Origin of the sequence: Providencia zhijiangensis (genome assembly GCF_030315915.2) — a bacterium.
GTDB classification, from domain to species: domain Bacteria; phylum Pseudomonadota; class Gammaproteobacteria; order Enterobacterales; family Enterobacteriaceae; genus Providencia; species Providencia zhijiangensis.
On sequence record NZ_CP135990.1, the window covers coordinates 1729795 to 1787465 of the forward strand.

Annotated in this window: 48 protein-coding genes (1 of these 48 running past the window's edge); 30 read left to right on the plus strand and 18 right to left on the minus strand. The window is 40.2% G+C overall.

What is annotated here, in order from left to right; all coding sequences use genetic code 11:
• The 5 genes from QS795_RS07920 to QS795_RS07940 form a co-directional block, all read left to right on the plus strand.
• Positions 1-319, plus strand: partial view of a YcgN family cysteine cluster protein gene (locus QS795_RS07920; protein ID WP_224061158.1) — the 3' portion only. Its footprint begins 125 nt before the window's first position; 319 of the gene's 444 nt are visible here — the last part of the coding sequence; its start codon lies off the left edge, out of view; the stop codon is at positions 317-319.
• Between the two features lie 1667 nt (positions 320-1986).
• A complete protein-coding gene (locus tag QS795_RS07925; protein WP_154603876.1) occupies positions 1987-2562 on the plus strand; it encodes a fimbrial protein in 576 nt (191 codons plus the stop codon).
• Positions 2563-2650: 88 nt separating this feature from the next.
• The gene (locus QS795_RS07930; protein ID WP_132495887.1) at positions 2651-3352 is read left to right on the plus strand and encodes a fimbrial biogenesis chaperone; all 702 of its coding nucleotides are present in this window, start codon (positions 2651-2653) and stop codon (positions 3350-3352) included.
• A gap of 8 nt (positions 3353-3360) precedes the next feature.
• Positions 3361-5835 carry a fimbria/pilus outer membrane usher protein gene (locus QS795_RS07935; RefSeq protein ID WP_318627131.1) on the plus strand — a complete coding sequence of 825 codons (2475 nt, stop codon included), beginning with the start codon at positions 3361-3363 and terminating at the stop codon, positions 5833-5835.
• Complete coding sequence (locus tag QS795_RS07940; protein WP_286272089.1) at positions 5826-6842, plus strand: fimbrial protein; 1017 nt, start codon at positions 5826-5828, stop codon at positions 6840-6842. Before QS795_RS07935 ends, QS795_RS07940 begins: the two co-directional genes overlap by 10 nt.
• A gap of 236 nt (positions 6843-7078) precedes the next feature.
• Here QS795_RS07940 and QS795_RS07945 read toward each other — a convergent pair whose 3' ends face one another.
• Positions 7079-7390: a helix-turn-helix domain-containing protein gene (locus QS795_RS07945; RefSeq protein WP_286272088.1), complete on the minus strand. Its 312-nt coding sequence runs from the start codon at positions 7388-7390 to the stop codon at positions 7079-7081.
• Positions 7391-7997: 607 nt separating this feature from the next.
• Here QS795_RS07945 and grxB point away from each other — a divergent pair.
• On the plus strand, positions 7998-8642 hold the full coding sequence (gene grxB / locus QS795_RS07950; RefSeq protein WP_286272086.1) for a glutaredoxin 2: 645 nt from the start codon (positions 7998-8000) through the stop codon (positions 8640-8642).
• Positions 8643-8723: 81 nt separating this feature from the next.
• Here the strand turns inward: grxB and QS795_RS07955 are convergent, their stop codons facing one another.
• Both QS795_RS07955 and QS795_RS07960 read right to left on the minus strand, forming a co-directional pair.
• Positions 8724-9161 (minus strand): META domain-containing protein, encoded by a 438-nt coding sequence (locus QS795_RS07955; RefSeq protein WP_286272083.1) that lies wholly within the window; start codon positions 9159-9161, stop codon positions 8724-8726.
• Positions 9162-9175: 14 nt separating this feature from the next.
• Entirely contained in the window at positions 9176-10174 is a 999-nt protein-coding gene (locus tag QS795_RS07960) for a 2-hydroxyacid dehydrogenase (protein ID WP_154603870.1), read from the minus strand.
• A 276-nt stretch (positions 10175-10450) separates the two neighbouring features.
• Here QS795_RS07960 and QS795_RS07965 point away from each other — a divergent pair, with 276 nt between their 5' ends.
• The 4 genes from QS795_RS07965 to QS795_RS07980 all read left to right on the plus strand — a co-directional run bounded on the left by QS795_RS07965 (position 10451) and on the right by QS795_RS07980 (position 14388).
• The gene (locus QS795_RS07965; RefSeq protein WP_286272079.1) at positions 10451-10960 is read left to right on the plus strand and encodes a P-loop NTPase family protein; all 510 of its coding nucleotides are present in this window, start codon (positions 10451-10453) and stop codon (positions 10958-10960) included.
• A 235-nt stretch (positions 10961-11195) separates the two neighbouring features.
• Complete coding sequence (locus QS795_RS07970; protein ID WP_318627134.1) at positions 11196-13838, plus strand: YdbH family protein; 2643 nt, start codon at positions 11196-11198, stop codon at positions 13836-13838.
• A gap of 38 nt (positions 13839-13876) precedes the next feature.
• Positions 13877-14062, plus strand: a complete 186-nt coding sequence (locus QS795_RS07975) for a YnbE family lipoprotein (protein ID WP_036948339.1) — start codon at positions 13877-13879, stop codon at positions 14060-14062.
• A complete protein-coding gene (locus QS795_RS07980) occupies positions 14059-14388 on the plus strand; it encodes a YdbL family probable chaperone protein (protein ID WP_286272074.1) in 330 nt (109 codons plus the stop codon). The genes QS795_RS07975 and QS795_RS07980 overlap by 4 nt, the downstream gene beginning before the upstream one ends.
• Before the next feature lie 49 nt (positions 14389-14437).
• Here the strand turns inward: QS795_RS07980 and QS795_RS07985 are convergent, their stop codons facing one another.
• Positions 14438-15037, minus strand: a complete 600-nt coding sequence (locus tag QS795_RS07985) for an FMN-dependent NADH-azoreductase (RefSeq protein WP_286272072.1) — start codon at positions 15035-15037, stop codon at positions 14438-14440.
• A 219-nt stretch (positions 15038-15256) separates the two neighbouring features.
• On the opposite strand from QS795_RS07985, the gene hrpA reads away from it, so the two are divergent.
• Positions 15257-19156 carry an ATP-dependent RNA helicase HrpA gene (hrpA, locus tag QS795_RS07990; RefSeq protein WP_286272070.1) on the plus strand — a complete coding sequence of 1300 codons (3900 nt, stop codon included), beginning with the start codon at positions 15257-15259 and terminating at the stop codon, positions 19154-19156.
• Positions 19157-19403: 247 nt separating this feature from the next.
• Here hrpA and QS795_RS07995 read toward each other — a convergent pair whose 3' ends face one another.
• The 3 genes from QS795_RS07995 to ydgH form a co-directional block, all read right to left on the minus strand.
• On the minus strand, positions 19404-19649 hold the full coding sequence (locus tag QS795_RS07995) for a hypothetical protein (protein ID WP_154603865.1): 246 nt from the start codon (positions 19647-19649) through the stop codon (positions 19404-19406).
• A 155-nt stretch (positions 19650-19804) separates the two neighbouring features.
• Positions 19805-21196, minus strand: a complete 1392-nt coding sequence (locus QS795_RS08000) for an amino acid permease (protein ID WP_036948151.1) — start codon at positions 21194-21196, stop codon at positions 19805-19807.
• 319 nt (positions 21197-21515) lie between these two features.
• Positions 21516-22466, minus strand: coding sequence for a DUF1471 family protein YdgH (gene ydgH / locus QS795_RS08005; RefSeq protein ID WP_154603864.1), 951 nt, complete (start codon positions 22464-22466; stop codon positions 21516-21518).
• 388 nt (positions 22467-22854) lie between these two features.
• Between ydgH and pntA the strand changes: the two genes are divergently transcribed.
• Positions 22855-24384: a Re/Si-specific NAD(P)(+) transhydrogenase subunit alpha gene (pntA, locus tag QS795_RS08010; RefSeq protein ID WP_154603863.1), complete on the plus strand. Its 1530-nt coding sequence runs from the start codon at positions 22855-22857 to the stop codon at positions 24382-24384.
• Positions 24385-24397: 13 nt separating this feature from the next.
• Complete coding sequence (gene pntB / locus QS795_RS08015) at positions 24398-25786, plus strand: Re/Si-specific NAD(P)(+) transhydrogenase subunit beta (protein WP_036948336.1); 1389 nt, start codon at positions 24398-24400, stop codon at positions 25784-25786.
• Between the two features lie 187 nt (positions 25787-25973).
• On the opposite strand, the gene uspE is transcribed toward pntB, so the two are convergent.
• Both uspE and QS795_RS08025 read right to left on the minus strand, forming a co-directional pair.
• On the minus strand, positions 25974-26918 hold the full coding sequence (uspE, locus tag QS795_RS08020) for a universal stress protein UspE (protein WP_286272064.1): 945 nt from the start codon (positions 26916-26918) through the stop codon (positions 25974-25976).
• A gap of 126 nt (positions 26919-27044) precedes the next feature.
• Positions 27045-27800: an FNR family transcription factor gene (locus tag QS795_RS08025; protein WP_006659880.1), complete on the minus strand. Its 756-nt coding sequence runs from the start codon at positions 27798-27800 to the stop codon at positions 27045-27047.
• A 342-nt stretch (positions 27801-28142) separates the two neighbouring features.
• Between QS795_RS08025 and QS795_RS08030 the strand changes: the two genes are divergently transcribed.
• From QS795_RS08030 to QS795_RS08050, 5 genes are all read left to right on the plus strand, one after another.
• The gene (locus QS795_RS08030) at positions 28143-29153 is read left to right on the plus strand and encodes an NAD(P)H-quinone oxidoreductase (protein WP_286272062.1); all 1011 of its coding nucleotides are present in this window, start codon (positions 28143-28145) and stop codon (positions 29151-29153) included.
• A 402-nt stretch (positions 29154-29555) separates the two neighbouring features.
• Positions 29556-31496: a pyridoxal phosphate-dependent decarboxylase family protein gene (locus QS795_RS08035; RefSeq protein WP_286272060.1), complete on the plus strand. Its 1941-nt coding sequence runs from the start codon at positions 29556-29558 to the stop codon at positions 31494-31496.
• 82 nt (positions 31497-31578) lie between these two features.
• Positions 31579-32727 carry a tyrosine transporter TyrP gene (gene tyrP, locus QS795_RS08040; protein WP_286272104.1) on the plus strand — a complete coding sequence of 383 codons (1149 nt, stop codon included), beginning with the start codon at positions 31579-31581 and terminating at the stop codon, positions 32725-32727.
• A gap of 249 nt (positions 32728-32976) precedes the next feature.
• Positions 32977-33537, plus strand: a complete 561-nt coding sequence (locus QS795_RS08045; RefSeq protein ID WP_154626828.1) for a PadR family transcriptional regulator — start codon at positions 32977-32979, stop codon at positions 33535-33537.
• Between the two features lies 1 nt (position 33538).
• Positions 33539-33757: a DEAD/DEAH box helicase gene (locus tag QS795_RS08050; protein ID WP_154603859.1), complete on the plus strand. Its 219-nt coding sequence runs from the start codon at positions 33539-33541 to the stop codon at positions 33755-33757.
• Between the two features lie 175 nt (positions 33758-33932).
• On the opposite strand, the gene QS795_RS08055 is transcribed toward QS795_RS08050, so the two are convergent.
• Positions 33933-35678, minus strand: a complete 1746-nt coding sequence (locus QS795_RS08055; protein WP_286272057.1) for an ABC-F family ATP-binding cassette domain-containing protein — start codon at positions 35676-35678, stop codon at positions 33933-33935.
• 415 nt (positions 35679-36093) lie between these two features.
• Between QS795_RS08055 and QS795_RS08060 the strand changes: the two genes are divergently transcribed.
• From QS795_RS08060 to ahpF, 6 genes are all read left to right on the plus strand, one after another.
• Positions 36094-36570, plus strand: a complete 477-nt coding sequence (locus QS795_RS08060; RefSeq protein WP_132495902.1) for a GNAT family N-acetyltransferase — start codon at positions 36094-36096, stop codon at positions 36568-36570.
• Between the two features lie 401 nt (positions 36571-36971).
• Complete coding sequence (locus QS795_RS08065) at positions 36972-38042, plus strand: HlyD family secretion protein (RefSeq protein ID WP_318627135.1); 1071 nt, start codon at positions 36972-36974, stop codon at positions 38040-38042.
• Positions 38039-40795: a ribosome-associated ATPase/putative transporter RbbA gene (rbbA, locus tag QS795_RS08070; protein WP_154603856.1), complete on the plus strand. Its 2757-nt coding sequence runs from the start codon at positions 38039-38041 to the stop codon at positions 40793-40795. Before QS795_RS08065 ends, rbbA begins: the two co-directional genes overlap by 4 nt.
• 2 nt (positions 40796-40797) lie before the next feature.
• Positions 40798-41925: an ABC transporter permease gene (locus QS795_RS08075; RefSeq protein WP_286272053.1), complete on the plus strand. Its 1128-nt coding sequence runs from the start codon at positions 40798-40800 to the stop codon at positions 41923-41925.
• Positions 41926-42145: 220 nt separating this feature from the next.
• Entirely contained in the window at positions 42146-42709 is a 564-nt protein-coding gene (gene ahpC, locus QS795_RS08080; RefSeq protein ID WP_006659869.1) for an alkyl hydroperoxide reductase subunit C, read from the plus strand.
• A 126-nt stretch (positions 42710-42835) separates the two neighbouring features.
• Complete coding sequence (gene ahpF / locus QS795_RS08085; protein ID WP_286272052.1) at positions 42836-44410, plus strand: alkyl hydroperoxide reductase subunit F; 1575 nt, start codon at positions 42836-42838, stop codon at positions 44408-44410.
• A gap of 84 nt (positions 44411-44494) precedes the next feature.
• Here the strand turns inward: ahpF and QS795_RS08090 are convergent, their stop codons facing one another.
• The 6 genes from QS795_RS08090 to pdxR all read right to left on the minus strand — a co-directional run bounded on the left by QS795_RS08090 (position 44495) and on the right by pdxR (position 50457).
• On the minus strand, positions 44495-45151 hold the full coding sequence (locus tag QS795_RS08090; protein WP_286272050.1) for a HEPN domain-containing protein: 657 nt from the start codon (positions 45149-45151) through the stop codon (positions 44495-44497).
• Complete coding sequence (locus tag QS795_RS08095) at positions 45141-46391, minus strand: DUF262 domain-containing protein (RefSeq protein WP_318627136.1); 1251 nt, start codon at positions 46389-46391, stop codon at positions 45141-45143. The genes QS795_RS08090 and QS795_RS08095 overlap by 11 nt, the downstream gene beginning before the upstream one ends.
• A 334-nt stretch (positions 46392-46725) precedes the next feature.
• Positions 46726-46815 carry an integrase core domain-containing protein gene (locus QS795_RS17505; protein ID WP_418055377.1) on the minus strand — a complete coding sequence of 30 codons (90 nt, stop codon included), beginning with the start codon at positions 46813-46815 and terminating at the stop codon, positions 46726-46728.
• Positions 46816-47721: 906 nt separating this feature from the next.
• Complete coding sequence (locus tag QS795_RS08100; protein WP_154603849.1) at positions 47722-48048, minus strand: hypothetical protein; 327 nt, start codon at positions 48046-48048, stop codon at positions 47722-47724.
• Between the two features lie 244 nt (positions 48049-48292).
• Complete coding sequence (locus tag QS795_RS08105; RefSeq protein WP_154638500.1) at positions 48293-48874, minus strand: YebB family permuted papain-like enzyme; 582 nt, start codon at positions 48872-48874, stop codon at positions 48293-48295.
• A 95-nt stretch (positions 48875-48969) separates the two neighbouring features.
• The gene (gene pdxR / locus QS795_RS08110) at positions 48970-50457 is read right to left on the minus strand and encodes a MocR-like pyridoxine biosynthesis transcription factor PdxR (RefSeq protein WP_286272044.1); all 1488 of its coding nucleotides are present in this window, start codon (positions 50455-50457) and stop codon (positions 48970-48972) included.
• A gap of 102 nt (positions 50458-50559) precedes the next feature.
• Between pdxR and QS795_RS08115 the strand changes: the two genes are divergently transcribed.
• On the plus strand, positions 50560-51018 hold the full coding sequence (locus QS795_RS08115) for a GNAT family N-acetyltransferase (protein ID WP_154603846.1): 459 nt from the start codon (positions 50560-50562) through the stop codon (positions 51016-51018).
• Positions 51019-51077: 59 nt separating this feature from the next.
• Here the strand turns inward: QS795_RS08115 and QS795_RS08120 are convergent, their stop codons facing one another.
• The gene (locus QS795_RS08120; RefSeq protein ID WP_286272039.1) at positions 51078-51617 is read right to left on the minus strand and encodes an NADAR family protein; all 540 of its coding nucleotides are present in this window, start codon (positions 51615-51617) and stop codon (positions 51078-51080) included.
• A 217-nt stretch (positions 51618-51834) separates the two neighbouring features.
• On the opposite strand from QS795_RS08120, the gene QS795_RS08125 reads away from it, so the two are divergent.
• Positions 51835-52743 (plus strand): AEC family transporter, encoded by a 909-nt coding sequence (locus tag QS795_RS08125; RefSeq protein ID WP_154603844.1) that lies wholly within the window; start codon positions 51835-51837, stop codon positions 52741-52743.
• 78 nt (positions 52744-52821) lie between these two features.
• Here the strand turns inward: QS795_RS08125 and QS795_RS08130 are convergent, their stop codons facing one another.
• Positions 52822-53154, minus strand: a complete 333-nt coding sequence (locus QS795_RS08130; protein ID WP_132495912.1) for an MliC family protein — start codon at positions 53152-53154, stop codon at positions 52822-52824.
• A gap of 503 nt (positions 53155-53657) precedes the next feature.
• On the opposite strand from QS795_RS08130, the gene QS795_RS08135 reads away from it, so the two are divergent.
• The 4 genes from QS795_RS08135 to QS795_RS08150 all read left to right on the plus strand — a co-directional run bounded on the left by QS795_RS08135 (position 53658) and on the right by QS795_RS08150 (position 57627).
• Positions 53658-55085 carry an AMP nucleosidase gene (locus QS795_RS08135; RefSeq protein ID WP_470386695.1) on the plus strand — a complete coding sequence of 476 codons (1428 nt, stop codon included), beginning with the start codon at positions 53658-53660 and terminating at the stop codon, positions 55083-55085.
• An 18-nt stretch (positions 55086-55103) separates the two neighbouring features.
• The gene (locus tag QS795_RS08140; protein ID WP_286272033.1) at positions 55104-55631 is read left to right on the plus strand and encodes a GNAT family N-acetyltransferase; all 528 of its coding nucleotides are present in this window, start codon (positions 55104-55106) and stop codon (positions 55629-55631) included.
• A 101-nt stretch (positions 55632-55732) separates the two neighbouring features.
• Positions 55733-56692, plus strand: a complete 960-nt coding sequence (accA, locus tag QS795_RS08145; RefSeq protein WP_286272031.1) for an acetyl-CoA carboxylase carboxyl transferase subunit alpha — start codon at positions 55733-55735, stop codon at positions 56690-56692.
• A 44-nt stretch (positions 56693-56736) separates the two neighbouring features.
• On the plus strand, positions 56737-57627 hold the full coding sequence (locus QS795_RS08150; RefSeq protein ID WP_286272029.1) for a LysR family transcriptional regulator: 891 nt from the start codon (positions 56737-56739) through the stop codon (positions 57625-57627).
• Positions 57628-57671: the final 44 nt, after the last annotated feature.

The following is a 57671-nucleotide window of genomic DNA, read 5'->3' on the forward strand; positions in this document are numbered from 1 at the left end:
AATCTATTTCACTAATGTGGCTTGCAACCAGTTAAATATTAAAACCTGTCAGTGCAGACATTATGCAGATCGTTTCAAATATGAAGCGGATTGCATAAAACTGACTCGGGATAATCTGGAAACATTTGCTTGGTTACCAAGTACCTGCGCATACCGCTTGTTAATGGAAGGAAAACCGCTTCCTGCTTGGCATCCATTGAAAACCGGTTCAAAAGCTGCAATGCATAATGAAGGCATCTCAGTTCGCCATATCGCAGTACGAGAAATTGATGTGGTAGAGTGGGAAGATCATATTATGAACCGCCCGAACGCCAGATAATGCATCATTAATGGACTTTTCTAAAAAACCGTTTCATTTATATGGAGCGGTTTTTTTTATCCTACGTCTTTAACTAGATTCAAACCCCTCAATTCGATGAAAAACGACAAATCGAATAAAGAACCATCAGTTTTGCCCACCTGTCAAAATCATTTGTTATAAATAAGAAATTTGCATTTTGAGGAGCTTATTAAAATAAATTACTCAAAACGAGAATAAATTTGGCTTATATTTAGCAATATTTAAATGTTAAATATTCTTTAATAAAAAGTAGAGTGATATTTAAATAATATTTGGTTAGCCTAATTAACACATGCGATGATTTTAAGTTATATTCAGTAGGATATTGAAATAATATACTTTTCCTGTCTTATTGTGCTCAAATATCTTATTGTCATTGAAGAACTAATTTAATGAGTCAATGTTATCGAAATAGAACTATGATTAACGTTATTGTCACGTTAGTTCACTGAAAAGATGAGTAGAATAGATAGTGTTAAAATCGATTAGCACTTAGCTTTAAATGCTTTTTTGTTCAAAATGAAGACATAAGGTAAATCAAAAACTCACAAAATGCGTTTTTAGGAATATTCCTAATATGCATTTTTTAGGCAATTTTTATAAATTTGGTCGAATTGTTATTTTTGAAAAATAACCTTATATATCACTGAATTACGCAAATGTGTCAAATTTTGATGCAGATCAAGTTTTTGGCTAAAAAGTACCACTTATTTAGTATTGTTAGATCAGAAATGATTATTTCCGCTTACATAGCCTCATACCTTGATACTCTTAATAAGATTAAATTGTCAAAGCCTTATTATATGACAGGAGCATTATCTTGCGGTATTTATGATTTTTTATCATAAATATTTTTCCTGCCTCTTTACCGCATTTTTTCTATTCCCTCTAAGATAGCGTTAGTCACTAAGAAATTGTTGTTATATAACTTTTTACTTCAACCTAAGACACAATAAAGTTATAGATAATTCTTTTACTCTTATTGGGAGTTAATTGGGTGTTGGAATAATAATTCGATATTTAATTTTATTTATTGGCAAATGTTTCAATATGAACATCGAGTAATTTCATAAGAATAATTTATCAATTACGTATTTTTAACACGTATAGAGTGAATTCATTTTGTAATCAAAAGAATAGAAAAAGTGTCTAAATGTAAATAAAAACACAAAATTTAACTTATATCGCAAATTTAAAATATTCACAAAAATCTCATATATCTTATAAAAACAAATTTAAATGTTATATATTTAAATTTGTTCTTTGTAATTATCTTATTCGGCCTCTAAATATGACTTATTAAGTGTAATTAATATATTGACCATTTCGATTAATAGATCGTTTCAATAGGTTGCGTCTATTAAAGTGTTAATAAGCTAAGGTAAAAACGATTTAATGACACATAAGTTTTTATGTATTCTTTGCTTCGAATTAGTGGTCATACAACTTGTTGGTCAAAAAACAGATATCACTGAGCTATTGCTTATGTGCGCATTACGGTGATCCGTTGAAGCTCTATATATGCTGACTTCTGGCTGTATTTTAATACGGTCGGGCTCTGTTTTTGCTGCTACCCAAGAATGAATAAAAGACCTCTTAATAATTTGTATAAGCAATAAATAAAAAACTCATCTTAGGAATTGAAAATGAAAAAAGTTTTACTGACTGCTATCGCAGCAACAGTTCTTGGTTTCACAACAGCAAATGCAGCAACTTCAGTTGGCGGTGGCCAAGTTAACTTTAACGGTAAAGTTATGGATGTTTCTTGTAACGTTTCCGTTGATGGTCAAGGCAGCGATGCAACTGTGTATTTAGCACCTGTTTCTTTACAAGAAGTTAAAAACGGCGGCGCTAACACTATTTTAAAACCAAAAACTTTTGCTATTGAAATCAGTGATTGTGCACAAAGCGGCAAACCTGTTACTGATACTGCAGCTTTAGGTGTGCGTTGGACTGGTGGTAACTTAGCCGCTAATACTAACGGTAGCTTAGCTAACACCGTTGTTAACGGCGCTAAAAACATCCAATTAGCACTGTCTACTGACGGCGAAAAAACCACTAAAATTTTCCCAGGTCAAGCAAGCCAACCAAAAGCAATTGGTGAGAAAAACGGTAGCAATACCCGTTTCACTTACTATGTTGGTTACTCTACAGCAACTCCTGACACTGTAAGCGCGGGTGAAATCCAAAGCTACGCGACTTACGAAATTACTTATAACTAATTTTTCAGTCAGTTTTTATCGGCATTTTCGATAAAAGCATGAGTTAGTAAGCGGTGGGTTAACTGCCGCTTTTTGCTTTGAGGCCCACATGAAAGCCATTCTATTTAGTCTTTGCTTACTGTCGAGTGTGACAGCATTTGCAAATAACATCATCGTTAACGGTACTCGTTTTGTTTATCCTAGCGATGAAAAAGAAATCACTATCCAATTAAATAATACGGCTGACCGTCCTGCTATGGCCCAAACATGGCTTGATACAGGTGATGCATCTGAAACACCTGATACCATTAAAACGCCATTTCAACTCACGCCGCCGATTTCCCGAATTGAAGCAAAAGGTGGGCAAACCATCCGCATTAAGCTGATGGATAAATCCGCCTTACCGCAAGACAGAGAATCCTTATGGTGGCTGAATCTGTTAGATATTCCACCAATGGTCAAAAATAAAGCAGAAGAAAATCAAAATGTGCTGCAATTGGCTATTCGTTCTCGTTTTAAATTTTTCTATCGCCCATCAGGCCTAGGTAGTCGCGAGCTTGCTCCTGAACAACTCGTTGTTAAAGCAGATGGCAGCAAACTTAATATCGGCAACCCGTCGCCATACTTTATTACTATTACAAAAATTTCTACTGATGGTTCTAACGGATTGAATAATGAAACAATTTTTTTAGAGCCTAAAAGCCAGTCGACGGTGACGCTCAAGCGTGCACTGACGTCAGGAACTAAGATTATTATTAATAATATCAATGATTACGGCTCAGATGTAGCGGTAAAAACTACCGTTAAATAGGATTTAGAATGAAGCAGAGAGAGTTAAAAAATAAATATACAAACTTACTCTCAGTGACAGGTTTAGTCACAGTCTGTGCTTTACCGTCGTTTTATGCTTGGAGTGAAGAAGATACCACGTATGAATTTAACAGCGGTTTCATTATAGGTAGTCAAGAAAACGTTGATTTTGACAGATTTAATACGACAGGGATCGGCCCAGGAAAATATTCCGTTGATGTGTATACCAATGGGAGTTGGAAAGGGCGATACGACCTTGATTTCGTCGCAAAAGAAAATGGACAGTTAGGAACCTGCTATACCCCAGCTCTGTTATCTGACTTGGGTATTAATGTCGAAAAATTTGCACCGACGGCGAAACCCGATAGTAAAGAGTGTCTTTTTTTAACTCAGTGGAATAGTGACCCTGATGTTAGCGACACATTTCATTCATCAACGTTACGAGTTGATATTTCTGTTCCTCAAATTTATGAGCAGAAATCATCTCGTGGCTATGTCTCTGAACAATTCTGGGAGACAGGGATCCCTGCATTGAATCTGGGCTATATGAGTAACTATTATGATAGTCACTCAAACGGCAACAATAATGCGAGTGCTTATCTCGGATTAAATGCAGGATTAAGCTATGACGGTTGGTTATTAAAGCATATTGGAAATTTAAATTGGCAACGTAAAGAGGGTGCTAATTGGCACAGTAACCAAACCTATTTACAACGTCCTATTGTTGGCTTGAAGTCTAAGGCAACCGCTGGTCAGTTTTATACTGACGGGGATATGTTTGACAGTATCAGTTTATTAGGGGCTAAAATTGCCACTGACGATACGATGTATCCTGATAGCATGAGTTCTTTTGTGCCTGAAATTCGTGGTGTTGCACAAAGCAATGCCCTTGTTACCGTCAAACAGAATGATGTCGTTATTTATCAAACCTCGGTTTCACCAGGGCCATTTAACCTCAATGATGTGTACCCATCTGGTTATGGTAATGACCTTGTCGTGACTATTAAAGAGGCCGATGGAAGTGAGTCTTCTTTTAGTGTGCCTTACACGTCGATGGCGCAGTTACTACGTCCCGGTTATACCCGTTATCAACTGTCAGGCGGTAAATCAGATGCTAAAGGTATCAGTAACCAACCGTTTATTATGCAAGGTACTTTGCAGCATGGTTTAAATAACACTTTCACACTGTATGGTGGTGTCACGGCATTTGATGACTATCAGGCTTATTTGCTAGGTGCGGGTGTGAATACGGTTATTGGTGCGGTTGCTGTCGATGTTACCCAATCAAGAACAGTATTCAATCAAAAAACGGATATGGGGCAAAGTTACCGTTTTACTTTCAACAAGTTATTTTCTGATACTGACACAAACCTTGTGCTAGCGGCATATCGTTATTCAACAGAAGATTATTACAGTCTTTCTAATGCGATTTACACGATTGATGCGGATAAGAAAGGAATAGATGGCTCATTAGGGCGTGAGAAAAACGGTTTTAGCTACACAATTAACCAAAATTTACCGTACGACTTAGGAAGTTTCTATTTTACTGGACGTATTTCAAGTTATTGGAACCGTAGCGGTATCGAAAAACAGTATCAATTAAATTACAACAACCAATTTGAACGCTTTTCGTATGGCATCTCATTTATGCGAGTCTATTCAGATAATACGCAAAGAACGCAAGATGACCGTGTGAGCTTAAATGTGAACTTCCCTCTCTATTTCGGGGATCGCAATTACGCTGCCATTACCTCAAACACCATCTTTAATAATGATAAATTTGGTTCTTCACAAGTGGGCGTTAATGGATCATTTGATACAGAAAATAATTGGACTTATGGTTTAAATACGTCGTTTGAAGAACACGGTAATAGTAACTTTGCATTGAACACGGGATACCAAACTTCAGTCGTGAATACGAATGCTAACTACAGCCAAGGTAATGGTTATCGCCAATATGGTGCTTCAGCTAATGGATCAATGGTGGTGCATGCTGGTGGAGTCACATTCTCGCCAAATACCTCTTCAACGATTGCATTAATAGAAGCGAAAGGCGCGGAAGGGGCTTCTGTCATGGGATCACAGAATACTAAAATTGATAGCCATGGGTATGCGTTAGCGCCTTATGTTCGTCCTTATCGTATTAATAATGTCGACATTGACCCGAAAGGTAGCCCAGAAGACATCGTATTTAATAGCACCACTGCGCAAGTTGTACCGTATGAAGGTAGCGTCGTAAAAGTTGTTTTTGATACGAAAGTTGAGAAAAATGCGGTGTATAGCGTGGTTAGACCAAACAATAAAGCGCTGCCATTTGGTGCCAATGTTTTGGATCCTCAAGGGAATTACATTGGTGTTGTAGGGCAAGGTGGTACCGTTTTTATCAGTAATAATGAATCTAAACTTGCGACAGTGAAATGGGAAGGCGGCGAGTGCTCGTTCCCATTAACGGCGGAAAACAGTCAGGAGAGTCTATGTCAATGATCAAAAAATGGCGCTGGCTAATTGGTGCTGGTGTTCTCCTTGCTACTCAGTATGCATTAGCTTTTGGGTATGCAGATGTTTGTTATCGCAAGAATGTAAGACCCATAGATCTCAATATGACTTTAGGCAATGTTGTTGTTGATCCAAACCTTCCTGTTGGAGGGATTATTATGAGAAAACAATGGCCTATGCGTACTAATGGCTATCAATCGTATTTAACATGCTATGGAACGAATGCGCTTCAAGCTGAAGTGGTGATGGGCGGCCTGCGTCATTTAGGTGATGGCGTTTATCAATCCAGTATCCCAGGGATAGGAATGAAATTTGAACGTGGTGGAAACCAAGTCAATATTCTCTATCCCGGTACTCATACGATTTACGGCGGGCGAAATGGTGTAAGCGTATACCTTGAAAACTCAACGTTCACATTAACGTTGATAAAAACCGCACGAAAAACAGGTTCTGGCACAATTGCTAATGGGCAGTACACCGAATATGGTTACAAACATAATACGGATCCGCTAATTCGGACGTATCTACAAGGAAATGCAATCACCATTGTATCGCCATCTTGCTTAATCAATGGTGGACGAGAACAGAATGTGACACTCGCGCCGATAAAACGCAATCAATTGACCGCTTATCAAGCACCTGTGGGAGAAATTGATTTTGATATTACCATGGAGTGTAACGGTGGTATTACCTCTTCAGGCTTAACTACATTTAATATTGATTTTCGTGGAAATGCTTCGGCTAGTGATGTTAATGGTGTATTAAGAAATGAAGAAGCTGGAACTAATGGTGCAAAGGGTGTTGGTATTCAAGTGATAGAAAGAAGTAGTAAAGCACCATTAAGTTTTACTCATAGTTATAAAGTAGGTACCGTAGTGAATAATCAAGATGATTTGTTAATTTTTCCTTTAACAGCTCGATACTTTCCTTATGAAAGAGCGATTTCGGCAGGTGATGTTCGGTCGCATTTGGTTTTCAATGTAACCTACGATTAAAAATTACATTAATTTTCTATAATGAATCGCATATTTTCAATGAAAGATATGCGATTTTTTATTTTTAAATTAATACTGGTCAGTGGTGTGAGGTCGGATATTTTATTATATATATAATATGCAATTTTAATTTTTCGAGAGAAATAAAAAATACCCAGGAAGCTAATTTTAATCGATAAAGATTAATTACTACATTAGCCTTAGCTGGGTATTTTTAGATAATTAAAAAAAGATTATTATGCGTGATGTTTAGATGGAATAATTACACTTTCTGCTGCGTATTGTAATTCTCTATTCGGAATATCGAATGAATGGTCATCGTTATTATTAATTTCACTTTTATAACCGTTAAAGAACCATTCGATGGGACACATTAAAATCTCAGCAATATCAATTAGATGGTCGATTGGAATCTTGTTAATACCATTTTCATACCGCGATATTTGCTGCTGACTTAAATGTAACTTATTTGCTAGATTTGCACCTGACAAGCCTAGCTCTTTTCTCCGGTTTTTTATTTTAAGACCAATGACACTATGAATGTCCATATGACATACTCAACTTATTATTAAGGTTATTATCAGTCGTTCTCACTATATATTATATTAAATTATAAGCTGGTTTGAAAGCTAATAATTTAATATAACGTCAAATTAAAGTGTTTAACTTTCAATGATAGTCATATTAAAAAGTTTGACACTTGTTGCTGTAATGGCATTTTGAATATTCTGAATTAAAATAACAATAAGAATATCCCGCTAGAATTATGCGGTTAAACCTGTCTGTTTAATAAAATCGACATTTTCTTATTTGTAAGTCAATTGTTTAATATGTTGATTAGTTTGGTTAAATTGTTCCATTTTGGAACTTTTTGGTTGGTTAGGAGATGTTCTGTATTTCCCATCTCCTTAATAATTATTTATTTTGAATATAAATGGAAATATAAATTAATGAATTTAAAATACAATGCTGTGATTTATTTGTGAATTAAAATTTAATTTGTATTTTGTTTTATTTGATTTTTATAATTAAATATAACTAAATTAATTATATGAAATAATAAAAAAGAAATTTCTTTAACGCTACACTAAGTATAAATATCAAGTATACTTGAGTTAAATTAATTCGCTTTATCACTGAGTGTGCGAGGGTAACATGAAACTGTATATCTATGATCATTGTCCATTTTGTGTTCGTGCCAGAATGATTTTTGGCTTAAAAAAAGTTGCGGTAGAAGAAGTTATTTTGTTGGATAACGATATCGAAACCCCAACACGTATGATAGGGCGCAAAATGGTACCTATTCTAGAGAAAGAAGATGGTAGCTATTTACCTGAGAGTTTAGATATTGTGCGTTATGTTGACCAATTAAGTGAACCCCGTTTAGCTGCAGGAGAAATTAGCCCTGAAATTGATAGCTGGTATAAAGCAGTTTCTTCGACGGTATCTAAATTAGTGACACCACGTTTTACTGAATCTGAATTTCCTGAGATAGCGACAGAGGCGGCTAAAACCGCATATATCCAGCGTGTTAGCAAGTTTCATGGGGATGATTTATCCATACTGCGTAAAGAAACGCACACGCTGTTGATTGAGTTAGAGCCGCATATGGATCTATTAGATGTATGGCTAGAAAAGCGTAGCAAAGCACTTGTGGATATTAACGACTTTATTATCTTCCCTGTGTTGCGTAGCTTAAGTATCGTGAAAGAAATAGGTTTTAGTACCACAATTCATGACTATATGGATCGCACATCAAAAGCGACGGGAATTAATTTGTTATTCAGCCAAGCTAAGTAGCCTTTAACGGATAGCAATAGAATAAGATAAAAAACCGCCAGATTAAAAATGGCGGTTTTTTATTTTGTAATAAGGGCAGAATTACTGCATATAATCACTCAAGGTATAAACAAGTTTATAATGCCCTTGTGTCAACGTTAAATGATCTTTGGTTAATGTTACTGTTGCTCCATTTTTCAGCATACGGTTAATTAAGCTATCCCATCGTGAAAGATCCTCATCTACGCACTCTAATTCTGTTTTACTTAATGTTTTAACTTTTAATGTTGCATTATTAATTGTGCCCATTCCGTTAAAGTCATTACACATAGAAGCGGAGACAAACAATTTTTCACCGAATGAAATGGACGGTGCGGTCTGTTTTTTAGCAATGCGCTGACCATCCACTTCAGTTAAGACAAAATTATGATGCATCAACTGCTGCTCAAGGGATTGCTGACTGCTACCCGCCTTGACTTGATGGGTTTGGCAAGCGGCAAGTAACAAACCAAAGAGAGTGAGCGGGATCAATCTTTTCATGATGCGAGATCCAACTAAGGCTTCACAACGTTCGGGCAGTTCTCGCCACGACTGATTTGCTGAATATTACTCAGTGTTGTTAAGCTGATACTTGTTAAGGCTTCTTCAGTTAAAAACGCCTGATGACCAGTAAATAAGACGTTATGGCAAGAAGACAATCGGCGGAAGATATCATCTTGAATCACATCATTAGATTTATCTTCAAAGAATAAATCTCTTTCATTCTCATACACATCCATGCCTAATGCGCCAATTTTTTGGGATTTAAGTGCATTAATAGCAGCCGCAGAATCGACTAAAGCTCCACGGCTGGTATTGATGATCATCACGCCCGATTTCATGCGATTAAATGCATTTTCATCCAGTAAATGGTGGTTCTCCGGTGTTAAAGGACAGTGCAGAGAAATAACATCGGATTCCCGATACAAGGTGTCTAAATCGACATACTCGGCACCCAGATCAAGGACGGCTTGGTTAGGGTATGGGTCATGAGCCAGTAAGCGCATCCCAAAACCTTTTAAAATTCGTAGTGTGGCTTGGCCAATTTTGCCCGTACCAATAATACCAGCAGTACGGTTATGCATATTAAAGCCAGTTAAACCTTCAAGAGAAAAGTTAGCATCCCGAGTGCGTTGATACGCACGATGAATACGGCGATTCAAGCATAGCATCATGCCAACAGCATGTTCTGCAACAGCTTCAGGGGAATAAGCAGGAACGCGAACGACTTGAATGCCCAACTCATTGGCGGCATCCAAATCAACATTGTTAAAGCCAGCGCAGCGTAACGCGAGAATATGGACATCGAGAGCCGCGAGCTCTTCCAGCACAGCACGGTTCGCTTCATCATTAACAAAAATGCAGACTGCATCAGCACCGACGGCGTTTTTAGCCGTCTGAACAGTTAATGGAAAATCAAAGTATTCAATATTAAAATTAAACTCTGATTGTTGGTTGACCTGTTCCATATGTTTGCGATCATACTGTTTGGTGCTATAGGAAACAATTTTCATCAGAGGAACTCCATAATTTATAGGAACCAATAAATGACAAAGTGTAGGTAAAATAAACAAACCTACAAAAATATGCGTTCAGAATAAGACAATTAGTGATGTAAATCACCTCTAAATTAAGAAAATATCTTACTGTTTACGTTTGATTTTCGTTTGCTCACTATCTTTAACAAAGACGGCCATTTTTAGTGTTAAAATAATGCAACTGTTAAGTTTTATTTTTCTTCTTTTACAGAATAGATTGGTTTTAAAGAATAAAGAAAGTTAAGGAGCAGCGTGAAAATTTGCATTATTGGTATATCGGGAGCAGGAAAAACAACGCTCGCTCAAAAGTTATCGGAAGAATTTAGTCTCCCCGCATATGGTTATGATGAAATTTATTGGGATAAAACCCAAACGGAGTACGTTAAAAATACGCCGGAAACTATGAAGTCGCTGATTTCGGAGATCAAATCTAAAGAAAGCTGGATAATGGAAGGCTCTTATGACAAGCGTTTAGCGCCTTTTTTTGCCGATAGCTCATTAATTATTAGGCTCAACATTCCTTATCGAGTTTGCGCGTATCGGATCATTAAACGCTTTTTTATATCGCAATTAAAGGGTGTGCGACCAAAAGAAACCTTCATGAATACGATAGAGCTACTGCGTTTCGCTAAGCAATTTGATCAGCGATTGGATGATTTTTTTGCAACTAATCCGATGTTTGCCGAAAAAGTGAAGGTTGTGCATGATGCACAATCATGTTTTCATGAAATTACCAACCATGCAACATCGCATAATCATTAAGAACTGACTGAAAATAATGAAGTAACAGAATGAACGGATAGGGTTAAGTTGTTCATTTCTGCTTTAAAAGATTAGAATATATTTATCTAAATAGAGAAAGTTATTATGGATATGACCTACATTGCAATGCAAGTTGTCGGACTGCTCGTTCCGATGCATCCTTTCGCTTTATTTTCGTCCATCTCATCAATGGTATTTATTGTTGCCTCATGAAGATGGTACTTAGAGAATATTCATGAAACGGGCAATAAAAATACTGTTTTTCTTATTAGGGGTGAGTGTTGTGCTCCTAATCATATTATGGACAACATTAACCCGTTGGGCGCCCGTTGTTGCTAAACATTTTTTACCCACACCAGTGACACTGTCACTTTCTGAACCACAACTTGTTAATCATCAAATTAGATTCCCGAGTGTGGGATTAAGTGCAAATAATTGTTCTCTTGCAACAGTAACGGATGCCCGAATCTCTTTTTTCCCGATTAGGGCCAAAGTTGATGGGCTTGATGTTAATGCGGAATGTTTGGATGGAATCAAAACGAGTGAGGAGTCACCAAGTTCTCCTATAAACATCACCGAGATACTGGATGCTATCCCTCAATTTTCACTCGTCATTGATAAGATCACACTGCATTCTTGGGAGCAGTATCAAGGTAGTTTATGGTTACGCAGTACCGCTGATTCTCCACTTATGTTGGATTATCAAGGGAAAAATGTACGGGTTTCTTCTTTTGTTAATTCGCAAAATCAACTGATTGTGCAGCAATTTTCGGCAACATTACCTCAGAGCACATTAGCGTTAGAAGAGTTGCAAGCTCTGGATCAAAATAAGCCACAAGAAGAGCCTCAACATATTGAATTAACAGCGCAATTGGCTTTACCTCTGACGACGGCTCAACTGCCCGAAACGGGAGATATCGAAGCCCAATTTAAGCTTATTGAGTTAAATAAACGCTTAAATACAAAACTGCATTGGCAGCGCGATCAAGGCTTACTGACCGTTACAGATCTTGAGCAGCAACAAGAATTATTCCATCTTCCATGGCAGGTTTCATCATCACAAGTGACCGTAACGGATGGGCAATGGCGCTGGAATGATGGACAAATTCCACTTCATGGTGGAATTGCATTTCAAATTGATAACTGGAATCAAACCCTGAGTGAGTTTGTGGTTTCAGGACGTTTGAACATGTTGACTGATGCGAAAAAAGGAAAAGCTAACTTAGTCCTTACGCTTGAGCCTAGTCGTATCAATCTCCTCGATGCGGATATTGATTTTAGACTCAACGGTCAAGTGAAATACGATGACATGGTACTGGATATCAATTTGCCAGCGAAAATTGCAGGCCAGTTGGTTTCACCCACCGTCGCATTTATGCCTGGTTCGTTATTGAGAGCCTATGGGCGGGTTTCACCGACGATTCTGTTACGAGAAATACGCTTACCTTTGGCGGGTACGCGTTTAAATGCCGACGGAATTTCGGGGCGCTTACAAGCAATTTTAAAGGTAAAAGAACAATATTGGGGTGACTTTGATATTCATCTCGATGGCAGTGCGAATAAGTTTAATATTGATAAAGGTAAATGGTTCTGGAATTACTGGGGTAATGCTCAGCTGCCTGCGTTAGCGGCTCGTTGGGATGTTAAAGGCAACGGCAGTTGGCAAGATACACAATTAACGCTCAATAGCTTAAATACGGGATTTGACCAAATTAAATATGGTTTACTCTCCATGTCTGCTCCACGTCTTAAATTGACATCCCCGTTGGTTTGGCAGCGTGATCACGCAAAAGCGGATTTTTATGGCGCATTACAATTAACCAGTAATCGAATGTTATTTGGTGCAGATAGCTATTTGCCTAAAATTACGGCAAATGCGGAACTTAAGGGTACATCCCCAGCCAGTTTTCAGTTGAAAGGGGATTTAAGTACCCGACAAGTAGGGCCTATTGTTATATTTGGACGCTGGGACGGTGAACGTCTGCGTGGTGAAGCACGTTGGCCGGAGCAGTCAGTTAAAGCATTTCAGACATTAATTCCGAAAGACCTAGGTATTGAATTACGTGAAGGTAAACTATTTTCTCAAGCTGCTTTTTCCATGACTCCAGAAAATGGTTTTATTGCTGGTGGACATTGGCGAGTGCAAAATACGAGCTTATGGATGAAGGATGGTGAGCTTAATGGTTTGGATTTTGTCTTACCGTGGAAATTACATAATAGTACGTGGACATTAGGTGAGAAATCACCCGTTGAATTACGCATTAAGCACGTCTCGAATTTGTTTGAATTCACCGATATCAAAGCTGATTTATCAGGAACGTATCCGCCAACGGAGACTCATCCGATCCAGCTTAGCAATGTTGGTTTTAAAATGTTAGGCGGGGAAATCAATCTCGATTTACTGCGCTGGCCACAAAATAAACCGGCAACAATTAGTGTTCATCAAGTGGAGCTTAGCGAGCTATTCACAAAACTAAAAGTTTCACAATTTGCTGTTTCTGGTCGAGTAAATGGTGAGTTGCCATTTTACCTTAATAATCCTGATTGGATTATTAAAGGGGGATGGATGGAAAATAACGGGCCTTTGACATTACGCTTAGATACCAATTTTGTGGAGTCTATTGCCAAAGATAATATTTCAGCAGGATCGGCGATTGGATGGCTACAATATCTTGAAATTCAACGCAGTCGTACCGATGTGAATGTCACAAACTTGGGATTACTCACCATGTCGACTATTCTTGAAGGGTATAACACTAAAGAAGCCAAGAAGCGTGAAGTTCACTTAAATTATCACCATGAAGAGAATATTTTTCAGTTATGGCGCAGTTTACGTTTTGGTACTGGCTTAGAAGAATGGCTCGAAAAGAATATATAAAAGGGAAAAGGACTAACGTGAAAACATTAAAATTGATCATGATGATGGCAATGGCGTCGCTATTAACGGCATGTTTACGCGTAGAAGTCGCTACGCCAGATAAGCCAATTAACATCAATATGAATGTTAAGATTGAACATGAAATCCAAATTAAAGCTGACCGACAAGTCGAAGAATTATTAAAGGAAAACAGCGATCTATTCGGTGAGGTACCTGCAAAATGATAAACTGGTTTAAAGTCGTCACGTTATGTTCCACATTAAGCATATTTTCTGCATTTGCTCTGACGGTGGAAGAAGGTAAAACTCACGGTATGGTGGGAGAAACCTTATCGGGATATTTGGCGGTAATTGACCAAAGTAGTGCAGATGCAAAGCAATTGGTTGAACATATCAATGCCGAAAGAAAAAATCGATATACAGAAATTGCAGATAAAAATGGGCTTAAAACCAATGATGTCGCAAGAATGGCTGGGCAGAAATTAGTTGAACGGGCGCCGACGGGAGAATATGTACGCGGTATTAATGGGCAATGGATGCAGAAAAAATAAAATGCGCACGAAAACTAATATAGTGCGCACTATTTAACGAAGCCTACTGCTAAGCAATCAGTAAATCAATATGGTTTTTCGCATGTGATTGCGCTTTCTCTGCGGATTCAGCGCTTAATGCGGTACCTTCCGCGAAAACAAATTCAATATCTGTAATACCGATAAAATTCAAAAACAGGGTAATGTAAGGCACCATCGTATCAGTTGGGGTGTCTTTATAAATACCACCACGGCTTGTGAGGACATAAGCCCGTTTATTGTTTAATAAGCCGACAGAACCTTGCTCGGTATATTTAAAGGTATGCCCAGAACGGGCGATAAAATCAAAGTAATGTTTCAACTGAGATGGCACGGAAAAGTTGTACATTGGCGCTGTGATCACCAGAACATCACTTTGTTTAATTTCATCAATGAGCTGATTTGATAGGTCTAAATGTGCTTGTTGCTGCGCGGTTTTAGTGTCAGTAGGTGCAAAAGCTGCTAAAATTTCGCCATCAATCGCAGGGATTGGCTGGTTAACTAAATCTCGAACTGTAAATTCATCAGCGGGATTTTTTTCTTGCCACTGTTGTACAAAATAATCAGCCATTTTATTGCTGTGTGAATAATCTGCCAAAATGCTTGATTTCAATAGTAATACTTTACTCATTATTTTCCTCAGAACTCGTCTATCTTTCATTGAGTATAATGATACTCAGTGCATAACATATTGATAGGGATAAATTTAGAAGGCATGGTTCAAAAAAATTGATGGTATTTGTATGAGATAACTAAAACCATAAAACAAACCTAAATATTGTCTTTAGCCACCACATGATTATAGATAGATGAGTGGCGTTATAATGAATTGAAAAATAAGGATTTAAGAATGGATCCCATTCTATCAGCATTACATGCTGAAATTGAACAAACATCACTGCGTGATCAATGGCAACTTAAGAAGCGCCTTCACGGTATTGCAAAAATACAAGATCAAAAATCTCGTATGGCAGTTATCGAAGTTATCAAAGGGGATATTGAAAAGGCAAAACAGAAGGTTGAGAAAAAACGCCTGAATATGCCGAAAATTGTTTACCCTGAAAATTTACCGGTTAGCCAAAGAAAACAAGCTATTTTTGATGCGATTAATCAGCATCAAGTGGTGATCATCGCGGGTGAAACTGGGTCAGGTAAAACCACTCAGATCCCTAAAATTTGCTTAGAGCTTGGCCGCGGAGTGAAGGGCTTTATTGGTCATACTCAGCCAAGAAGATTGGCGGCTCGCTCGGTGGCTTCGCGTCTTGCTCAAGAGTTAGAGTGTGAGCTAGGCACAAATGTCGGTTATAAAGTTCGCTTTAGTGACCAAGTGAGTGATACCACCCAAGTTAAATTAATGACGGATGGTATTTTGCTGGCGGAATTGCAGAATGATAAATTGCTGCTGCAATACGACACTATCATTATTGATGAAGCCCATGAACGCAGTTTAAATATTGATTTTATTTTAGGGTATTTGCGCCAATTATTGCCTAAGCGTCCTGATTTAAAAGTCATTATTACATCAGCGACGATTGATCCAGAACGATTCTCTCGCCACTTTGGTCATGCACCGATTGTAGAGGTTTCAGGACGGACATACCCAGTTGAAGTGCGTTATCGCCCAATTATGGGGGATGATAATGACAGTGAGCGTGACCAAATTGACGGTATTATCGATGCGGTTAATGAGTTAGGACGCGAAAGTGCCGGCGATATTCTGATTTTTATGAGTGGTGAGCGAGAAATTCGTGATACCGCCGATGCCTTATCCAAGTTACAACTGCGTCATACGGAAGTCCTACCGCTATTTGCACGGTTATCTAACAGTGAGCAAAACCGAATTTTCCATCCTCATGGTGGCCGTCGGATTATCCTTGCTACTAACGTCGCAGAAACCTCTCTGACGGTTCCGGGGATCAAGTATGTGATTGATACGGGTTATGCGCGTATCAGCCGTTATAGTTATCGCACTAAGGTACAACGTCTGCCTGTTGAGGCGATTTCGCAAGCGTCTGCTAATCAGCGTAAAGGGCGATGTGGTCGTGTCTCGGACGGTATTTGTATCCGCTTGTATTCTGAAGAAGATTTCTTATCTCGACCAGAGTTTACCGATCCTGAGATCCTGAGAACCAACTTGGCGTCGGTCATTTTGCAGATGACCTCAATCGGACTTGGGGATATCGCGGCATTTCCATTCGTTGAAGCACCGGATAAGCGCAATATTCAAGATGGTGTCAAATTACTGGAAGAGCTTGGTGGGATCCAACCTCATAAAGATGCAGATAAAGGTTATCGATTAACCGATATCGGACGCCAGTTAGCACAATTACCCGTTGACCCGCGTTTAGCGCGAATGGTGATTGAAGCCAGAAAGTATGGAGCGGTACGCGAAACAATGGTGATCGTTTCGGCATTATCGATTCAAGATCCCCGTGAAAGACCGCTGGATAAGCAGCAAGCTTCTGATGAAAAACATCGACGTTTCCATGATAAGCAATCGGATTTTCTGGCATTTTTAAATCTGTGGGACTATTTAAAACAACAGCAAGAGGAATTATCTAACGCACAATTTAGAAAAATGTGCCGTCAGGATTTCCTTAACTATTTGCGAATTCGCGAGTGGCAAGATCTCTACACGCAGTTACGCCAAGTTGTGAAAGAGCAAGGGTTTGCGATCAACAGTGCGCCGGCAGATTTTCGCAGTATTCATGTCTCGCTATTGGCAGGATTGCTCTCGCATATTGGCCAGAAAGATGCTGAAAAACATGAGTTTACGGGAGCTAGGAATGCGCGATTTACTATCTTCCCAGGCTCCGGTTTATTCAAAAAACCACCGAAGTGGACGATGGTCGCTGAACTGGTTGAAACATCAAAGTTGTGGGGTCGGATTGCGGCTTCCATTGATCCTGAATGGATTGAACCATTAGCCGAACATTTGGTGAAACACCACTATAGTGAACCCCATTGGTCAAAATCAGAAGGTGCTGTCACAGCATCGGAAAAAGTGACTTTATATGGGTTGCCGATTGTGGCTTCACGCCAAGTGAATTATGGTTCGATTGATCCATTATTATGCCGTGAACTCTTTATTCGTCACGCACTGGTGGAAGGCGACTGGAATACCCGTCATGCGTTCTTCAGAGCTAACCTAAAACTGTTATCAGAAGTGGAAGATTTGGAACACAAATCACGCCGCCGAGATATTTTAGTGGATGACGAAACGCTATTTGCGTTTTATGACCAGCGTATTCCGAATGATGTGATTTCCTCTCGTCATTTTGATAACTGGTGGAAAACTGCATCAAAACAGCAACCGGATTTGCTCAGTTTTGAAAAAAATATGCTGATCAAAGAAGATGCCGGGAATGTGTCGGCGCTTGATTACCCAAATTATTGGTATCAAGGTGATCTCAAATTCCGTTTAAGCTACCAGTTTGAACCCGGCACTGACGCTGATGGCGTCACCGTTCATATCCCATTAGCCATTTTGAATCAGGTACAAAATGTGGGCTTTGACTGGCAAGTACCGGGCCTACGCCACGAATTAATCGTTGCATTAATCAAATCATTGCCTAAACCTATTCGTCGGAACTTTGTGCCTGCGCCAAACTATGCTTCTGCATTTTTGGAGCGAGTTCCAACTCCTGAAGGTAGTGTATTAGATAAGCTAGAACGCGAACTGCGTCGAATGACGGGGGTAACGGTAGAGCGTGAAGCTTGGCAATTAGACCAACTTCCAGTGCATTTAAAAATGACCTATCGAGTGGTGAATGACAAAAACAAAACCGTCGCGGAAGGGCAAGATCTGGATACCTTAAAAAATAGCCTTAAGGAAAAAGTGCAAGAAACACTGTCCGAGGTTGTGGATGATGGAATTGAACAAAGTGGCTTGCATATTTGGAGTTTCGGTGAGTTACCACAACGTTATGAACAAAAACGTGGGGGATATTCAGTTAAAGCTTATCCAGCGTTAGTGGACGAAAAGAACAGTGTGGGGATCCGTGTTTTTGAAACTGAACTCGAGCAACAGCAAGCAATGTGGGGCGGTGTTCGTCGATTATTACTGTTAAATATTCCTTCGCCGATCAAATATTTGCATGAAAAGCTACCGAATAAATCTAAATTGGGGCTCTATTTTAACCCTTATGGCAAGGTGCTTGAGCTTATTGATGATTGTATCGCGTGCGGTATTGATCAGCTGATTGCAACCTATGGCGGTGCGGTGTGGACAGAAGAGCAGTTCGAATCATTAAAAGAGTACGCGAGAGCAGAATTGAATGATGTGGTTGTGAATATCGCTAAGCAAGTTGAACAGATCTTAACGGCGGTGTTTGCTATCAATAAACGATTGAAAGGCCGCGTTGATTTTTCGATGGCGCTCGCATTGTCTGATATCAAGGCTCAAATGTCTGGGTTGGTATTTAAAGGTTTTGTGACAGAGCAGGGCTGGAAGCGATTACCGGATATTTTGCGCTACTTAAACGGTATTGAACGCCGATTAGAAAAGTTAGCCATCGATCCAAATCGTGACCGCGCTCAAATGAGCAAAGTTGAACATGTTCAAACCATGTGGCAGCAGTGGATGAGTAAACTAACGCCACTGCAAAAGCAGTTACCGGAAGTACAGGAAGTTCGCTGGATGATTGAAGAGTTACGAGTGAGTTTATTCGCTCAACAGCTAGGAACGCCATATCCGATATCGGATAAACGGATCATTCAAACCATGGAAAGTTTAACGCAGCAATTGTAGTTTGGGGTTAATGATAGCGTTAAGCTGATGATAATTTATTGGCTAATAAGATAATTAATGCGCGATGTGGCAACTGTACCACTCGCGCATTTTTTTATTGTGAGATTGATTGCGGGTAAGCTTTACTACTTATACTTAACCCTTATTTAGTTACAACATACTAATGGCTTTCTACAATTCCTACATTAGCAACCGAGTTGTCCGCAATATATCGCAATATTTTTAGCAAGCTAGCGCTGTTTGGGATTTATCGCTCAATAGCTTGTTCTATTTGCTGCTGAGTTGCTAATTTAAATTGAAAGCCTTCGATACGATCTTGCGCTTTAATTTGAGGTAATTTTTGCTGAAAGTGGCTTGGCGATTGCGGAGGGAATGATTGGGTTACGGCTGTTATTCTTTGAGACATCGAATGTGTCGCTTCTGATGGTGAATGAATAAAAGTAGGGCGATCAGCAAATGTGACTGTACGCAGATTCGTTGGGGCTATGTGCATTTTAGTTTCCTTATTGGTGAATAGTCATTCAAAAACTACATCACAAAAAAGGATGAAAATTGTAAAAAACGTGGGGGTTGAGCAGGGGGAAATAAAGATAATAAAAAATGAGCTAAATTCAATGGGTTAAATTTAGCTCATTAATAAAGAGTGGATTACGCTAACAGGGAATATAAAGCTGGTACTGAGGCTATCGCAATCCCAAATGCTAAAATTTTCTCAATTAACTTCAATGGCGCTTTTGCTGTTTGTTGTGAACGAGCATACAGAAAAATAATGATCCCTGGTGCATAAAGTACCACGGAGAGCATCAAGTTAATCAATCCTGATGCGTACAATAGCCATAATCCATAGACAGCGGCAACAAAACCAACCGCGAGCAGGGCTTTGCTATGGCGTTGATAAGCAACTTTAACTAAGAAGGCACCGACCAAAAAGTAAGGAACTAAAATCATCTCTGAAGCGATAGTCAGCAGAGTATTGTAGTTACTGCCACTTAACCAAATCAGCACTAAAGATAATTGAACTGCACCATTGGTGAACCATAACGAAGAAGATGGCGCATCATTCTTATTTAATTTATTGAAAATTTTAGGGAATGATTGGTATTGTGCGGCAATATACGGAACTTCAGCCGCCATAATTGTCCAGCTCAAATAGGCACCACAAACAGAGATAATCAAACCAGCTGCAATAATGATGTCACCACTAGAGCCAATTAAAGAAACCATTAATGTTGCCATCGACGGGTTTTTAATCTCAGCCAGATCGGCTCGAGGCATGATCCCAAGTGATAAAAGCGTGACAAGAATGTAGATAATTAATGCGGAGCTTACTGCAAAAATGGTGGCTAGACCGACATCTCGGCGGTTTTTCGCGCGAGCGGAGACGACGACAGCACCTTCAATACCAATAAAGACCCACAAAGTAATCAGCATGGTGTCTTTAACTTGCTCCCAAACGGGAATACCAAGGTCAATGCCGCTAAAATCGGCATCAAAAATATCGAGCTTGAAGGCAAAGAACGCGAGTACGATAAATAACCCAAGAGGGACTAATTTCGCCATCGTGGCGAGCTTATTGATCCCCGCAGCCGTTTGCACACCGCGAAGAACTAAATAATGCACAACCCACAGTAAGATAGATTCACCGATCAGAGCTTGCCAAGTATTTCCATCGCCAAACACAATGTTATCCGGCGTGTCAGTAAAGAAGCTGATCGCAGCAAAAACAATGACTAAATAAGAAACGTTGGCGACAACAGCACACAACCAATAGCCCCATGCAGAGCAAAAACCAATAAACTCACCGAATCCTACTTTTGCATAAGTAAATATTCCACCATCCAGATCAGGACGAATTCTGGAAAGGAGTAAAAGAGAGAATGCAAGAAATAAGATCCCGACGCCCGTGATGGACCAGCCGATAATTAATGCTAATGGGCTTGCCACTTCAGCCATATTCTGCGGAAGGCTAAATACACCAGCACCAACCATTGAGCTAAGAACTAGCGCGGTGAGTGCAGTAAGGCTTAATGTATTTTTCAATGTATATCCTGGTTGTTGTGCAATCAAAAGTTAAAATCACGTTAAGATAGCAATGCTATAAATGGATTCACTGTCACAGCTTTTAAATCCAGTTGGATCGCCTGCTAAATTAGAGTGTGGATTCTACGAATGAAATGCGACAGATGCAATGGGAAAATATGCACAGAACAAGATGTTTTATTCACTTTCGTTGTTTATGGCAAATAGGCACACATTTTATAAACTACTCACTCGAGGTTATAAAAAAGTATGGCAGAGCAAACAAAAAAAGCCAGCTTGATATTTAAGCTGGCTTTCATAACAAAATAGAGCTATCTAATTATTTGAACAGGTCTGCACTGATGGTGACGCTGCCACCATTCGACTGCCATTCACGAGTGATATGGTAGTATTTTGCACCTTTAGCTTCTGCACGTTTGGCGATTTGATAACGAACTTCTGGGGTATTGGTGTAATAACCAGAGAAGGTAATGGAATCAAATGGAACCATCATGGCTGCGGCTGTTTTGTTCACTTCTTCAATGACATAGCCACTTGGTAATGTCACGCTAGTACGACCTGGTTGACTTGAAGACGTTTCGAAGAAACGGCCAACCGCTTCGGTTGGTTCTTCTGAGCTTGCAACGCCTGGGATCAGAACTTTATCAGCAGCTTCACCACCTTGTGCTAACAACGCACGACCCGCTTCTGAATCAGCAGGAACAACTGCTTCTTCTTTTTGAATTTGGCGCTTAGGTGCATCTTTCTTATAGATATATGCGGTTGCTAAAGTGTTACCACCGTCATTCATGGCTACGTTACGAACCACATAAAATGAGGCTGCATCTTTTTCTTTGGCTTTTTTCGCGATTGCTTCGTATAAGTCAGGTTCAGATGGGTAGAAACCACTTACAGTGACGGCATCAAAAGGTTGGTACACTTTTGCGTCCGCTTTAGACATTTCTTCAACACCACCGAAAACTCGGCGAGCAGATTCTTCACGTTTTGATGCATCTTTGGCGTACACATCAGCAACAACACGCATGTTGCCACTGTCACCTACATCATCAAGGCTTTGAATGTAAAAGGCATAAGCCCCCATCTTATCAGCCCTACGGGAAACTGCATCGGATGCTTCATAGATAGCATTAAAACGCCCAGTGACGGTTATACGCTCATAAGGTTGTAATTCAGTAGCCTGTTTTGGCGTTAATTCAACAGCCGCCTGTGTAGCGGTTATACTAGTTAATGATAGCACCGCGGCTGCGATGACCGTAGTTTTCAGCTTCATACAAAATCCTTCCGCCTTGCGCAATTTATTATAAACATGCTGAATAAATAGTGGTAACACATGGCGGTGATTATTACACGTAACTGCCCATGTTGTCGCACTATTTTATTTTTATAAGATACAAATAATGATTGACTAGTCAAATTTACCAGTTTTTTTAAAGTATCCAGTATTTTATTGACCTAAAACTAAGATTTCCACGGTGAATTCCATTTACTGTCTTAGAATCGTGATCAATTATGGATCAATAAGGCTAATTTCAGTAGGTTATTAGGACATTTTACATCTGTTCAACGACAAAATAGGACTTTTCCTTTTGATAAGGCAGTCATTTTTTTGGCGAATAACCTACAACATAGATTACTTCGAGCTTTGAAAAGGGAATATTATGCGAATTGGTATACCAAGAGAACGACTTGCCAATGAAGCGCGTGTTGCCGCTACACCATCAACAGTTACCCAATTGTTAAAATTGGGTTTTTCGGTGTGCGTCGAGCAAAATGCGGGACATTTAGCAAGTTTTGATGATGCAGCTTATGAGCAAGCTGGTGCAGAAATTGTCTCTCGTGAGAGTGCATTTTCTGCGGATATTGTATTTAAAGTGAATGCACCATTGTCGGACGAAATTCCTTTATTAAAAGAAGGGGCGACTTTAGTCAGCTTTATTTGGCCGGCGCAGAACCCTGAGTTAATGGAGGCATTAAAAGCCCGTAATATCAACGTAATGGCAATGGATGCAGTGCCGCGTATTTCTCGGGCACAATCACTCGATGCATTAAGTTCAATGGCAAATATCGCCGGTTACCGCGCGATTGTGGAAGCAGCTCATGAATTTGGACGCTTCTTCACCGGTCAAATTACTGCTGCTGGTAAAGTACCGCCAGCAAAAGTGATGATCATCGGTGCGGGTGTGGCGGGTCTGGCTGCGATCGGTGCGGCAGGTAGCTTAGGCGCGATTGTTCGAGCATTTGATACCCGGCCAGAAGTGAAAGAGCAAGTTCAAAGTATGGGTGCCGAGTTCCTCGAATTGGATTTTAAAGAGGAGGCGGGTAGCGGTGATGGTTACGCGAAAGTGATGTCTGAAGCCTTTATTAAGGCAGAAATGGCGCTATTTGCTGCGCAAGCAAAAGACGTGGATATTATTGTAACGACAGCGCTTATTCCGGGTAGACCAGCACCGAAATTGATCACCAAAGAGATGGTCGAATCAATGAAGCCGGGCAGTGTGGTGGTTGACCTTGCCGCACAAACGGGTGGTAACTGCGAGTTGACCCAAGCGGATAAATTAGTTGTCACTGAGAATGGTGTCAAAATCATTGGTTACACCGATTTACCAAGCCGTTTACCAACGCAATCGTCTCAGCTATATGGGACCAACCTTGTTAACTTGATGAAGCTGTTGTGCAAAGAAAAAGATGGCGAAATCACGATTGATTTTGATGATTTAGTCATTCGCGGCGTTACTGTTATCAAGCAAGGTGAAATCACTTGGCCAGCACCGCCAATTCAAGTTTCAGCTCAGCCACAAGCGAAGCCGAAAGCCGTTGAAAAGGTGAAAGCGCCAGAGAAAAAAATGTCACCGGTAACCAAGATGGCACTGATGGCATTGGCTATCATCCTGTTTGGATGGTTCGCCAACTCAGCTCCAGCCGAGTTTTTATCGCACTTTACCGTCTTTGCGCTGGCTTGTGTGGTGGGATACTACGTGGTGTGGAACGTCACCCATGCGCTGCATACCCCGTTGATGTCGGTCACTAACGCCATCTCAGGGATTATTGTTGTTGGTGCATTGCTGCAAATTGGCAGTGGTGGCTGGGTAAGTTTCTTATCCTTTATTGCGATCTTGATCGCAAGCATCAATATTTTCGGTGGGTTCACAGTAACTCAACGCATGTTAAAAATGTTTCGTAAGGGATAAGGGGTAACTTATGTTGTCAAGTGGAGTTGTGACAGCAGCCTATATCGTTGCTGCTATCCTATTTATTTTCAGCCTCGCGGGGCTATCTCGCCATGAAAGTTCTCAACGCGGGAACACATACGGCATTATCGGTATGGGGATTGCCCTGATTGCCACCATTTTGGGGCCTCATAGCGCCAATGTGGGTTGGATGATTGTGGCAATGGTGATCGGTGCCGTGATTGGTATTCGTTTAGCCAAAAAAGTTGAAATGACCGAAATGCCTGAGCTGGTTGCTATTTTGCACAGTTTTGTGGGTTTGGCAGCGGTACTTGTGGGCTTCAATAGCTTTATTGCAAGTGAAGGTCACGCCAGCAGCGTGATGGAAAATATTCATTTAACGGAAGTTTTCTTGGGTATTTTCATCGGTGCGGTCACGTTTACAGGCTCAATTGTGGCTTATGGCAAACTGTCAGGAAAAATGTCATCTAAGCCGATGATGTTACCAAATCGCCATAAATTAAACCTTGCGGCCTTAGTTGTTTCATTTATTTTGCTGGTTATTTTCGTTAAAACTGACAGCGTTGGCCTGCAAGTTTTCGTGATGCTAATCATGACTGCGATTGCATTAGCCTTCGGTTGGCATTTAGTTGCCTCTATCGGCGGTGCAGATATGCCAGTGGTGGTTTCCATGCTGAACTCATATTCAGGATGGGCAGCGGCAGCGGCAGGTTTTATGCTCAGTAATGACTTGCTGATCGTGACTGGGGCCTTAGTCGGTTCATCGGGTGCCATCCTTTCTTATATTATGTGTAAAGCGATGAACCGTTCGTTTATCAGTGTTATTGCTGGCGGGTTTGGTACTGATGGTTCATCAACTGGCTCTGAAGAAGAGATGGGCGAATACCGCGAAACCACAGCGGAAGAAGTCGCTGAAATGTTGAAAAACTCAACTTCAGTGATTATTACTCCGGGCTATGGTCTGGCTGTGGCTCAAGCGCAGTATCCGGTGCACGATATTACGGCAAAACTGCGTGAGCGTGGCATCAATGTTCGCTTCGGTATTCACCCAGTTGCAGGGCGCTTACCGGGGCACATGAACGTACTGTTAGCGGAAGCGAAAGTTCCTTATGACATCGTATTAGAAATGGATGAAATTAATGATGATTTCGCTGAAACAGATACGGTGCTGGTTATCGGTGCGAATGATACCGTTAACCCAGCGGCGCAAGAAGATCCAAACAGCCCAATTGCGGGTATGCCAGTGTTAGAGGTTTGGAAAGCGAATAATGTCGTTGTGTTTAAACGCTCAATGAATACAGGGTATGCAGGGGTACAAAACCCTCTGTTCTTTAAAGAAAATACCCAAATGTTATTTGGTGATGCGAAAGCAAGCGTGGATGCAATTTTAAAAGCGCTGTAATTGCTTATCATTGACGGTATAAAATAAAACGCCCTGAATTCAGGGCGTTTTTATATCTGAATATTTTCTTTTTTATTATTAATCGAATTATGAGTAATTGATAATGGTCACTAAGAAGATAATAGTAAAAAGCTCACAAAAATATCTATTTATGAGCTTCTAAATTTGATGTTTATCGCCAATTTAATTAATCATCCGCGGCACTAATAGGGCATACAAAGCCGTCAGGTTTAATCGCTAATAAATCGCATTTTAGCTTATCAATAACATGTTCCGCCGTATTTCCTAAGAACGCAGCAGAAAGCCCTGTACGACCTAATATGCCGAGTACCACGACACCCGCATGTAGCTCTTCACACATGTCAGGAATGATTTTTTCAGGTAGTCCTTCACGAACATGGGTGTATTTCTCATCAATTGCAAACTTCTGCCGCAGGCTTTTCATGGCTATCAGATGCTGACCGCGTAGGGCATTGTTATACAAGCTTGGGTCAAAATCAGGCAGTTCAATGGCAATGTTCATTGGCGCAATGGGGTAAGCGCTGACTAAATGAATTTCCTGCTCTTTAATAATCCGTTGCGCGAGATCTTGGGTTTTCTCAACCAACTTGATATTTAGGTCATCATGGTAAGATTCTTCATTAGAAAGATTCACTGCAACCACCACCGAACCGTGATCTGGCCAAACTTTATCTTTCACCATCCAAACAGGACACGGGCATTTTCTTAATAAATGCCAGTCTAATGGGGTAAAAATGATGGATTCTAAGTTGTCAGTTTGGTGCGCCATTTTCAGTAGAAGATCATGTTGACAGCTAATGACTTCCTGAATGATGGCTTCATAAGGCTTGTTGTGCCAAATGACTTTAATTTCTATCTCAATACCCGCTTCTAAATAAAAATGGGCTTGTTGCTTGATCCACGCGGCTTTTTGGCTGATCACCCCTTTGCGCATTGCATTGCGTTCCTCAGGAGAAAGCAGGGTAGTCATGTCATAAGATAGGTCATAGATAGGCAGGAAGGCTTTTATCCGTCCGCCATTACGCTGTACGATATAAACTGCACGCCTTAATGCCGGTTGATCATCCTGATTTGGGTCGATTGCTACTAAAAGATTTTTATAGTTAGCCATGCTGACATCCTCTCAATAAACGGATAGTTCCATCTCTCTAAACTATGTTATTGGGGATAAATACGCAAGAAATGTGATTAAAAAGTAACAACGGATCACAAAGTTTGTGACCCGTTTATAGGAATATTAGCAAGAAACTGGGGATACTTTACCAGCGATATCAGTTAGTTTTGCCATATCGTCGATGGTAATATATTTACCTTTAACGCTGAGCATACCGCTTTTTTGGAAGCGACCTAACAGACGGCTAATTGTCTCAACGGTTAAGCCAAGGTAATTACCAATATCACCACGAGTCATGGTGAGTCTGAATTCTCTTGGAGAAAAACCACGCTCAGCAAAACGATGAGATAGGTTAAGAATAAATGCAGCTAAACGCTCTTCCGCATTTTTCTTAGATAATAAGAGGATCATTTCTTGGTCCCCTTTAATTTCACCGCTCATCAGGCGCATAATTTGTTGGCGCAGGTTAGGCATTTTGCCAGATAAATCGTCCAGCGTTTCAAATGGAATTTCACAAACCATTGAAGTTTCTAGCGCTTGAGCAAAACTTGGGTGCTGTGTATGAATAATGGCATCAAAACCAACGAGGTCGCCCGCTAAGTGGAAACCTGTGATTTGCTCATCGCCTTCTTCAGTAATGGTGTAGCTTTTAATTGTGCCAGAGCGAATAGCGTATAAAGAACGTAATTCATCGCCTGCTTTAAATAAAGCTTGGCCTTTTTGAATAGGCTTTTTACGTTCGATAATATTATCGAGTTGATCCAGTTCGTGTTCATTCAGAGTAAAAGGAATACACAGCTGACTAATACTGCAATCCTGGCAATGAATAGCACAACCACCAGACTGGATGCGACGAACAACTCTTTTTTCTGGGATCATATTAAATGCTCAATCAGGTTAAAATTATTGATATGAGTCAATTTTAGCATAAGATAATTGAACAGGTAAGGGCTATATAAGACAGAAACGAGTTATTAAATAAAAAAGCAAAGAATGCTAAATTTACCAATCTAATAGATTCAGCAGATCATGCTAATTTACAGGATATTAGCAATTGCAAGATTTGACCTATATTAAATACATAAATTTAATATATAAAAAGAGAGATAAAAAACATAGTAAAAACATGTTTTATTTTACATAGTTTATTAGCATTAAATTAACACAAGAATAAACAGAAAAATATCATTTTTTCCTATTAACCTATAAAAAGAGGTCATAATGAGTAACAATTTGATGTCGTTGCCCCCATTAATGACAGCTGTCGACATTATTGATCCAAGCGTTTCGGATGAACTGCAGCTAATAGAGATTCCTCTCCCTAAACTCCTTCCTGGTCATTTAATCGTTAAAGTGGAAGCCGCAGGTGTTAACCGTCCTGATATTTTCCAACGCAAAGGTTCATACCCGCCACCGCCAGATGCATCGCCAATCATGGGACTTGAGGTATCGGGTACGGTTGTGGCTAAAGCCGATGATGTGACGCAATGGACGATAGGTGACCGTATTTGTGCGCTTGTGGCAGGTGGTGGTTACGCCGAGTACTGCTTAGTGCACCAAGATATCGCTTTGCCATTAGGAAATTTATCCTTTGAAGAAGGGGCGGCTATCCCAGAGAACTTTTTTACTGTTTGGGCGAATATGTTCCAGATTGGGCAGCTGAAACAAGGGGATACAGTACTTATTCATGGTGGCACCTCGGGTATTGGTAGTGTCGCTATCCAGCTCGCAAAAGCATTTGGTGCCACGGTGATAACGACGGTTGGCTCAAAAGATAAAGCGATAGCGGCGAAATCACTTGGTGCGGATTGTGTGATTAATTACCGAACAGACGATTTTGTGAAAGTGACTCAGGAGTATACAAATTATCATGGTGTGAATATGGTCGTCGATATTATTGGTGGCGACTATGTGAGCAAAAACTACGTAGTAGCAGCAAAATTTGGGCGGATCATCCAAATTGGCATGATGAAAGGAAACCCAACTCAGCTGAACATGATGCCATTGATGGTAAAACGTTTAACCCATACAGGGTCAACAATGCGCTCTCGAAGTAATGAAGAGAAAGCGCAAATCGCTAAAGAGCTGCATCAGCAAGTATGGGGAATGCTACAGAACGGTAAGATAAAACCAATAATTAACAAAATATATACATTATGTCAGGTGGAAAGCGCACATCACCATATGGAATCAGGGGATTTGATTGGTAAAATTATTTTAGTAAACAGTTAGCTACGGCTTAACTATTTTTTAATGTTTATATAATTAGATAATAATTACGTATGTTATTATTTTTTATTTATAACAAATAATTTACATTATCAAGTCTTTTAAGCGTAAATATCTCTTTACAGATGATTAATTTTTGAATTTTTGTGCCTGTCCACAAATCCGAACAAAATTAAGATGAGTTTGTTAATGTTTTAATGAAGATGGATTATATCTATAGACAAGTTGGCTCATTAACGGCTTGTCTACTACTGAATATAGGTTAATGATATAAGTCTAGTCATATCATTAACAAGTTGTCATTCGACAAAGACATCCCCCCGTTATTGCACTTTCCAATGATAATAAGTTGAGTAACTTAATGCAGCTGGTGCCAGCCAGCTGTAGTTTGAAGGTGTAGTGATAATGAATAATTTTAAAAATAAAAACATGAACGTCGATGCATTGTTCCTCGGACCTAAATCTGAAAATGCGGTATTTTTTAGAGAAATGATGGAATACGCAGTGACTGAGCATATGCATTGGCGTTCTGGTTATCATCCCGAAGATCCCGATTTAATTACTACCGTCGATAGATATGCACCGGAATATCGGGATACGTTATATCGCACTGAAGGTATCCTTAATCAGCTTTCCTCGAAATTGAAAACTACGTCAGTGCCTTGGTTTTCACCGCGTTACATGGGGCATATGAACGCGGATACACTGATGATCTCCAATCTTGCGTATGTCATGGCAATGATGTACAACCCAAATAACTGCGCACAAGAATCTTCGCCAACGACGACGGTATTAGAAATCGAAGCGGGGTTAGATTTATGCGGTATGTTTGGGTATGACGTGCAAAAATCTTGGGGGCACATTACCTCTGGTGGCACAGTGGCTAACTACGAAGGGTTATGGGTCGCGAGAAACATCAAAACCTTGCCTTTAGCCATGGCATCCCATCCTCAAGCCAAACAACTTTTAACGGATATTTCAGAAACCGCATTACTGAATATGCGAACTAGTGATGTACTGGATCTGATTGATGAGTTGAAAAAGCAAGGATTATTTGAAGAGATCCGTAATCTGACCTGCCGAGGTACCGGCGTTGAACAAGGTAAACTCGGTAAATTATTAGTGCCGCAATCCAAGCATTATTCGTGGATGAAAGCGATGGATATTTTAGGGTTAGGGCAGCAAAACATTGTTCAACTTCCCGTGGATAAACGTTATCGCACGGATGTGGCGCAAATGCGTGACATCGTTTTCTCTCTCATTGAAAAGGGTGAACCGATCCTAGCCGTGGTTGCCGTTGTCGGAACCACAGAAACAGGTGCTATTGATAACGTCGCTGAAGTCATCAAATTACGGGAAGAATGTGAACAACGCTTTGGCGTTTCATTCTATGTGCATATTGATGCCGCGTATGCGGGCTATGCCTGTGCGATGTTCCGTGATGAAAATAACCAATTCCTTGAATATGATGCACTTATTGCGCGATACCATGACGAAGGTGTTTTCCCGTCAGATATCGTTTGGCCAAAGCCCGATGTTTATCAAAGTTTCCGCGCTTTAAACCAAGCTGATTCCATCACAGTCGATCCGCATAAAGTCGGTTTTATCCCTTATGCGGCAGGGGCGATTTGTATGAAGGACAAACGCATTGTCGATTTGATTTCCTATCATGCGGCCTATGTGTTTGAAGAAGTGAAAGAAAGTAGCCGTAAAACCGATAAACAACAGAATGTATTACTGGGTTCATCGATTATGGAAGGCTCAAAAGCAGGTGCGACGGCAGCGGCAGTATGGGCTGCTCATCGGTTAGTTCCGCTGAACTTATTGGGGTATGGCAAAGTCATCGCCGCAGGGGTTACAACCGCTAATTGGATGATTGAAAAAATCAATGCCAGCGAGCCGTTTGTGATTGATGGGCGTGAGTTTACATTGGCAGCGATGCCTGCACCGGATTTCCACATGATCAACTTTATGTTCAGGGAGACGGGCAATACCTCATTAGAGAAGCAAAACCAGTTAAATAAACGTTTGTATGAACTCTGCTCTTATGCGGCAGGACGTACTTATGCAAATGACTTTTTAACCTCGTCAACATCACTAACCCATGAAGAATACGGTGATAATCCTCAGAATCTGTGTCTAGAAGCGAATTTCAAGGAAGAGGAATGGCATAAAGTCCATTCAATTTATGTATTAAGGGCCGCAATTATGACCCATTGCCTGCGTGATAAACAGCACTTCGAAAGCTACTGGAATGAATTAAGAAACATCTTTGAAGACAAACTACAACAGCTCATTGATGAAGAAAATAAACGTAATCATTCCATCCAAAAAGTTAGTGTTTAATTAATTTTGTTAGGATCTCAATATGAAAAATCGCACACTTGGTAGTGTTTTTATTGTTGCAGGTACTACGATCGGCGCTGGAATGTTGGCGATGCCAATTGCAGCGGGAAGTAACGGGTTTTCAGTCAGTTTAGTGATGTTGTTTGGGTTGTGGGCGCTAATGTGCTACACCGCATTATTGCTGGTTGAGGTTTACCAACATGAATCTCATGAAACGGGGATAGGTAGTGTTGCTCAGCGCTATTTAGGTTCTGGTGGGAAGTTCATTACTGGTTTCAGTATGATGTTTTTAATGTATGCCTTAACCGCCGCGTATGTGACAGGTGCAGGGCAAATTATTACTTCAAACCTGAAAGGCAGTTTTGCCATTGAAATGGCAGATTGGATGGGGATTGTCATCTTTACCATTATCGGTGGTGGGGTGGTTTGCTTTGGTACCTCGTCCGTCGATTTTATTAACCGCATCTTGTTTACCGCAAAAATCGTCTTTTTAGTGATCATTCTGGCAATGATGTTCCCGCATGTGGAACAGTTAAATTTATTGTCAGCACCAACGGATAAAATCCTGATCCTCGCAGCTATTCCTGTCTTTTTTACCTCATTTGGTTTCCACGGAAGTGTGCCAAGTGTCGTGAAATATATGGGCGGTGATGTCAAAAAACTGCGAATTATCTTTATCTTAGGAAGTGCGATTCCGTTAGTTGCCTACATTTTATGGCAAATCGCTACGCTGGGCAGCATTGGCACAAGTACCTTTGTGGGGATTTTAGCTGAAAACTCAGGGTTAAATGGATTGCTTGAAGCCATTAAAGCAGTTGCGCAGTCAGGTAAAACTGAACTCGTCGCTCAAATGTTTATGAGCTTAGCATTAGCCACATCATTCCTTGGTGTTGCGTTAGGCTTGTTTGACTTCTTAGCAGACTTGTTTAAACGCCAAGATAACGCTTCAGGGCGTATTCAAACTGGGTTAATTACCTTTTTACCACCGCTGGTTTTTGCCTTGTTTTATCCGAAAGGTTTCGTGATGGCGTTAGGCTATGCGGCAATCGCGCTGTCTATCTTAGCGTTATTACTGCCGAGCGCGATGGCTCTGAAATCACGAGATGTTAACCCTCGTAAGTATCAAGTACTCGGTGGCAAGCCTGCATTATGGATTGTATTCCTGTGTGGTATTGCGGTTATTGGTATCCAGCTTGGTATTGTTTTCAAAGTTCTGCCTGATATTGGCTAACACTAACGAGTTATTGTTTTGATTTAGAAAGCCAGTTCTCTCGCAGAACTGGCTTTTTTCATTTACGAAGATCACTAAAAACACTTTTTGTACGCTAAGACGCTAATTTTCTCGTTATCATAATGATAATGGTTATCATTAGCACACAATGATAAAAACAGATATATCTAATTCTGGCATTATTCAGAAAACCGATTATGATATTAGATATATCGGTTTTTAATTTTTGCACATTCACTGAGAGATCAAATGGACAATCCAAAAACCCTCGATACATGCCTATGCGAGGGTAAAAGTGTTCGGCGCATGTTTAATCCAAAACAGCTGCGTATTTATATTTTGCATTTACTCGTAGATGGCGCGAATTATGGTTATGAACTGATAAAAAAAATTAGTGAAGGAACGGCAGGATTTTATTGTCCAAGCCCTGGCGTGATTTATCCGACACTAACATTGCTGGAAGAGGTGGGTTTTATTTCAACCAGTAAAGAAACGGGCAAAGGGCGTAAATGCTTTGCCATTACACCGGAAGGTCGCTGTTTTTTACTATTAAAGGCAGAGATTCTTGCTGAAGTGAAAATGAAGCTAAATTATGCACAAGAACTGAAAGCCGGAAATCAATTTGCCAATGAAATTGAGTTAGCGGTTGATAAATTCAAGTCATTACTCAGACACAAAATTGTTTTACAACAGTTATCGAAACAAGAATCCGCCCAAGTGGTCAACATTATTAACCAAGCTGTGAAACGCATTGAACAAGTGAATGCGGCGCTATTAATTTCAGAAGAGAACGTAGTAGAAGGAAAATAACATGGCAAAAACCCGTCATATTATCCAAGTTAAAGAGCAAATTCATATGAAAGAAACTATGCAGCCAGAACAAGTGATGCAGCCGGAAGAAAATAAGCAAATTGAGCCAAAAGAAGAACCGGCAGATTCTGCGCCGAAGAGTAAGGTGAAATTTAAAGAGGTCGTTTGCCCAAGTGTGCCGATGTCATACTTTAAGCGAGCAAAAAAACAGAAATATTAAGTTGAGTTCCATGTAACACAGAGTGGCAAAACAGTTATTCATAAAATGAGAGTAAATAGGGTGATTAGCCTCCATTTCACCGATAAAGATTTGCGTTACTTTATTAATAATTATTTTGTCATTGAAGTAATAAAGAAGCCCCTAGCGCAAGTTCGCAGCTAGGGGCTTTATTATTTTAGATCTCGAGCATAGCTTGAATTCGTTCTATTTCTTCAATCCACTGCTGCTGAAGTAAAGGCTTCTGATGAGCAACTTTACGTTGTTTATCGGCTGCTAACTTTTCCTCCAATTCTAACAGTTGTTCAAGAAGGTCATCTTCATGAGAATGAGGAATGGCTTCTGGTATATTTTCAGAAATCAAACGGGTCTGATTCTTTTCTAATTCGTCCTCTGATAAGGCAGATTGGCTCTCTATCTTCAGGTAAATTTCCTCAAGACTCAGATACTCTTCCAAGCGATTATTGTGAATATACCAATAACGCTGGCAACTATTCTCAATTAACCATTTATCATGGCTAACCACCAATAGCGCCCCTTCGAATTGGGATATTTGCTCACTTAATGCTTCCTTACCTTCAAGATCAAGGTGGTTTGTTGGTTCATCCAGCAAAATCAACGCGTATTGCGCCAAACTGAGCCCAATAAACAACAAACGTGCGCGTTCGCCACCACTTAACGTTGCCACTTTTTGCTGATGGCGAGAATAGACAAAACCTGCACTGATCAGCGCCATTTTTCGTTGTTCATCGGTGAGAGGGGCAAAATGCCGCAACGCATCGATTAAACTATCGTGATCATTCAATTGTTCTAACTGCTGATCGTAATAACCCACTGAAATCGTTGGATGAAACTTTAACTGAGTTTCATAACGCAAATCCGCGAGGTATTGTTGCCAAATCAAACGCAATAACGTGGATTTTCCGCAACCATTGGCGCCCATAATGGCAATTCGGTCACCGCTTTTCACTTGCGAAAAGGGGACTGAAAACAGAAATTGTCCGTCCGGCGTGGTGACTTGCGTATTATCCAACTCAAGCACTCGATCCGCAGGAATCGCTTTGCCGTTCAGCAACAATTGCCATTGATAGCCTTCAGTGAGGTCGGTTTGATCCTCTTTTAAACGATCTATTTGCTTTTCCATCTGCTTCGCTTTGCGGGCAAGCCCTTCATTATCATAAACCTTACCCCAAATGGCTAACCGCTTGGCACTTGAAGCAATACGGTCAATTTCCTTTTGCTCGGCGTTAAAACGATGCTCATCGGCGCGGTCGGTTTCTGCTAATGCTTGGCGTGCTTGGCTGCATGGAAGCCGATAAAAATGCAGAGTTTTATCCCGTAAAATCCACGTACTGTTTGTCACCTTATCCAACAAGGATTGGTCATGAGAAACCAACACAAAGCTACCTTTCCAGCTTTGAAGGAAATTCCCTAACCAAATAAGGGTAGGTAAATCCAGATGGTTACTCGGTTCATCTAACAGCAATAAGTCAGGCTGGCTGATTAACGCGCGTCCTAACAGTAAACGCGTATGCTGACCACCACTAATGGCATTTGCTGATTGCTCCCACTGATGAGGTGCAAATCCCAATTCCGTTAATAGCACTTCTGCTCGCCAACGTTCGGAAAGATGTTCTTGTGTAGGCAGTTTTTGCAGTAGCGCATTTATCAAGGTTAACGGGGCGACTTCCGCCGGAAGATGCTGCTCGATATATGCCGTAACACAATGATTGGCATAGGTAATTTGCCCGCTATTTGGTGATAACTGGGAAGTTAACAGCTTTAATAAGGTACTTTTGCCGCTACCATTGTGACCAATCAGACCAATACGGTCACCTTGCAGTAAAGTGAAGCTGATATCAGACAGTAATGAGGTGGTGGATGTATCGTAGTTTAATGATTTTACAGATAATAATGTGCTCATAGCTTACTCAAATTCTAGGCGTAAAAACGCCGGGTATCGTCGATACGACAACCCAGTAAGCTGAGAAAAGACTCTTTAGCTGCTTTGCTCAGGCAGGGTTATCGCAGTGTAACACTGTGAAAGCCTGAGCTCTGGCGATTACCAAAGAAGTGTGAGTATTCAATAAGATCACACAACAGCATAAGATTAGCCTCCTTTTTTATTTTCAATATTTCGGTTGATCAATGGGCGGATGATAGCAAAGAGTAGGATTTTAGAGCAATAGCAACCATTCACTCTGTTTATCTGTTGTTGTGAATCATTGGTTATAAATCATTCTTATAATGGCGTTGCTTTGATGAATAAAACTGCTGAGTGTTAGGGTTTAGCGCCATCGATGGTTAAAATTGAGCCTCAAACAACAAGAGAGATAATAATGGATATACAAATTAGAACGGCAACCCGTGAAGATGCCCCGTTGATTTTAGAGATGATTATTGAGTTAGCCGTCTATGAAAAAGCGCGTCATGAAGTAAAAGCCAGTGTTGCTGATATTGAAAACTCATTGTTCGCACCAGATTCCAAAACCGAAGCGTTACTGTGTTATGTTGACGGTAAACCGGCGGGTTATGCCGTATTTTTTACCAGTTATTCAACATGGTTAGGCAATAATGGGATTTATTTAGAAGATTTGTATGTTTCACCCGAATGTCGTGGCGCGGGTGCAGGGAAAAAGCTCCTCAAGCACATTGCTAAATTGGCTTTTGAACGTCAGTGCCAGCGCTTAGAGTGGAGCGTATTAGATTGGAATCAGCCAGCCATTGATTTTTACCAAAGCATCGGAGCACAACCACAAGACGAATGGGTGCGATATCGTATGGATGCTGAAACAATTGCGAAGTTTGCCAATTAATTTGCTAGCAAAGCGATATTAACTGCTAAAAAACATTAACGCTTAAATAATATTTTCATCACCAAACCAAAGCCAGCAAATAACGTTGCTGGCTTTATTGTTACTTTTTTATATTCCTATCTACACTTGAAACAATCCTTTTTTTCGAGTGGGTGACTTTTTTTGTGATATATAGCGACTTAACCTAAGCTAAATTCTGATAAAGTTATAATAAATAATAAGATAGCCTCATGAAATGGCTGTTATATAGACTTTGTCTGTTATGAAAATAATAAAAAAATAAAATGTAGATGATATTTATTTCAAGAGAAAACAGTTTTGTGATGTGACTAATTAATTTAATTAACGACCAAAAACAACTGTGGTTCACTAATTTATTCAATGAATAGAGAAGGGATGGTATGAAAATAAATAAGCGCAAAGTATCGTTTTATCTTATTTTGGTTCTGGCAATTATGGCGGCCGGATATTATTACTGGAGCCAAAATTCGAGTAGTCTTCCAGAAGGGTTTGCACAAAGTAATGGCAGAATTGAAGCCACCGAGATAGATATTGCGACTAAAACCGCGGGACGAATCGATACCATCCTTGTCAAAGAAGGGGATTTTGTTCAACAAGGGCAAGAGCTCGCCCGTATGGATACCCGTGCCTTACAGGAACAACTCCATGAAGTACAAGCTCAGTTACGCCAAGCGATTAGTGCGGTTGCCACGGCAGAATCAGGGTTAGTACAGCGCAAAAGTGAGAAACTTGCGGCTCAAGCCGTGGTTCGTCAACGTGAAGCGGAGTTAGATGCTGCACAAAAACGATTAAATCGTTCTCGCGTCCTAGTGAAAACTAAAGCGGTCTCTCAACAGCTAGTGGATGATGATACAGCACAAATGCAAGGCTCGAAGGCTGCGCTTGAAGCTTCAAAGGCCCAAGTTGCTGCATCCACCGCTGCCATTGACTCTGCACAAGCGGGGATTGTCCAAGCGAAAAACCGCGTAGAAGCTGCAACGGCCACAGAAAGACGCATTACGGCTGATTTAGAAGACAGTATTCTAAAAGCACCACGTAATGGCCGTATTCAATATCGAGTTGCAGAGCCCGGTGAAGTTCTAGGTGCGGGTGGTCGCGTGCTGAATATGGTTGATTTAAGTGATGTGTATATGACTTTTTTCTTACCAACAGAACAAGCTGGTAAGGTTGCTCTTGGAAGTGAAGTTCATATTATTCTCGATGCCGCCCCGAATATTGTGATCCCAGCCAAAACCTCATTCGTTGCCAGTGTTGCACAATTTACGCCTAAAACAGTGGAAACTCAAAATGAGCGTTTGAAACTAATGTTCCGCGTTCGTGCACGTATTTCCCCTGAATTACTGGAAAAACACCTTGAATATGTCAAAACAGGTTTACCTGGAAAAGCGTACGTTCGTTTAGATGCACAAGCTGCATGGCCAATCGATCTTGAGGTGAGATTACCAGAATGACCGATAAATTGATGGATGATGTGATTGTTGATTTACAGCATGTCAGCCAACATTACGGTGATAACTGTGCGTTGGATGACATTACTCTCGCTATTCCTGCTCGAAAAATGGTAGGGCTGATTGGCCCTGATGGCGTGGGCAAATCAAGCTTAATGTCACTGATTGCAGGCGCCCGTGTGATCCAGCAGGGGCAAGTCAACGTGCTCAATGGCGATATGCATAACAGCGACCATCGTCGCAATGTCTGCCCTAAAATTGCCTACATGCCTCAAGGGTTAGGGAAAAACCTTTACCATACGCTTTCCGTGTACGAGAACGTGGATTTTTTCGGCAGATTATTTGGGCAATCCAACGAAGAGCGGGCGTATCGCATTCAGGATCTTCTTGAAAGTACGGGGCTCGCCCCCTTTAAAGACCGACCTGCAGGGAAGTTATCGGGCGGGATGAAGCAAAAGCTAGGATTATGCTGCGCGCTAATTCATGACCCAGATTTATTGATTCTTGATGAACCGACAACGGGGGTTGATCCCTTATCTCGAGCGCAGTTTTGGGATCTTATTGACCGTATTCGAGAACGCCAAACCAATATGAGTGTGCTGGTGGCTACGGCCTATATGGAAGAAGCGGAGCGTTTTGATTGGTTGGTGGCGATGGATGACGGTAAGGTGATGGCAACTGGGCATGCTTCTGAATTAAAAGCCCAAACGGGTTGTGATGACCTTGAAGCTGCTTTTATCGCGTTGTTACCAGAAGAAAAACGCGCGGGTCACCAAAAAGTGGTGATCCCGCCTCGAGATACACGAGATGATGATGTTATCGCTATCGAAGCTCAGGACTTGACCATGCGTTTCGGCAACTTTGTGGCGGTGGATCATGTGAATTTTAAAATTCCGAAAGGGGAGATTTTCGGCTTTTTAGGTTCCAATGGGTGTGGTAAATCCACCACCATGAAAATGTTAACAGGCTTATTGCAAGCCAGTGAAGGGCAAGCGTGGCTGTTTGGGCAAGAGATTGACCCAAAAGACATTGAAACCCGCAAGCGCGTCGGGTATATGTCTCAAGCTTTCTCCCTGTACAGCGAATTGAGTGTTCAGCAAAACCTTGAGTTGCATGCCAAATTATTCCACATTCCCGAAGATAAAATTAACCAGCGCATCGATGAAATGTGCCAGCGTTTTGACTTGGACGATGTGCGAGAAACACTCCCTGATGACCTGCCGCTTGGGATACGTCAACGCCTCTCTTTGGCCGTGGCAGTTATCCACCAGCCGGAAATGCTGATCCTTGATGAACCGACTTCCGGGGTTGACCCCGTCGCCCGGGATATGTTCTGGAACTTAATGGTCGACCTTTCAAGACGTGACGGTGTCACTATTTTTATCTCCACCCACTTTATGAACGAAGCGGAACGCTGCGACCGCATTTCATTGATGCATGCGGGCAAAGTACTGGATTGCGATACGCCAGAAAACTTGATTAAAAAGCGTGGGTTAGACACTTTAGAAGCCACGTTTATTGCCTACTTACAGGATGCGGTTGGCGATAAAGATACAGGCAAAGAGACTGCCCCTGAATTTCATGTGGATGCAAAACTGAAAGAGCAAGCGGCGGAAGCACTCAAAAAACGCTTTAGTTTACGACGCTTATTTAGCTACAGCATTCGTGAAGGGATGGAGTTACGGCGCGACCCCGTGCGTTCCACATTAGCGTTATTAGGAACGGTGATCCTGATGTTTATCATGGGATATGGGATCAGCATGGACGTGGAAAATCTACGTTTTGCTGTACTCGACCGAGATCAAACCGGCTTAAGCCAGGGCTATACGCTGAATTTGGCGGGTTCTCGCTACTTTATTGAACAGCCTCCATTGCAGGATTATGAGCAGCTCGAGTCAGGGATGCGCAGCGGAAAAATCACTGTAGCCATAGAAATTCCGCCTAATTTTGCCCGTGATATTGCCAAAGGAAATAACGTTAAACTGGGCGTATGGATAGACGGTGCAATGCCAAACCGAGCGGAAACGGTGCGAGGGTATGTACAAGCGATGCATTTAGCGTGGTTAAGCACAATGGCGGCTCGCCAACCGGCTGGTGTTGCGGGAATTCCGGCTATTGATATCGAAACACGCTATCGCTATAACCCGGATGTTCGTAGCTTACCGGCGATTGTTCCCGCCGTTATTCCTCTGTTATTGATGATGATCCCTGCAATGCTCAGCGCGCTCAGTGTGGTGCGTGAAAAAGAGTTGGGTTCAATTATTAATCTTTATGTCACCCCGATCACCAAATTAGAATTCCTGCTCGGTAAACAACTCCCTTATATTGTTTTAGGGATGTTCAACTTTGTTTTACTTTGCATTTTATCTGTCTATGTTTTTGGTGTGGAATTTAAAGGTAGTTTCTTGTCATTGAGCTTGGCGGCGTTTTTGTACATCACCATAGCAACCGGAATGGGGCTGCTGATTTCGTGTTTTATGAAAAGCCAAATTGCAGCCATTTTCGGGACCTCAATTATTACCTTGATCCCCGCAACTCAATTTTCCGGCATGATTGACCCCGTTTCTTCCTTGGAAGGGATTGGTCGCTGGGTAGGGCAAATTTACCCAACATCCCACTTTTTGACCATTACACGGGGAACCTTCTCTAAAGGGCTTAATTTCTTTGATTTACAAGCCTCATTTATCCCGCTAGCCATCACGATCCCGATTGTGATTGGCTTGAGTGTTTATTTCCTGAAAAAGCAGGAGGCATAGGGATGTTTCGTAAAATACAGAATATTTTTAACTTGGGCGTGAAAGAGTTACGAAGCTTAGGGCGTGATAAGGCAATGCTGGCGCTGATTGTGTTTGCGTTTACTGTCTCGATTTATTCCTCTGCAACAGTGACGCCGGGCTCGCTGCATAATGCCCCGATAGCCATTGCTGACCAGGATAAATCCCAGCTTTCAAATCGTATTATTAATAGCTTCTATGAACCGTATTTCTTGCCACCAGCGGATATTGTACCGAATGAAATTGATGGCTTACTAGATAGAGGCGCCTATACGTTTGCAATTGATATTCCCCCTAACTTTCAACGGGATGTACTTGCAGGGCGCCACCCTCAATTGCAAGTTAATATCGATGCAACACGCATGAGTCAGGCTTTTTTGGGTAATAGCTATATCCAAAATATTACCTTAGGAGAAGTGAACGAATTTCTGGCGAAATACCGTAGTCAAGGGCGTTTACCGGTTGATCTTGAAGTGCGTATGCGGTTTAACCCAAACTTAACGCAGTCTTGGTTTGGCTCGGTGATGGCTATCATTAACAACATCACAATGTTATCGATTGTTCTAACTGGTGCAGCGCTGATCCGCGAACGTGAGCATGGTACCGTCGAGCACTTAATGGTGATGCCGTTAACGCCTTTTGAAATCATGATGTCAAAGATTTGGTCGATGGGATTAGTGGTACTGATTGCCTCGGCAGTCTCACTGTTGCTGGTGGTCAAAACCTTGCTGCAAGTACCGATTGAAGGGTCGATATTGCTGTTCATGTGTGGAGTTGCGCTCAGTCTATTTGCCACCACATCGATTGGTATTTTTATGGGAACCATTGCGCGCTCAATGCCACAATTTGGCCTATTGATGATCTTAGTGTTATTACCATTAAACATGCTTTCAGGGGGGATGACTGCCCGGGAAAGTATGCCGCAACTGGTACAAGACATCATGCTAACCATGCCGACAACCCACTTTGTTAGCCTAGCGCAAGCCATTTTATATCGTGGTGCGGGATTCGAAATTGTGTGGCCGCAGTTTGTTATTTTAGTGGTCATTGGCAGTGTATTCTTTAGCTTTGCATTAATACGTTTTCGCAAAACCATTGCCACAATGGCATAGTTTTTATTGCATCAGCTCCCATTAAATTACCTCGAGTTATTTCTCATAAAACGCTTGCAGATTTTATCGGCAAGCGTTTTAATGCCACTTTATAAAATGCCATGCCTATCAATTTTTAATTAATGATTAGATTTTGCCTATCAAATCGATAGCAACGACTGATTGGATTAAGTCTCTGCGAAACAGTAACTTAATAGTCAACCAAACAGGAGGACATCAAATGTCATTAATTAATACTCAAATCAAACCTTTTTCTAATCAAGCTTTTAAAGACGGTAAATTTATCGAAGTAACAGAGAAAGATGTTGCGGGTAAATGGAGCGTTTTCTTCTTCTATCCAGCGGACTTCACTTTCGTTTGCCCAACTGAATTAGGCGACATTGCTGACCATTACGCTGAATTCCAAAAAATGGGCGTAGATATCTATTCTGTATCGACTGACACCCACTTTACTCACAAAGCATGGCACGAAAGCTCTGAAACTATCGGTAAAATCAAATACGCGATGATCGGCGACCCAACAGGTGCTCTGACTCGTAACTTCGAAAACATGCGTGAAAACGAAGGTCTGGCTGACCGTGGTACATTCGTTGTTGACCCACAAGGTATCATCCAAGCTATCGAAATCACTGCGGAAGGTATTGGTCGTGACGCGGCTGACTTACTGCGTAAAGTTAAAGCTGCTCAATACGTTGCAAGCCACCCAGGTGAAGTTTGCCCAGCTAAATGGAAAGAAGGTGAAGCAACACTGTCTCCATCTTTAGATTTAGTCGGCAAAATCTAATCGATAACCCTCGATAAGAATATTGCAAAATAAGCCACGTTGCAGGCGCTAAACACAATTAAGTAAAAGCCTGCAACGGGCTATTCGACGGGTATATGTACCCGATTTTATGACCAAGGGGATTACATGCTCGATAATAATTTACAGGCTCAATTAAAAGCCTATCTGGAAAGATTAACTAAACCCGTAGAGTTAGTTTCGAATTTAGATGACAGCGCAAAATCAATTGAAATAAAACAATTACTTGAACAAATTGCGTCGCTGTCTGACAAGGTGACTGTGCGTGAAGAGCACGATGCTGCACAAAGAACACCTTCATTTTTAATCACCAACCCAGGGACTAATATTGGCGTGCGTTTTGCAGGCTCACCATTAGGCCATGAATTTACCTCTTTAGTGCTAGCACTTCTGCAAGTGGGTGGTCATCCATCCAAAGAAGCACAAGAATTATTGGATCAAGTGAAAGGGCTGGAAGGCGACTTTAACTTTGAAACTTACTATTCATTATCTTGCCATAACTGCCCTGACGTCGTGCAGGCGCTGAACTTAATGGCAGTATTGAATCCGAACATCAGCCATACGGCGATTGATGGTGCGCTGTTCCAAAACGAAATTGACGAACGCAACATCATGGGTGTTCCCGCTGTTTTCTTAAATGGCAAAGAGTTTGGTCAAGGCCGCATGACATTAAGCGAAATCGTGAGCAAGGTAGATACCAATGCTGATGCGCGTGCGGCAAAAGCGATTAGCGGACGTGATCCATTTGAAGTTCTGATCATCGGTAGTGGTCCTGCGGGTGCATCCGCTGCGGTTTATACTGCGCGTAAAGGTATTCGAACTGGTGTTATCGGTGAGCGTTTTGGCGGGCAGGTCATGGATACCGTTGATATCGAAAACTATATTTCGGTATTGAAAACTGAAGGCGCAATTTTAGCTGGTGCTCTGAAAAATCATGTGGATAGCTACAATGTGGATGTGATTGATGGTCAATCCGTCACTAAGCTTATCCCTGCTGAAGAGATTGGCGGATATCACCAAATCGAAACAGCATCAGGCGGCGTGATGAAGGCGCGCAGTATTATTATCGCGACTGGCGCACGCTGGAGAAATATGGGTGTTCCGGGCGAACAAGAGTACCGCACAAAAGGAGTGACATTCTGTCCTCACTGTGATGGTCCACTGTTTAAAGGTAAACGCGTCGCGGTGATTGGTGGCGGTAACTCCGGTATCGAAGCAGCTATCGATTTAGCGGGTATCGTTGAACATGTCACCGTATTGGAATTCGCATCAGAATTGAAAGCGGACTCCGTGTTACAAGCCAAAGCCCGTAGCCTGAGCAATATCGATATTATTTTGAATGCTCAAACCCTTGAAGTTAAAGGCGATGGCAGCAAGATGACTAGCTTAGAGTACAAAGACCGCACCGATGAAAGCGTGCATTCTTTGGAAGTGGCAGGCGCGTTTGTTCAAATCGGTTTATTACCAAATACCAATTGGTTAGGTGATACTGTTGCTCGCAACCGTATGGGCGAAATTGAAGTTGATGCTCGTAACGAAACCAGTGTGAAGGGCGTATTCGCCGCTGGTGACTGTACAACAGTGCCTTATAAACAAATTATCATTTCCGCCGGAGAGGGAGCAAAAGCCGCATTGAGCGCCTTTGACTACCTTATCCGCACAAGTACCAGAACCGCTGAATAGCTCATAGTTTAGCGGGTTGTAGCCAAAAGGCACTCGGGGGCGAGTGCCTTTTTTTGTGGGTGGAAATCATTCTAAAAAGATTAATTATGTTGGCTTTTTACTAAGGGATAATATTGCCTTTTCATTTATTTTTTCAAGAAGGAAACAACAAAATTTGAGAGCTTCATTATATTCTTTATAATAATCATGTATTGATTTATTTGGATCTAATTCATAATCATATAACCCTATATGAACTAACTGATTTCTTAGTTCACCAATTAGTATAAATAATCTTTCTCCATTTTTATAACTTGAATTTTCCTCACTATCGATTTCGCTTCTAAATTGATTTCTAAACTCTTTACCAAAATTTGAAACAAATTTATTAGCATTGGGGTTTCTTTCATTATCCCACTCAAACAACGTATGATAACCCCTTTTAAAAACCATTTTTTCAAAAAAAATTGTCATGAAATTTGAATTACCACTTTGAATAGAATCACTGTCTGATTCTATTGAGCTTCTCAATTCACCTGATAATAATTTTGGTAAGAACTGAGTCATTCTTTTTTCAAATGCATTGGAACACATAATTACAAATGATTTTGTAAATAAACGTTTGTGGCTTTGATAAAAAGACACGATTTCAACATTATCACGCTGTATAGTTTCTATTAATTTTTCATCTTCACAGTAGTCATTATACATAGAATCAATAGTGTGAAATTCTCTACAGTCTTTAAATATATCACTTATCATAAAAATCACCATAGACTTTATCTGCAATACTTAATCTACCTAGTACACTTGACTTAGATGTTGTTTTATCTAGGCAATGAGTAAGGAAATCTGTATTATTTTTTAATTCAAATAAAAAATCTTTAGTGATTTTATTTTCATCTTTATTCAAAATGTAAGATTTACTGACAGCATAAAAGATAGCTTCAAGGACTGGAATGCTCAGTTTTAGTGCTTCATTTTCAATATTTTTACTATTTGAGAGCATGTGTGGCTCTATGTTTTCCAAGGAAGCTAAAAATCTTTTCCAAACTAAATTGAATTCTTGAATTGCGTCATTATTTAATTTTATTGCAAAGTCAGCAAATGAATTTAACAATGCAACTATTGAACCTTGGTATATAGGGCTGTTTTCTGGTTTTATTTTTTGATACTCAGCATAAAACGGTGTTCCACCAACTAACATGGAAAATAATCTAAGAATTATTTCAACATCTTTCAAACGGAGATCTGGGGTGGGTTTTTTAAGTAAATTTCTCCATGCTATATCTCTATTCATATTTATGGTATTGATAATAAATGTTGAACTATACAATGACATTCTAATTTCTTGGTTACTTAAGTTAACGCCACCACTATTCAATCTATTGAATATTTCAAACATCGCTAAGTGGCGGGAATCTTCATCTGGATACTTTGGTTTAATAACCATATTCCGTATTGTTGCCAACTCTAGTTCAGTTCTTAATTCACTATCTAAGGTAGAAAAATTCTTTCCATGTAAAGGGTTTTCTCTTGGATTTTTTATCGAGTTTAATTTTAGTGAGAAATTGTTGAAGTAATCATCGTTATTTAATAAGTTACTCGATATAAAAGAGTTATTTCCTTCAGTTACTGTTTCTTTTATTTTATTTCTTGCTTCAGCATTTTTTGGAAACTTACCCTTATAAAAAAAATAAAGAGATAGTAATCTTTGCTGACCATCAATAATATAAAACTTATTTCTCTCTTTTTCGTATAAAAATATTTGTGGTATAGGTAGACCTATAATCAATGACTCTATTAATTTAGATGCTTTAGCTATATCCCATACATAGTTTCGTTGAAAAGGAGGGATAACAAAAACACCTTTGTCCATAAAATTAATAATTGTAGATATATTAAAATCATTTGGTGTTGTTACTAAGCTAAATGTTCCAATGGAGTAATCATTTTCCTCTGAATCATCTAAGCCTAAATCTAAATCTAAGTCATTATTCATCTATATTGCTCCCGTCAATTTTTATACCATATTTCACATAATAGAACTATTTTGGCCAATATTATATGTTGTTCCTGAATTAATTAATACAAAATAGTTATCAAAATTAAATTTTGATAATGAAAAATGTATAGGTTAAAGTTCTATTTAATATGAATATTTTGTTAAAATCCGAGCTATTTTACTATTGCTAATAATTGAGATACACAAATTTAGATTTTTCTAGCAGTTTACGATAGGATTCCAATAAACTTTGATTTGAACTTTCATGAGTTCGATTGTGATTATAATTTTGCTACCGAAATTATGTTAATTCTTGGGCTTGGTTCAAAGTCTAGAATAAATACATATTTAAAAAATTACGGCAGAACAAGCCATTAAAATGCTCAATAAAGCCATTCTGTTGTGACTGGTTGGGCTGAATATATTCAGTATAATTTGGTTATCTTCACAATAATTCAATAAGTTAGTAGAAGTAAATTCAGGAGCATTATTGATTTGAGTTTGCTTAGGGGATTATCTTTCAGTTTTCAAGCGTTCAAGCGTTCAAGCGTTCAAGCGTTCAAGCACTCTAATGACGTATCAAACTCAATCGTTAAACATTCACACCTTCCTTCATTAATAATGTTGAGTATTCTGAGCCAGTTACCGTAATATAAACAGTCGAACATGAAATCCGATGTTCATTGAATCTTTGGGATTTTTCATTTATGAGCAGTTTTTCACACAGCAGAGATGTTTTTAAATCAGCCGTTTCAAGTTCAATCCTAATTGGCTATAAATACGATAGACTCGTTTATGATTAAAAGGATAACTCTGAAATTTCTGTCGGAAATTGTATTTCAGAGTCTTGACAGTAGTGACTTTGCTAAAACGGGTCGTATACACTGATCACCATCCAGCCTATTTGTTGACGGTAAATTTGGCTCGTGATGAGTATGTCAGCTTGTAAGTTTTAATGGTTGTTAAATCCGCTTCTTTTAATTATTGAACTCAGAATTTTTCTCAGTCATCACCAACCTTTTTGAGAAGAGCTTCTCCATCACATGATTTTTACGGCGCGGATTCCAGCAAATAGCTTTTTCAGTTTTACAAGAGGTTTTCAAGACATATGAAGTATCAATCATTAAATTTCTTATATCAATCACCTAAGTCACTTTTATAATGCCGCGTTGAGCGCATTTGATTACCTAATTCGCACAAGTACCAGAACCGCTGAATAGCTCATAGTTTAGCGGGTTGTTGCCAAAAGGCACTCGGGGGCGAGTGCCTTTTTTTGTGGTTCCAAGAATCAAGATAAGAAAGGTATATTCATTAGTATAAGTATTAATCACTTCACCCACATATCCACAACCCTCGCAACCACTGGCAGTAACTGCGTCAATATCACACTGCCTACAAACCATAAAATGATTTTATTGGCGCTAGCGGCTAAAGCTTCTTTGGTGGAATAGTTAGATTTGATTACGGCGATATTGGTTTTGACTTCATGTAGATCATTTTTCATTTTATCGATCTCTTTTTCTAAACTATTTAACTTTGAATCCATATTGTTTCCCCCATGAGATGCCCTTTGATGATGCTGTTTAAATGAATTATCGCTGTAAGAGACGAATAACATTAAAGGGACTTGTTTTTCTCGGAATTGATTCGCCATTGCGTTTCTCCTCAATCCTTTTATTGAACGCGCTCATCCATTAATTGCGTTTTGAACAAACGAATGGGCATAAAAATAGGTGTATGGGTAGGAGGGTATTTTGATGAGGGAATAGAGTCAAAAAATAGCGTGAAGATAGCGCTGAAGTTGCTCCTAAAAACGTTAGGTTGTTAGATAACGCCCTGTGATGTAGGGCTTTTTATCTATGAGGTAGAATCAATCAATCGGTTGTTAAATACAGGTATTAATGAATATCTTCGTGACTACGGTACACCAAAGAAAGCTCTGGATGATGCCATAAGCTGGCCGGGGTGACGGTCGTGCGCTCCCAAGGAATGGAACCAATAAACCATAGCTTCCAGAACTTTAATTTGGCATTCGGATTTTTTGTTAATAATTCTTGGAAAGTTTCGATTTCACCAATACGAATAGATAGGGCAGATTGGTAAATATCGAATACAAACTTTGAGCAAAATTGGCGTGATGAATCATATTTAAACCCGGTGTGATAAAACTTATTTAAGCGGGGGAAAACTTGAGTCACTAATGCTTGTTTTTGTGCCTCGGTTAAATGTGTGGATAAGCGACGCACACTGTAACGATGCTCAGATGAGCGGGCAATAAAACGGGATAATGTGGTGGTGGTCGATAAAGGAATGCGGCTTTCTGCGACTAAATAGTCGTCACCATCATGGCCGATGATCATGCCTACATGGTTACTCCAACACTTTGATGCAGATGCGATTTGGCGAAAAACTTCAGTGCCGATACTGGTGAAAACAATGTCGCCGACTTCTAGTTCATAAGGGTAATTTATTTTTGTCATAGTACACCTCAATAGGGTGAAAAATTGCATTGAGGTCATCTTATAAGCCGTTCAATACCGTCGGCAATCAGAATAGCGGCGAATATCATTTCTGTTTAACTCGGGTATATTTTCGCCAATGTCTCACTTAATAACTGAATATTTTGGATGATCTCTTGTTCAGTGTGGGCGGCATAACCAAATAAGATGGCATCATTATTTCGGTTATTAATACAATAACGAGATATTGGCTGCGCACCAAAACCAAGGGCACGACACTGCTCTAGGATAATCTCTAAGTTATAGCCTTTTTTCACCCAGCAGACGGTGTGGATCCCAGAATCATTCATTTGGGCATCAAAAATATGCGGGAGATATTGATTGATGGATTGGCAAAAAACAGTTTGGCGTTCATAACAAATTTTGCGGATCTTACGAATATGCCTCGCGTAATGACCTTCTTGAATAAACTGCGCTAAAGCGGCTTGTTCTAAATAGCTACAATGACTGTCACTGTAATATTTCATCATCGTAAAAGCGTCACTCAGACTTTCTGGCACAATTAAAAATCCAAGGCGAAAACCGGGATACATCATTTTAGAAAATGTACCGGCATAAATAACACGTTGATGATTATCTAGCCCTTGTAAGGCTTGAATAGGTTTGGATAAAAAACGAAATTCGCTGTTGTAGTCATCCTCAAATATCCAAGCATTATTCTGTTGCGCCCAATCTAATAATGCGAGGCGGCGGGGTAAGCTTAAGGTTGTTCCAAGTGGAAATTGATGGGATGGCGTGGTGTAAATTAATTTGGCATCACCATGGTGTGCAGCTGCATATTCAATATTCATTCCTTCATTATCGGAAGGGATTGGTGAAATATTGGCTCCAGCGGCAGTTAAAATAGCACGAGCACTGTCATAACCTGGGTCATCGAGCCAAACAGTATCGTTTTGTTTTAATAAGACTTTAGCTACTAAATTTATTGCCTGCTGGGTTCCATTGACGATAATAATTTGTTTTTCATGGCAATGAACGCCACGGGTTGAGCGCACATAATCAGCCAGCAATTTTTTGAGCGGTATATAGCCATCAGGGTGGTTATAGTGCGTGATGTCATGCTTGGATTTTCGCCAAACTCGCCCTAATAGTCGCCCCCATAGGTCATGGGGAAACTGATCAACACAACCAACGCCAATGTTAAATATTGAGCGCTTATTGGTATTTGGGCGAGACTGTTCCCAGAGTGGCTGAAGGTTATTCAATATGGGATTCAGATAAAGTGCAGGATTTTCTTGTTGGGAAGCCGCTCGTTTGGCGCTAATTGGACGAACTAGCTCATCAGGAATTTGTGCAGAAACATAGGTTCCAGAGCCTTGCTTTGAGTATAAATAACCTTCATCAATTAGACGTTCAAACCCTGCAATTACCGAGTTACGAGAGATTGACATCATCTCAGCTAGCGCCCGAGTCGAAGGTAATTTTAGGCCAGCAGCAATTCGTCCATCCAATATTGCATTACGGATCGTATGGTAAACTCCTTCATTAATTCGACCCTGTTCAATCAATAACAGTGGGAACTGAGCTTGCTGCTTTCTTCTCATAAGTGGATCCTAAACAAATAACAAAAGTGTATCTTATACAGTACCAGATAGCTCTGTACTATAACCCCATTCAGTTATATGTCTACAAATGGAAGGGTTATTATGAATAATGCAGAACTACCGGTATCTATTGAGTTTGTTTCCCCAGAGCACTACCCAGAATGGTTAGTTTATTGGTTGGAGTATCAAAAATTTTATCAAGTGGATTTAAGCGAAGAAATTACATTAAAAGCATGGGCGCGTTTCTTCGATGAAAAAGAACCAATGCACTGTGCTGTCGCGTTGGAAGGGAACAAAGTGGTTGGTTTTGTTAACTATCTTTACCACCGTTCCACTTGGGCAGAAAATGATTTTTGTTATTTAGAAGATCTCTATGTGACCCCTGAAGTTCGTGGCCGCCATGTGGGAAAACAATTAATTGAGTTTGTTCAGCAACAAGCACAGCAGAAACAATGTGGACGTTTATATTGGCATACCCAAGAAACCAATTTACGCGGACAAAAGCTATACAATTGGGTAGCAGAAAAACCGGGCGTTATTGAATATAGAATGCCGCTATAATGGATATTTAATATGAAGTCCCGCTGCTTTTTAACAGCGGGATATTTGTACTGAAAATCTTAATTGGCTAATTGTGTCCGTACTTCCATTAATGCAAAGCCCAATAAGTTTAAGCCTTTCCACGTGAGTGGGTTTTCAATATTCTCCGCATCTTCCGCTAAGCCAATTCCCCATATTTTATCGACAGGGCTCGCTTCCACGAGGACACGCTCATTTGTTGCCAATAAGAACTGCTTTAGCGCATCATTTTGAGAAAATTTGGCTAAATTAGCTTTTACAACAATATCAAATCGGTTTGCATCCCAGATATCTTGCTTAAAACCACGAACTTCTCGTCCATAGGCTTTTGCAGCCCCAGGATTCGGAGCATTGATAATTTTTTGCAGAATTTCACTATCGCCAAACAAACGTGCTTTTTCTGCCATCATAAAATGTTCGGCACTGGCGAAACGGTTACCATCAACGATAAAAGGAGCAGGGTACCATTGGCTAAAACAGCTTTTCGTGACTTGCTGTTGTTTGGATTGGTGTCCCCAGAAAAAGACATATTTAAATTTTTTACCTGTTCGGTAGATCTTACAAAGGTTTTTTATATCCATAGGACTAACTTGAAAAAATAATAATGAGATTTAGTGAGAGTAACGATAAATAAATGTGTTGGCTATCGGAATAACCTGCACTCTATTTTTGAATAAAGCTCACACTCTGGAAAGGTATCTACCTACATCGCTTTTTTTAACTAACATCTCATTGGTTTTAACGATATAGTCACATTTATCAATTCATAATGGTTTGAAAAACAAGAATTTCTTAATCATGGAAAAGATCTTACTCGTGTTGTGGCCGTTGTTTGCTCTCATCGCAATGGGTTTTGTTTTACGTAGAACAGCACTATTTTCTGCCGATTTTTGGCCTAGCGCAGAAAAACTCAATTACTTTGTTTTATTCCCTGCATTATTAATAAACAGTTTAGCGAGTGCGCCACTCAATAATCCCAAATTACCCTATCTTGCCTGCGCCATTTTTTTCATCCTTGCTGTAAGCTCACTGCTTGTCGTGATAAATAAATATTTATTTAAAATACCCATTCCACGATTTGGGGCTCACATTCAAGGTATTATTCGTTTTAATACTTATTTAGGGTTGGCGATTGTTGCTGATCTTTTTGGATCGGAAGGGATTGCGATTTCAGCAGTGATAATGGCGATTTTGGTTCCCAGCTGTAATGTCATTGCGGTACTGTCGTTAAGTGCAGGGAAGAAAGTGACATTAAAGCAATTGATCATGCCTATTGCTAAAAACCCACTAATTATTTCTTGTATCATCGGAATATTATTAAATTTATTACCAATAGGTTTACCATTTGGGTCTGATCAATTTTTAAAATTGTTGGCTGCAGCCAGTTTACCTTTAGGGTTAATTTGTATTGGTGGGGCACTGCAAACAGCAACGCTCAGAAAAGAATTTAAACCTATTATGGTTTCAACATTATTTCGCTTGCTTGCTATGCCAGTTCTAGCCTCATTTACGGCTTATTTATTTGAATTACCAACATTAGAAAGTGTGCTTTTAGTCATTTTTTTCTCTATACCTACCGCACCAACGTCCTATATTTTAACTAAGCAGCTTAATGGAGATAGCCAATTAATGGCAGGGATTATTACTTTCCAAACTATTCTTGCCGTTATTACATTGCCGCTAGTTTTAACATTAATTACCCAATAAGATTATTTTTATATAAAAAAGTAGCATCATAATAATTACGATGCTGCTTTTTACGATTATGTGCAGTTAGATATGCAATTATTTAACCAGTTTACAATCACGACCTTTGTCGTCAGAAATACGATTATTAACAGCATCATCTTCAGAAATAGTGGCTAAGTTTAAGCCTGCTTTGCTGCTCCATAGTTGGAAGTTTTCACCAACATAGCGAGCGCCACTCGCGGCTTCTTTGCTTTTCAGTAAAATCAGTTCATCGCTGTAAAGCATCACTGCTGTATCTTGATTAGGAAAAGAAACTTTAATTTTTTGTCCATCACAGTTATAGGTTTGTGTTTTAGCTGCGAATGCAGATGAAGATGCAGCCAAAATTGATAATGCAGCGATAGAAGAAACTAAAAGCGTTTTTTTCATTGGATTTCCTTAATACCTTTTAAGTATTTATACCAGCGTTCATAAACATTGAAACCATAATCTACAGCGATATAGTATTACTTTTAAATATAATTGCATAAACATTTAGTCACTATTTGATTAAATTTAATAATATTCTTAATTTTATTTTCATCCCCTTCATAAGTAACGATATAAATATTTTAAGATGTTTATTTTATATTGCTAACAAAGGGGCTAACGCTGGCCTAAGGGCTATTAAATAATCCATAAGCGTTACCTTAAAATTAATTTAATTATATATATTTTCTATATTCAATGAAGTACAAGATTAGCAATAGGTAAAAACAACTAAATAATAAATAGAATAAAATAAGATTTTAAATTATTAAATTTTCAAGGATTAAATGCAATTTCTTGTGAGTGTTCGATGAATAACATACACTGAAGGCGTAAAATTTACGTCATTTGATAAGGAGTTAAGCGTGTCTTTGGAACAATGCCGAAAATATGAAAATCTTTCTATAGAAGAGACAATCGAAACACTCTCATTACTCTATTCAAATGCCATTGAAGCCTTGAGAAATGCCATTGCAACCTATGTTGAAAATGGAACGTTACCCGATGCTAACGCCCGAGAAAATGGGTTGTTTGCCTACCCAGAGTTGTGTGTAACTTGGGAAGGAAAGGTTGATCATTGTGAAAAAACGCGAGCTTATGCCCGTTTTGTGAAACGGGGAGATTACAGTATTACTGTGACTCAACCTGATTTGTTTCGAGCTTACCTCGTTGAGCAATTAACCATTTTTCAACAAGACTATGACGTATCTTTTGCAGTTCGTCCGTCTAAAACTGAAATTCCATATCCATTCGTTATCGATGGTTCAGATTTAATTCTTGATAGAAGTATGAGTAGCAGTCTGGCTGCTCATTTTCCTATTACCGATCTCTCTCATATCAGTGATGATATTACGGATGGTTTGTATCATGTGACGGATGATATGCCATTATCCCACTTTGATGCACTCCGTGTTGATTTCTCTTTAGCGCGACTAAAACATTATACGGGAACACCACCAGAGCATGTTCAGCCTTATATTTTGTTTACCAACTATAACCGCTATGTTGATGAGTTTGTGAATTGGGCCTGTGAGCAAATTCGTGATCCAGAAAGCCGCTATATCGCATTATCTTGTGTAGGGCATAACTATTTAACCGCTGAAAATGCCGATCCGCAATTTGCCACATCCGATTTAACGTGGAAAAAATTTCAAATGCCTGCATATCATCTGATTGCACGTGATGGGGCAGGAATTACATTAGTGAATATTGGCGTTGGTCCAGCAAACGCGAAAAACATTTGCGACCATTTAGCGGTATTGCGCCCTCATGCGTGGTTAATGATTGGTCACTGTGGCGGGCTACGAGAAAGCCAAAAAATTGGTGATTATGTTTTAGCACATGCCTATTTACGTGATGACCATATTTTAGATGATGTATTACCACCAGATATTCCTATTCCAAGTATTGCTGAAGTTCAACGGGCGCTATATGACGCTACTAAACAGGTGAGTAATATGCCTGGTGAGCTCGTTAAACAGCGTTTACGTACCGGAACGGTGGTCACAACGGATGATCGTAACTGGGAGTTAAGGTTTTTTGCAACCGCCCGCAGATTCAGCCTCAGCCGAGCTGTTGCGGTGGATATGGAAAGTGCCACAATTGCCGCACAAGGTTACCGTTTCCGTGTCCCTTATGGCACATTACTCTGTGTATCTGATAAACCGATTCACGGAGAAATCAAACTTCCAGGACAAGCAAACAGTTTTTATGAAGGCGCAATATCGGAGCATCTACAAATTGGGATCCGTGCCATTGACCAGCTACGACAAGAAGGTGATAAGCTGCATTCCCGAAAATTAAGAACATTCGATGAGCCGCCATTTAGATAATCTAGAGGAGGGGAATACGTGATCCCTAAACTTGAAACAGATAGATTAATTTTAGCAAAACATGAGGTTAGTGATTTTTCAGCACTTTCGCAGTTATGGGGACAACGCTCAATGGTTCAGCATATTGGCGGTGTTCCTTCAACGGAGCGCGAATCATGGATGCGTATGCTCGCATATGGCGGACTTTGGCCTCTACTCGGGTTTGGTTATTGGGCGGTGAGAGAAAAAGCGACAGGAAATTATGTGGGAGATCTTGGGTTTGCCGATTTTCATCGCATTGTTGAACCCCACGTTAAAGGTATTCCTGAAGCGGGATGGGTGATTGCGCCTGAATATCAAGGTAAAGGTTACGCGACGGAGGCGATGCAAGCTGCATTGTCTTGGCTGATCGCGGAGCAAAAACACCAAGAAAGTATCTGCTTTATAGGGCCTCAAAATATACCGTCACTGCGTGTCGCTGAAAAGTTAGGGTATACGCAAGATAAAGAGGTGTTTATGAACGGCAGCATCTCGGTATTGTTACGTAAAAATCTTATCCAGTCTTAATTATCCCACTTTTGATAACTATTAATCCTATTCTTGTTTATAGAATAGGATTGTTCCTCTCAGTAGACTCTTAAAATTATTTGGTCGATTTTAAGGTCACTATGTCTAGCCACTTTCTTGCATTCGAAAAACCCATTATTGAGCTTCATGAAAAAATCGAAGCATTAAATGCCTTTAAGCAAAAGGGTCATCCATCAGAACTAAAGCTTGATGAGGAAATCCAATTATTAGAAAAGAAATGCCAAACCCTCACGGAGAATATTTTCTCTTCTTTAGGTGCATGGGAAATTGTGCAATTAGCTCGTCATCCAATGCGTCCTTACACACTGGACTATATTTCTCTTATATTTACTGAGTTTCAGGAATTAGCGGGGGATAGAGCATTTGCTGATGACAAAGCGTTAGTGGGGGGATTAGCGCGTTTAGACGGTCGCCCAGTTATGGTAATGGGGCAACAAAAAGGGCGGGATACGAAGGAAAAAGTAAAACGTAATTTTGGAATGCCATCCCCTGAAGGATATCGAAAAGCACTTCGATTAATGAAAATGGCGGAGCGATTTAAACTGCCGGTTATTACATTCATTGATTCTGCAGGGGCTTACCCAGGCGTTGGCGCTGAAGAACGTGGGCAAGCAGAGGCAATTGCGCGCAATATTCAGGAAATGTCTTGCCTAACAACGCCGATTATTTGTGTGATCACCGGAGAAGGTTGTTCTGGAGGCGCTCTAGGAATCGGAGTGGGTGATAGAATTAATATACTGGAATACAGTACATACGCTGCAATTTCTCCAGAAGGCTGCGCCTCTATTTTATGGAAAGATTCCCAAAAAGCGCAAGTTGCGGCTGAGGTGATGGGAATGACCGCGCCGAGACTAAAAGCGCTAGGAATTATCGACACGATTATTCCTGAGCCGTTAGGTGGAGCACATCGAAATTATACATTAGCTGCACAATATCTTAAGCAGCAACTTATTCACGATTTAAGCCAGCTGAGTGCATTAGATCAGGATACATTATTGGATCAGCGCTACCAAAAAATAATGGCAATTGGCTACTGCTAATGTTATTAGTGAGGCATTAATGAACACTAAAATTAGGCTGTATTATGTCTGTAGATCTTAATTTACTGAAAGTATTTGTTGCGGTGGCCACACAGGGAAGTTTTGCTAATGCAGCAAAACAACTTTCGATGCCAACATCAAATGTGAGTCGGCAAATTAAGCAGCTTGAAACTCAACTTAATTGCCGATTGATTGAACGAACTACACGGAAAATGCGTTTAACTGAGCAAGGTACTTTATTATTAAATAAGAGCCAAAAACTGTATTTAGAATTAAATGACACCTTGCAAAAAATTAGCGCCTCAGAAATATTAAGTGGTACTTTGCGGCTAACGATTCCAAGTGAATCTGGCAGTGTATTATTTGCAGATTTACTGGCTCAATTTGCGCTTGCCCATCCGAGCCTTGCCATTCATTGTGATACGCAACTAGCGCCTTTAGATGTTATTAGTGATGAAGTGGATTTATTGCTAACTTTTCATCGCGGAGCGTTAATGGATAGTAGCTACCACTCAAAATTAGTTAAATCTTGGGAGAGTGTTGTCGTTGCAGCCCCGCAGTTAATTGAAAAACAGGGGCTACCCAGTACCGTAGATGAGCTCAGTATGATGCCCTGCATCACGAGTTTTAGTGCGCTGCAAGGGCAACCATGGGTTTTTAGTACGCATCATGGTCAGTTAAAAAAAGTCAGTATAAACAGTCAGTACCGTGTGAATAGCGGCATTCTTGCCAGTGCTGCGGCACTCAATGGATTGGGATTCGCTATTCTATCAAAAGAGGGATGCCAAAATGCAATTCAAGCGGGAACGTTGGTGGAAGTCAGTTTTGATGATATGTATCCAGCGCCGATTGAGTTACGCGCGGTTTACGCCTCAAAACGTTCACTTTCGCCGAAAGTTGATACCTTTTTGAGTTACTTACTGAAAAATATCTAGGCTGATATTGCTATCAGCCTAATGCCATAATGTTCGTAAACATT

Bases quoted from the DNA above. Each gene is read 5' to 3' on its own strand.
- QS795_RS07925 (WP_154603876.1), top strand. From the start codon at position 1,987: ATGAAAAAAGTTTTACTGACTGCTATCGCAGCAACAGTTCTTGGTTTC.
- QS795_RS07930 (WP_132495887.1), top strand. From the start codon at position 2,651: ATGAAAGCCATTCTATTTAGTCTTTGCTTACTGTCGAGTGTGACAGCA.
- QS795_RS07935 (WP_318627131.1), top strand. From the start codon at position 3,361: ATGAAGCAGAGAGAGTTAAAAAATAAATATACAAACTTACTCTCAGTG.
- QS795_RS07940 (WP_286272089.1), top strand. From the start codon at position 5,826: ATGTCAATGATCAAAAAATGGCGCTGGCTAATTGGTGCTGGTGTTCTC.
- QS795_RS07945 (WP_286272088.1), bottom strand. From the start codon at position 7,390: ATGGACATTCATAGTGTCATTGGTCTTAAAATAAAAAACCGGAGAAAA.
- grxB (WP_286272086.1), top strand. From the start codon at position 7,998: ATGAAACTGTATATCTATGATCATTGTCCATTTTGTGTTCGTGCCAGA.
- QS795_RS07955 (WP_286272083.1), bottom strand. From the start codon at position 9,161: ATGAAAAGATTGATCCCGCTCACTCTCTTTGGTTTGTTACTTGCCGCT.
- QS795_RS07960 (WP_154603870.1), bottom strand. From the start codon at position 10,174: ATGAAAATTGTTTCCTATAGCACCAAACAGTATGATCGCAAACATATG.
- QS795_RS07970 (WP_318627134.1), top strand. From the start codon at position 11,196: ATGAAACGGGCAATAAAAATACTGTTTTTCTTATTAGGGGTGAGTGTT.
- QS795_RS07975 (WP_036948339.1), top strand. From the start codon at position 13,877: ATGATGATGGCAATGGCGTCGCTATTAACGGCATGTTTACGCGTAGAA.
- QS795_RS07980 (WP_286272074.1), top strand. From the start codon at position 14,059: ATGATAAACTGGTTTAAAGTCGTCACGTTATGTTCCACATTAAGCATA.
- QS795_RS07985 (WP_286272072.1), bottom strand. From the start codon at position 15,037: ATGAGTAAAGTATTACTATTGAAATCAAGCATTTTGGCAGATTATTCA.
- hrpA (WP_286272070.1), top strand. From the start codon at position 15,257: ATGGATCCCATTCTATCAGCATTACATGCTGAAATTGAACAAACATCA.
- QS795_RS07995 (WP_154603865.1), bottom strand. From the start codon at position 19,649: ATGCACATAGCCCCAACGAATCTGCGTACAGTCACATTTGCTGATCGC.
- ydgH (WP_154603864.1), bottom strand. From the start codon at position 22,466: ATGAAGCTGAAAACTACGGTCATCGCAGCCGCGGTGCTATCATTAACT.
- pntA (WP_154603863.1), top strand. From the start codon at position 22,855: ATGCGAATTGGTATACCAAGAGAACGACTTGCCAATGAAGCGCGTGTT.
- uspE (WP_286272064.1), bottom strand. From the start codon at position 26,918: ATGGCTAACTATAAAAATCTTTTAGTAGCAATCGACCCAAATCAGGAT.
- QS795_RS08025 (WP_006659880.1), bottom strand. From the start codon at position 27,800: ATGATCCCAGAAAAAAGAGTTGTTCGTCGCATCCAGTCTGGTGGTTGT.
- QS795_RS08030 (WP_286272062.1), top strand. From the start codon at position 28,143: ATGAGTAACAATTTGATGTCGTTGCCCCCATTAATGACAGCTGTCGAC.
- QS795_RS08035 (WP_286272060.1), top strand. From the start codon at position 29,556: ATGAATAATTTTAAAAATAAAAACATGAACGTCGATGCATTGTTCCTC.
- tyrP (WP_286272104.1), top strand. From the start codon at position 31,579: ATGTTGGCGATGCCAATTGCAGCGGGAAGTAACGGGTTTTCAGTCAGT.
- QS795_RS08045 (WP_154626828.1), top strand. From the start codon at position 32,977: ATGGACAATCCAAAAACCCTCGATACATGCCTATGCGAGGGTAAAAGT.
- QS795_RS08050 (WP_154603859.1), top strand. From the start codon at position 33,539: ATGGCAAAAACCCGTCATATTATCCAAGTTAAAGAGCAAATTCATATG.
- QS795_RS08055 (WP_286272057.1), bottom strand. From the start codon at position 35,678: ATGAGCACATTATTATCTGTAAAATCATTAAACTACGATACATCCACC.
- QS795_RS08060 (WP_132495902.1), top strand. From the start codon at position 36,094: ATGGATATACAAATTAGAACGGCAACCCGTGAAGATGCCCCGTTGATT.
- QS795_RS08065 (WP_318627135.1), top strand. From the start codon at position 36,972: ATGAAAATAAATAAGCGCAAAGTATCGTTTTATCTTATTTTGGTTCTG.
- rbbA (WP_154603856.1), top strand. From the start codon at position 38,039: ATGACCGATAAATTGATGGATGATGTGATTGTTGATTTACAGCATGTC.
- QS795_RS08075 (WP_286272053.1), top strand. From the start codon at position 40,798: ATGTTTCGTAAAATACAGAATATTTTTAACTTGGGCGTGAAAGAGTTA.
- ahpC (WP_006659869.1), top strand. From the start codon at position 42,146: ATGTCATTAATTAATACTCAAATCAAACCTTTTTCTAATCAAGCTTTT.
- ahpF (WP_286272052.1), top strand. From the start codon at position 42,836: ATGCTCGATAATAATTTACAGGCTCAATTAAAAGCCTATCTGGAAAGA.
- QS795_RS08090 (WP_286272050.1), bottom strand. From the start codon at position 45,151: ATGATAAGTGATATATTTAAAGACTGTAGAGAATTTCACACTATTGAT.
- QS795_RS08095 (WP_318627136.1), bottom strand. From the start codon at position 46,391: ATGAATAATGACTTAGATTTAGATTTAGGCTTAGATGATTCAGAGGAA.
- QS795_RS08100 (WP_154603849.1), bottom strand. From the start codon at position 48,048: ATGGCGAATCAATTCCGAGAAAAACAAGTCCCTTTAATGTTATTCGTC.
- QS795_RS08105 (WP_154638500.1), bottom strand. From the start codon at position 48,874: ATGACAAAAATAAATTACCCTTATGAACTAGAAGTCGGCGACATTGTT.
- pdxR (WP_286272044.1), bottom strand. From the start codon at position 50,457: ATGAGAAGAAAGCAGCAAGCTCAGTTCCCACTGTTATTGATTGAACAG.
- QS795_RS08115 (WP_154603846.1), top strand. From the start codon at position 50,560: ATGAATAATGCAGAACTACCGGTATCTATTGAGTTTGTTTCCCCAGAG.
- QS795_RS08120 (WP_286272039.1), bottom strand. From the start codon at position 51,617: ATGGATATAAAAAACCTTTGTAAGATCTACCGAACAGGTAAAAAATTT.
- QS795_RS08125 (WP_154603844.1), top strand. From the start codon at position 51,835: ATGGAAAAGATCTTACTCGTGTTGTGGCCGTTGTTTGCTCTCATCGCA.
- QS795_RS08130 (WP_132495912.1), bottom strand. From the start codon at position 53,154: ATGAAAAAAACGCTTTTAGTTTCTTCTATCGCTGCATTATCAATTTTG.
- accA (WP_286272031.1), top strand. From the start codon at position 55,733: ATGTCTAGCCACTTTCTTGCATTCGAAAAACCCATTATTGAGCTTCAT.
- QS795_RS08150 (WP_286272029.1), top strand. From the start codon at position 56,737: ATGTCTGTAGATCTTAATTTACTGAAAGTATTTGTTGCGGTGGCCACA.